This is a genomic window from Nocardia altamirensis NBRC 108246 (assembly GCF_001612685.1).
GTDB lineage: Bacteria > Actinomycetota > Actinomycetes > Mycobacteriales > Mycobacteriaceae > Nocardia > Nocardia altamirensis.
Map to the genome: position 1 here is coordinate 1 of NZ_BDAY01000095.1, position 45,939 is coordinate 45,939.

The 45,939-nt window shown below is 67.4% G+C and carries 32 protein-coding genes and 2 pseudogenes; 23 read left to right on the plus strand and 11 right to left on the minus strand.

Annotated features, from left to right (window positions below; translation table 11 throughout):
* The 4 genes from NA11_RS45985 to NA11_RS37115 form a co-directional block, all read left to right on the plus strand.
* On the plus strand, nt 1-2,789 hold a 2,789-nt coding region (locus tag NA11_RS45985; RefSeq protein ID WP_167837809.1), incomplete at its 5' end, for a hypothetical protein.
* A gap of 108 nt (nt 2,790-2,897) precedes the next feature.
* Nucleotides 2,898-3,422, plus strand: a complete 525-nt coding sequence (locus NA11_RS37105; protein ID WP_069166762.1) for a hypothetical protein — start codon at nt 2,898-2,900, stop codon at nt 3,420-3,422.
* Nucleotides 3,423-3,456: 34 nt separating this feature from the next.
* Entirely contained in the window at nt 3,457-3,732 is a 276-nt protein-coding gene (locus NA11_RS37110; protein ID WP_069166763.1) for a hypothetical protein, read from the plus strand.
* 284 nt (nt 3,733-4,016) lie between these two features.
* On the plus strand, nt 4,017-7,793 hold the full coding sequence (locus tag NA11_RS37115; RefSeq protein WP_069166764.1) for a WD40 repeat domain-containing protein: 3,777 nt from the start codon (nt 4,017-4,019) through the stop codon (nt 7,791-7,793).
* On the opposite strand, the gene NA11_RS37120 is transcribed toward NA11_RS37115, so the two are convergent.
* Nucleotides 7,775-8,959 (minus strand): MFS transporter, encoded by a 1,185-nt coding sequence (locus NA11_RS37120; protein WP_069166765.1) that lies wholly within the window; start codon nt 8,957-8,959, stop codon nt 7,775-7,777. The genes NA11_RS37115 and NA11_RS37120 overlap by 19 nt on opposite strands.
* 77 nt (nt 8,960-9,036) lie before the next feature.
* Between NA11_RS37120 and NA11_RS37125 the strand changes: the two genes are divergently transcribed.
* From NA11_RS37125 to fabD, 9 genes are all read left to right on the plus strand, one after another.
* Entirely contained in the window at nt 9,037-9,768 is a 732-nt protein-coding gene (locus NA11_RS37125; protein ID WP_069166766.1) for an AraC family transcriptional regulator, read from the plus strand.
* Nucleotides 9,769-9,997: 229 nt separating this feature from the next.
* Nucleotides 9,998-11,236 (plus strand): multidrug effflux MFS transporter, encoded by a 1,239-nt coding sequence (locus tag NA11_RS37130; RefSeq protein ID WP_245746499.1) that lies wholly within the window; start codon nt 9,998-10,000, stop codon nt 11,234-11,236.
* Nucleotides 11,233-16,020 (plus strand): beta-ketoacyl synthase N-terminal-like domain-containing protein, encoded by a 4,788-nt coding sequence (locus NA11_RS37135; RefSeq protein ID WP_141718054.1) that lies wholly within the window; start codon nt 11,233-11,235, stop codon nt 16,018-16,020. Before NA11_RS37130 ends, NA11_RS37135 begins: the two co-directional genes overlap by 4 nt.
* Entirely contained in the window at nt 16,017-17,108 is a 1,092-nt protein-coding gene (locus tag NA11_RS37140; protein ID WP_069166768.1) for an acyl carrier protein, read from the plus strand. Before NA11_RS37135 ends, NA11_RS37140 begins: the two co-directional genes overlap by 4 nt.
* A gap of 28 nt (nt 17,109-17,136) precedes the next feature.
* The gene (locus tag NA11_RS37145; protein ID WP_167837810.1) at nt 17,137-21,618 is read left to right on the plus strand and encodes a beta-ketoacyl synthase N-terminal-like domain-containing protein; all 4,482 of its coding nucleotides are present in this window, start codon (nt 17,137-17,139) and stop codon (nt 21,616-21,618) included.
* Complete coding sequence (locus NA11_RS37150; protein WP_084655396.1) at nt 21,615-23,165, plus strand: FAD-dependent monooxygenase; 1,551 nt, start codon at nt 21,615-21,617, stop codon at nt 23,163-23,165. Before NA11_RS37145 ends, NA11_RS37150 begins: the two co-directional genes overlap by 4 nt.
* On the plus strand, nt 23,162-24,829 hold the full coding sequence (locus NA11_RS37155; RefSeq protein WP_069166771.1) for an FAD-dependent monooxygenase: 1,668 nt from the start codon (nt 23,162-23,164) through the stop codon (nt 24,827-24,829). Before NA11_RS37150 ends, NA11_RS37155 begins: the two co-directional genes overlap by 4 nt.
* Entirely contained in the window at nt 24,826-25,788 is a 963-nt protein-coding gene (locus NA11_RS37160) for a quinone oxidoreductase family protein (protein ID WP_069166772.1), read from the plus strand. Before NA11_RS37155 ends, NA11_RS37160 begins: the two co-directional genes overlap by 4 nt.
* A 6-nt stretch (nt 25,789-25,794) precedes the next feature.
* Nucleotides 25,795-26,637, plus strand: coding sequence for an ACP S-malonyltransferase (gene fabD / locus NA11_RS37165; RefSeq protein ID WP_084655397.1), 843 nt, complete (start codon nt 25,795-25,797; stop codon nt 26,635-26,637).
* 2 nt (nt 26,638-26,639) lie between these two features.
* Here fabD and NA11_RS37170 read toward each other — a convergent pair whose 3' ends face one another.
* Nucleotides 26,640-27,680 carry a crotonase/enoyl-CoA hydratase family protein gene (locus tag NA11_RS37170; RefSeq protein ID WP_069166774.1) on the minus strand — a complete coding sequence of 347 codons (1,041 nt, stop codon included), beginning with the start codon at nt 27,678-27,680 and terminating at the stop codon, nt 26,640-26,642.
* A gap of 89 nt (nt 27,681-27,769) precedes the next feature.
* Here NA11_RS37170 and NA11_RS37175 point away from each other — a divergent pair, with 89 nt between their 5' ends.
* The gene (locus NA11_RS37175) at nt 27,770-29,404 is read left to right on the plus strand and encodes an acyl-CoA dehydrogenase family protein (RefSeq protein WP_069166775.1); all 1,635 of its coding nucleotides are present in this window, start codon (nt 27,770-27,772) and stop codon (nt 29,402-29,404) included.
* A 40-nt stretch (nt 29,405-29,444) separates the two neighbouring features.
* On the opposite strand, the gene NA11_RS37180 is transcribed toward NA11_RS37175, so the two are convergent.
* The 3 genes from NA11_RS37180 to NA11_RS37190 all read right to left on the minus strand — a co-directional run bounded on the left by NA11_RS37180 (nt 29,445) and on the right by NA11_RS37190 (nt 31,571).
* Nucleotides 29,445-30,170, minus strand: coding sequence for a PaaX family transcriptional regulator C-terminal domain-containing protein (locus NA11_RS37180; protein WP_069166791.1), 726 nt, complete (start codon nt 30,168-30,170; stop codon nt 29,445-29,447).
* A 71-nt stretch (nt 30,171-30,241) separates the two neighbouring features.
* Nucleotides 30,242-30,577, minus strand: a complete 336-nt coding sequence (locus tag NA11_RS37185) for a histone-like nucleoid-structuring protein Lsr2 (protein ID WP_069166776.1) — start codon at nt 30,575-30,577, stop codon at nt 30,242-30,244.
* Nucleotides 30,578-30,698: 121 nt separating this feature from the next.
* Nucleotides 30,699-31,571 (minus strand): LysR family transcriptional regulator ArgP, encoded by an 873-nt coding sequence (locus tag NA11_RS37190; protein WP_069166777.1) that lies wholly within the window; start codon nt 31,569-31,571, stop codon nt 30,699-30,701.
* A 73-nt stretch (nt 31,572-31,644) separates the two neighbouring features.
* Here NA11_RS37190 and NA11_RS37195 point away from each other — a divergent pair, with 73 nt between their 5' ends.
* Together NA11_RS37195 and mbp1 are read left to right on the plus strand one after the other, a co-directional pair.
* On the plus strand, nt 31,645-32,277 hold the full coding sequence (locus NA11_RS37195; protein ID WP_439957138.1) for a LysE/ArgO family amino acid transporter: 633 nt from the start codon (nt 31,645-31,647) through the stop codon (nt 32,275-32,277).
* 179 nt (nt 32,278-32,456) lie between these two features.
* Complete coding sequence (mbp1, locus tag NA11_RS37200; protein ID WP_069166779.1) at nt 32,457-32,708, plus strand: microaggregate-binding protein 1; 252 nt, start codon at nt 32,457-32,459, stop codon at nt 32,706-32,708.
* A gap of 50 nt (nt 32,709-32,758) precedes the next feature.
* On the opposite strand, the gene NA11_RS37205 is transcribed toward mbp1, so the two are convergent.
* Both NA11_RS37205 and NA11_RS37210 read right to left on the minus strand, forming a co-directional pair.
* Entirely contained in the window at nt 32,759-33,241 is a 483-nt protein-coding gene (locus NA11_RS37205) for an FAD-dependent monooxygenase (protein ID WP_069166780.1), read from the minus strand.
* Nucleotides 33,242-33,841: 600 nt separating this feature from the next.
* Nucleotides 33,842-35,056, minus strand: coding sequence for a lipase family protein (locus tag NA11_RS37210; RefSeq protein WP_069166781.1), 1,215 nt, complete (start codon nt 35,054-35,056; stop codon nt 33,842-33,844).
* Nucleotides 35,057-35,757: 701 nt separating this feature from the next.
* Here NA11_RS37210 and NA11_RS46895 point away from each other — a divergent pair.
* A pseudogene (locus tag NA11_RS46895) lies at nt 35,758-36,314 on the plus strand (YdcF family protein).
* 2 nt (nt 36,315-36,316) lie between these two features.
* On the opposite strand, the gene NA11_RS37220 reads toward NA11_RS46895, so the two are convergent.
* The gene (locus tag NA11_RS37220) at nt 36,317-37,060 is read right to left on the minus strand and encodes a glucose 1-dehydrogenase (RefSeq protein WP_069166782.1); all 744 of its coding nucleotides are present in this window, start codon (nt 37,058-37,060) and stop codon (nt 36,317-36,319) included.
* 309 nt (nt 37,061-37,369) lie between these two features.
* Between NA11_RS37220 and NA11_RS37225 the strand changes: the two genes are divergently transcribed.
* Nucleotides 37,370-37,828: a MaoC family dehydratase gene (locus NA11_RS37225; RefSeq protein WP_069166783.1), complete on the plus strand. Its 459-nt coding sequence runs from the start codon at nt 37,370-37,372 to the stop codon at nt 37,826-37,828.
* Between the two features lie 91 nt (nt 37,829-37,919).
* Nucleotides 37,920-38,816: an alpha/beta fold hydrolase gene (locus NA11_RS37230; RefSeq protein WP_069166784.1), complete on the plus strand. Its 897-nt coding sequence runs from the start codon at nt 37,920-37,922 to the stop codon at nt 38,814-38,816.
* 44 nt (nt 38,817-38,860) lie between these two features.
* Here NA11_RS37230 and NA11_RS37235 read toward each other — a convergent pair whose 3' ends face one another.
* Nucleotides 38,861-40,252: a WS/DGAT/MGAT family O-acyltransferase gene (locus NA11_RS37235; RefSeq protein ID WP_069166785.1), complete on the minus strand. Its 1,392-nt coding sequence runs from the start codon at nt 40,250-40,252 to the stop codon at nt 38,861-38,863.
* A 269-nt stretch (nt 40,253-40,521) separates the two neighbouring features.
* On the opposite strand from NA11_RS37235, the gene NA11_RS37240 reads away from it, so the two are divergent.
* From NA11_RS37240 to NA11_RS37250, 3 genes are read left to right on the plus strand one after another with little or no spacing between them, the layout of a single operon-like run.
* The gene (locus NA11_RS37240) at nt 40,522-41,424 is read left to right on the plus strand and encodes a metal-dependent hydrolase (protein ID WP_069166786.1); all 903 of its coding nucleotides are present in this window, start codon (nt 40,522-40,524) and stop codon (nt 41,422-41,424) included.
* 14 nt (nt 41,425-41,438) lie between these two features.
* Nucleotides 41,439-42,545, plus strand: a complete 1,107-nt coding sequence (locus tag NA11_RS37245; protein WP_069166792.1) for a PDR/VanB family oxidoreductase — start codon at nt 41,439-41,441, stop codon at nt 42,543-42,545.
* A 31-nt stretch (nt 42,546-42,576) separates the two neighbouring features.
* Nucleotides 42,577-44,346, plus strand: coding sequence for an SDR family oxidoreductase (locus tag NA11_RS37250; RefSeq protein ID WP_069166787.1), 1,770 nt, complete (start codon nt 42,577-42,579; stop codon nt 44,344-44,346).
* A 151-nt stretch (nt 44,347-44,497) separates the two neighbouring features.
* Here NA11_RS37250 and NA11_RS37255 read toward each other — a convergent pair whose 3' ends face one another.
* Both NA11_RS37255 and NA11_RS37260 read right to left on the minus strand, forming a co-directional pair.
* Nucleotides 44,498-44,956, minus strand: a complete 459-nt coding sequence (locus NA11_RS37255; RefSeq protein ID WP_141718055.1) for a hypothetical protein — start codon at nt 44,954-44,956, stop codon at nt 44,498-44,500.
* Between the two features lie 23 nt (nt 44,957-44,979).
* Entirely contained in the window at nt 44,980-45,339 is a 360-nt protein-coding gene (locus tag NA11_RS37260; RefSeq protein WP_141718056.1) for a hypothetical protein, read from the minus strand.
* Nucleotides 45,340-45,651: 312 nt separating this feature from the next.
* Between NA11_RS37260 and NA11_RS46450 the strand changes: the two are divergent.
* Nucleotides 45,652-45,939: pseudogene (locus NA11_RS46450) on the plus strand (hypothetical protein); the annotation flags it as partial.

The following is a 45,939-nucleotide window of genomic DNA, read 5'->3' on the forward strand; positions in this document are numbered from 1 at the left end:
TCTTGGGCGCGTTGGCAATTGGCGCCCTGGTGTTGGGGGCGCTGGCTCTGGTGGCAGTGCCTGCGGTGCTTGCCGCGTTGGCGTTCGGTGCGGTCGTCGCGTTCGGTGCGGTGCTCGCTGCGGGTGCCGCGGTGCTTGCGGCGCTCGCTGCGGCCGTGCTCGCGCCGTTCGTGCTGGCCCTGCCCGCACTGGCGCTTGCCGCGCTGGTCGGGGCCGGTGCGCTGGCGTTGGGCCTGGCCGGGTTCGTGACGCTCGGTGCGCTGGGTCTGGCCGCCGTTGCTACGGTCGCCGTGCTTGCGCTCGCCGCGTTCGCCGTGGTGGCGCTGCTCTGGTGGACCGGGCCGATCGCGTTGGTCATCCTGGCCGCCATCGGCGTCGCCGGGGCGATCATCCTCGGTGCCCTTGCCCTGGCCGCCGTGGTCGCACTGACGGTGTTCGGTGTCGCGAGCACCATCGCGCTCGGCGCGCTGGCACTGGCGGCGGCCATCGCGATCGCCGCGGTGGTGGTCACCGGTCTCGCCGCGGTGGCGGCTCTTGCCCTGGGCACGGTGATCACGCTCGGCGCACTGGCTGTCGCCGCGCTTGCCGTGGTGGTCTTCGGCTGGTGGACCGGTCCGATCGCGCTCGTTGCGCTGGCCGCCCTCGCGGTGGTGGCGGCGATCGTGGTCGTCGCCGCGGTCGTTGCCGGGGCGATCGTGCTCGGCGGACTCGCCGTCGGCCTGTTGGCCACTCTGGGCGCGCTGGCGTTCGCAGCGGTCGTCGTTGCCGCAGTCCTGGGCGCGCCCGCACTGGCAGCCTTGGCGCTGCCGATCGTGGTCGGGCTCATCGCTCTCGCTCTCGCCGCCCCGATCGTGCTCGGCGCGTTGGTAATCGGCGCGCTGGTGCTCGGTGCGATCGCACTGGGGCTTGCGGCGCTTGCTGCTCCGTTCATCCTCGGTGCGCTGGCAGTCGGCGCAGTGGTACTCGGCGCTATTGCGCTGGCGGTGGTTGCCGCGCCGTTCATTCTCGGTGCGTTGGCGATTGGTGCGGTGGTGCTCGGCGCTATCGCGCTAGCTGTTCTCGCTGCACCGATCGTGCTGGGCCTGATCGCGCTGGCGGTGGTTGCTGTGCCGTTCATCCTGGGTGCGCTGGCAGTCGGTGCGGTGGTGCTCGGTGCCATCGCGCTCGCCGTGCTGGCCGCTCCGGTGATCCTCGGTGCGATCGCGCTCGCGGTGCTTGCTGCTCCGTTTGTGCTCGGCGCCTTGGCGATTGGCGCGGTGGTGCTCGGCGCACTGGTGCTCGGTGCGCTGGCACTGGCCGCACTGGCCGCTCCGGTGATCCTCGGTGCGATCGCGCTGGCCGTGCTTGCTGCTCCGTTCGTCCTCGGTGCCATCGCACTTGCGGTGCTTGCTGCTCCGTTCGTGCTCGGCGCCTTGGTGATCGGTGCGCTGGTGCTAGGTGCGCTCGCGCTGGCCGCGGTTGCTGCTCCGTTCGTGTTGGGCGCCCTTGCCCTGGTGGCGATTCCGGTGTTGATCGCGGCCGGTCTGGTCGCTGCACCGTTCGTCATCGCGGGACTCGCGGTGCTGGCTTCGCTCGCGCTCGGCGCCGCCGTCGTGCTCGGGGCCCTGGCCCTCGGTGCGCTTGCGGCAGTGGCGATTCCGGCCCTGATCCTGTTCGGGATCCCGGCACTCGCCATCGGCGCCGCGGTGCTCGGTGCGCTGGCACTGGCGGCGCTGGCAACTGTTGCCGTGCTGACCGCTCTCGGCGTTGCCGGCGCGATCGGCCTCGGCCTGCTGGTCGCGACCGGCGCGATCGCCCTGACCGCGCTGGTGGCGCTCGCTGTTGCGACACCGATCGTGCTCGGCGCGCTGGTGCTCGGTGCGGTCGTCACGGCGGCCGCGCTGATCACCGCAGGCGTGATCGGTGGCCTGCTGCTCGGCGCGCTGCTGACGGCGCTTGCGGTGGCCGGACTCGCCGCGGTGGCCGCTGCGGCGGTCGCGGGCGGTGCGGTGATCGCCGCACTGATCGCCATCCCGCTGTTCGGCCTGGCCATCCCGGCGGCGCTGGCGGTGCTGTTGGCCGTCGCGCTACTCGGCACGCTGCTCGCACTGGCGTTGCCGGTGGGTATCGGTGCGGTGCTCGGCCTGGCGGCGCTGGCCGTTGGTGCTGGGCTCGGCCTGGCGGCTCTGGCCGCGGGTGTCGCGCTCGGCCTGGCGGCTCTGGCGACCGCTGCTGTGCTCGGCTTGGCGGCTCTTGCTACTGCCGCTGCGCTTGGCTTGGCGGCTCTTGCTACTGCTGCCGTGCTCGGCTTGGCGGCTCTTGCTACTGCCGCTGCGCTTGGCCTGGCGGCCCTGGCGACCGCTGCTGTGCTCGGCTTGGCGGCTCTGGCCGCCGCTGCCGTGCTGACGCCGCTCGCTCTCGCCGCACTGGCGGCACTGGCGCTGGCGGCCATCGCGGCCATCGCGGCGATCTGCGCGCTGGCCAACCCCGGTCTGCAGTCCTACCTCGTTTCGATCATTCGGGCTTGGCAGGATCAGGGCACCTCGCGCGGCAACGGCGGTGGCATGGCGCCGACCGGAACCCAGTTCCTCGACGACATCCCTGACACCGCGAGCCTCGCGGATCTCATTGCCTCGCTGCAGAAGTCGCTCGCCCCGCAGAACAAATGCGCCCCGCAGAAATGCGAGGTTGCTGCCGAGGTCGAGCCCGAAACCGAGGCCGAGCCCGAACTCCCGCTGGTCGGGAACAACGCGGCCGACGGGCGGATCGCGAAGCAGGAGGACCGTCACCTGGTCGCTGTGTCCCTCTGATCCACCGGTTCCGGCGTTCTCGCGAGAACGCCGGAACCGGCTCCGGCCGGATCAGCAAACCGAAATCTCTGTCCCGCAACGAAATACCACCAACACAGGAGAAATCCGATGAACCCCGAGACCACCGACACCGACTCTGGATTCGACCCATCCGATCCGGCACTGCACCTCGAATACCTGTACGGGCCGCAGTGGCGTGACGTCGTGAAGATCGTCGAACGCGCCGCCCAGCTCACCTCCGACGAGATCGAGCTGCTCAATGTCCATGCGGACAAAGGGATGCCGACGTCGCTGTCCGGCAGCGAAGGCCTCGCCGGGCTGCTGTCGAACTTCCGCAAGTCGACCGACGACTCGAAGGCGACGCAGATCGCGGCAGACACGGCAAAGGAATTCGGCCGCACCCGTGCGGTGCAGGTCGCTGGTCTCATTGCCGGACAGGCGATTTCGCCGATGACCACCGGAGACAGCGACGGTTTCGGCGGGCTGCTGAAGTCGCTCGGCGCACTCGGCGCACTCACCACCGTCAACCGTGCCGTTATCGCCGCGGTGCTCGGCGACCTGATCGGTCGCGGCGACTTCACCGACGACATCTACCACACGCTGATGGACCCCTGGTCCGACACCATCTTCTGACCCTTCGGCCACCACACGCACAGGAGGTTCGATCATGTTCGAGACCCGATCCAGCGCCAACACCGCGGCCCCGTTCTCCGGGCTGCTCGATGTCAGCTCCGCTCCGGTCAACTTCGGCTACTACGAGGAGAACGCGACCGACGCGGAGACCATCGTCCGCCTCCGCGACGAGGCTCGCCCTGGACCTGTCGGGTGGTGGAACCGGCACCGCGTCATCGGAACCGGTGTCGGGATGGCACTGGTGCTGACGCTGGGTCTGTTGCCTGCGGTGCAGAATGCCCTGCTCATGGGGCTTGCCCAAGTCCTATGAGCAGATCCGCGGCGCCCATCGTCGGCTCGGCGATGGGCGTCGCGGCGTCCGCGCCGCGACCCTGGTTCGGCGATGTCCGCTGATAAGATCAGCTGGCCGTTCGGCATCGTCACCTCGCTACCGCACTTCCCGGATACCCGAAAGCTCGGTGGAGATCATGCGATTGCCCTGTTCGCTGCCCGGCACGGCAGCCACGATCCGCGCCCCTCGGCGTTAGGCCGCCGATGGAGGGGCAGGTTACCCGCAGGCCCCCCGGTTCGATGCTGGGGAACCTCGTGAGTGGTATGAGCCGTCCCGAAGGACGGCGACTCTTCGCGGTCCGGCTCGGCGAGCTGTTCGTCGCCGCGGGGTCGCCGCCGGTGAAGTCGGTGGTCCGTGCCGCCAACGCGCGCATCCCCGAGGGCGCGACCCGGATCACCGCGCAGCGGATCAGCGACTGGCGGCGCGGCAACCGCACGCCTGCCACCTTCGTCTCGGTCCGTCCGGTGCTCGAGGTCTTGATCGCCGAGGCCCGGCGCAGGGCCGCCGACACGCCTGGCATCGATGCCTCGCTGCTGGATCTGGTGCGCTGGCACGAAGATTGGAAGGGGGCACGGGTCGATCCGCCCGCGCCCGATATCGATCGTGAGCCCTACCGTGGACTCTGGGCGTACCGACCAGAGGACAGCGACCTGTTCTTCGGCCGCGACGAGGCGAAACAGCAACTGCTGGAGGTGATGTCGGCCGCCGAGTCGAGCGAGCTGGTGTCGATGGTGCTGCTGCTCGGCGCCTCCGGCATCGGCAAGACCTCGCTGCTGGCCACCACATTGCTCGCCGCGCCTGGTGCGCGCACGCCGATCACCATGACGCCGGGCGACGATCCGATGACCGCGCTGGCGATCGCGCTGGACGACCGCCCGCAGGGTCCGTGCTTGCTGCTGGTGGATCAAGGCGAGGAGCTGTTCACCCGTTGCGCGAATGACGCACTGCGGCAACGGTTCCTGGCCGCCCTGACGATGCTCGCCGGTCCGCAGTCCGAGCAGCCGACCATGGTCGTGATGTCGTTCGACACCGCGCACCTGCCCAAGCTTCTGCGCTATCCGGAACTGATGATGGTGCTGCGCGATCACGTCATGCTGCTCAACCCGATGACGCCCGAGGAAATGCGCGAGGCCATCGTCCGGCCCGCCGCGGTCACCGGACTGCGCGTGGAGGACAGCCTGGTCGAGGTCCTGCTGCAGGATCTGGCCACCATCGACGCGCACAGTTCGGTGCGACTACCGCTCGTCTCCTTCGTGCTCGCCGCCACCTGGGCGAATCGGCGCGGCCGGACGTTGACCCTCGATGCCTACCGCGAAGCCGGTGGCTTGGCGCGGGCCGGTGCGGTCGGTGGTGAGATGTTCTGGTCGCGGCTCACCGAGGCCGAACACGAGAGCGCACGGCATGTGCTGATCGCATTGACGATCACCGGGCCGACCGGCGTTGTCCGCAATCGGATGCCGGTCCAGGGACTGATCGAGGAATCCGCCGATCCGGCCGCTGTCCGGTCCGTCATCGCGCGGCTGACCGAACTGCGCATGGTCGTGCGCCGCGGCGAGGACATCGAGCTGGTGCACGACCTGCTGCTCACCGGATGGCCTCGGATGGCCGAATGGCTGGCCGAGGAAAAGGAATTCGCGCCGGCCCGCCAGCGCATCGAAGCCGACGCCCGCGAGTGGGCGCGGCAGGAGCGCCCGACGTCGCTGCTCTACTCCAGGACTCGGCTCGAGGACGCGGCCGAGTGGATGCAGCGCACCGAGTCGTCGAATCGGCTTGCCCGCGAGTTCGTTTCGACGTCGCTGTCGCGCCAGCAGGCGCGGACCGTGCGGCGCAGGCTGATCCTGACCGCCGTGGCCATGCTCGCCGTGGTGGCGCTGGCGCTGTCGGTGGTGGTGGTCGGGCAGCGCGCGAAGGTCGCGCAGGAGCACAAGGACGTGCTGCGCAGTCAGCTCATCGAGCAGTCGCAGCGGATCGAGGACGTCGACGGCGGGTTGTCGGCGCAGCTCGCGCTCGCGGCCTATCGGTTGAATCCCGCCGATCCCGCCGCACGGGCCAGGCTGCTCGCGGCGCAGGTGCTGCCGCTGAGCATCGGCTCGGCAGCCGCGCACAAGGGACTCGTCCGGCAGCTTGCGTTGAGTCAGGGCCGAAAGTTGTTGGCCAGTGCGGGAGATGACGGCTTCATCCGACTATGGGACATCGCGGATCCGCTCACCGTCACCCCGGTCGGGCCGGAATTGAGCGGTCATCGCGGGCACGTCGAATCGGTGGCGTTCGCGCCGGATGGTGGCACGCTGGTCAGCGTCGGCGGCGACGGGACGGTGCGACTCTGGGATGTCCAGGATCCCCAGCAGGCGCGTCAGGTCGGTCAATTCGATATCGGCACGGCTCTCACCACTGTCGCCTATCTGCCGACCGGCCGCACCGTGGTCGTCGGTGGCATCGATGGCACCGTGACCTTTCTGAATGTGGAGTCACCGCAAGCTGTTCGGCGGCTCGGGGAGCCCCTCGCCGTGCACACCGGCGCGGTCCGCGCGCTGACGCAGGCGCAGGACTCCGGCATGCTTGCCAGTGCAGGCGACGACCGCACGGTGCGGTTGTGGGACGTCAGCGACGCGGAGCGGCCTGCGCCACTCGGTGTTCCGTTGCTTGCCGAAGGTTCGGTCCAGGCAACGGCTTTCGGTCCCGGCGGCCGGTTCGCGGCAGGCACCGCGGACGGCATGGTGCAGGTCTGGAACGTGACGGACCCGAATCGCCCGCAGCTGATCGGCCAGCATCAACGCCGCCCCGTGCCGATCACCCGGCTCGAATTCTGGCTGGGCGGGCGGCTGCTCACCGTCGCGGACGCGGGCGGCACCCTGCGTGGCTTGAACACCAACCGCCCCGACCGCATCGCCCCGATCGGCAGGGAGATCCGCGGCAACAGCGGTTCGGTGCAGTCCTTCGTGATCGTCTCGGATGCCCAGGTGGTGACCGCAGGCGCGGACGGACGGCTCCGGACCTGGAGTCATGCGCGGGTGGACGTGCCCATCGTGTTCGCGGGCGCGCTCAGCTCGATCGCCTTCGACAAGGCGGGCAAGGTGCTCGCGAGTGGGCTGCGGGACGGCCAGGTCAACGTGTGGAATGTGGCCAATCCGGCCTACAGCCGCTCGGTCAGTGAGGTGCAGGCCGGGCTACCGGAGCGCAGAGGGACCGAGGTCGCGCTGCGCCCGGACGGGCAGCTGCTGGCAACGGCGGGCGGCGGCGAGGTCAAGCTGTGGAATCTGGCCGACCCCGCGCATCCCGTCCCGCTCGGCGCGTTGCCCGGCGCCGGAGTCGGTGGCCCCCTTGCCTTCTCGCCGAAGGGGGATCGGCTGCTCACCGGGATCGACCGCCGCTCGCTGCAGCTGTGGGACGTGTCCGATCCCGGCGCCGTGCGACCGCTGGCGAACCTGTCGACCGGCCACGACCGCCACGTCGAACTCGCGGCGTTCGCGCCGGGCCGCTCGCTCGTCGCGGCCGCCGACGACGATTCGCGAATACACGTGTGGGACAGCGCAGATCCGCGCAAACCACCGGCGTCGCTCGACGTGCACGGCGCGAACGTGCGGGCGTTGCTGTTCGGCAACGACGGCAAAACGCTGTTCGGTGCGGACGACGACGGCATGATCCGCTGGTGGGACGTCTCCGACCTGGCCGACATCCGTGAGCTGGGCGAAGTGCGCGCGCACACCGCGGGGGTGCGGACCTTGGCACTCGATCAATCCGGTCGCCGCCTGGCCTCCGGTGGTGACGACCAGACGGCCCGGGTGTGGAACATCGCCGATCCGTCCGACGTCAAGCCGCTCGGCGATCTGCTCGAAGCGCAGGCAGGCTGGATGTGGTTCCTGCGCTTCGATCCGAACGACGAGTCGCGCCTGATCGGTGTCGGCGATCAGATGTCCGCGTCGTGGTACATCGATCCGGACGACGTGGCGGCGAAGCTGTGCGCTGCTTCGGCTGCGCAGATCGACGAGGAGACCTGGAAGGCGCGACTCCCGTCGGTGCCCTATGTCCGCACCTGCTGACCGGGTGCGGGCAGCACCAGCGTGAGGCCGATCGCGACCACCGGGACGACGCACAGCACCGTGAGCACGGCCGGCGGTCCGTGCCGGTCGGCGATCATCCCGAGCAGCGGAACGAACAGCCCACCGACGCTGACCGCGAGGCCGAGGGTCACGCCCGCCGCGGTGCCCGGCCTGCTCGGCAGGTAGTCCTGCCCCAGTGCGACCAGTACGGCGAACGGGATGTTGACCGTCACCCCGGCAAGCACCGCCAAGACGAGGCCGATCAACGGATCGGGCACCATTCGCAGCGCAACGAGCGCGGGAAGCACTGCGACGCTGCCGATGTGGAGCGTGCGCAGCATGCCGAGGCGGTCGGCGATGCGACCGCCGAGCAGCGTGCCGAGCACTCCGCCGCCGAGGAACGCCGCCAGCGCGCCGCCGCCGAGTGCAGGGGAGCTGCCGAGCGACCTGATCCAGTACAGCGCGATGAACGTGCTCATGCCCGCGGCGAGGGCCGAGCGGACCACCGCGGCGGCGGTGAGCACGAGGAACGGAATCCACCGGTCTTTGCCCTCGCGTACGGCGGTGGCACGCGACGCCGCCGCCTGGCGTTGCTGATAGCGCCACAGTATGAAACCCATCAGCACCGCGGGCGGAATGAACAGGGCCGTGCCGCCGAGGCCGAAGGCCACCAGCGCCGGTGTCGCCAACGCGGGTGCGAGGAAGAATCCGATGCTGCCGCCCGCCGCGAACAGGCTCATCGCCGTCGCGCTGTTGCCTGCGTCCCTGCGCGCGTCTCGGCCCGCCGAGGGATGAAATGCCGCGACGCCGATCCCGGAGAGCAACAACAAGATCCACACTGCGGGGTAGGTCGGGGCCAAGCCCGACAGCCCGGCGCCGAGCCCTGCGACCGCGACTCCCGCCGGTGCCAGCCACAGCAGCCGCCACCGATCGGCGAGCACGCCGAGCACCGGCTGGGGGAGCGAACTGCCCAGCGTCGCCGCGAGCGCGAGACCCGAGGCCGCGACGTAGCTGTAGTGCCGTTCCAGCACGAAGAACGGGATGCTCGCGGGTACCAGACCTTGGTAGAAGTCGTCGACCGCGTGCGCAATCATCCAGTACCGCATGCGTTTCCACGGCGATGTCCGGTCAACGACGGTCGTGGCATCGACATCTGTCTGCACCATTGCCGTCCTCCTTTCCGAGGCCCTCGAGCAGCCTATGGACGACAGGGTGTAGCTGACTTCCGATAAAGTGCCTAACTATGTCGATATTCCGCCACGAGACGACGATGGCACGGGCGCTGGACGGTGGCGCGCGGATCAGTCGGCATCGGCATGCCGAGCATCAGGTCGTGTATCCGAGTTCCGGTGTTGCGGAGGTGCGCACCGCGGCGGGCACCTGGATTGCGCCCGCGGACAGGGCAATCTGGATCCCGGCCGGGTGCTGGCACGAGCACCATTTCTACGGCCCTACCCAATTCCATTGTGTGGGTTTCCCGTTCGATCTCGCACCCGACTGGACGGTGCCGTCGGTGCTGACCGCGCTTCCGCTGGTGCGTGAGCTGATCATCACCTGTTCGACGGCCGAGGACCTGCCCGACACCGAACTCGTCGCCCTGCGCCAAGCCCTGCTCGACCAACTGCGGCGCAGTCCCGAGCAGCCACTGCGTTTGCCTGCGGCGCGCGACGAGCGCCTCCGAAAGGCTTGCGCCCTTGTGGAATCCGACCTCACCGAGGTGTGGACGCTCGGTGCGCTCGGGCGGCAGGTCGGAGCCAGCGAGCGAACGCTCACCCGCCTGTTCCGTACCGAGCTCGCCATGACCTACCCGCAGTGGCGGACTCAGCTGCGCCTGCATCACGCCGTGCAGTTGCTCGCCGAACAGGTGCCGGTCACCGTGGTCGCGCATCGCTGCGGGTGGTCGTCGGCCAGCGCGTTCATCGAGGTGTATCGGCGCACGCTCGGCCACACTCCTGGCACGTACCGGATGCGGTGAATAACGCGTTCGAATGAAATCGGGCAATGTCGGCGAATAAGACGTCGATGTACGCGCGGCGCGAATAAGTCTCGTTCCGATGGGTGTGACGTACCTGACTTGCGCGGGTTTTTCTGTCCACCCTTCGTTCACCGCGTGTTAAACGAGCCATCCCTACACTTTTCGACCAAGGGGTCAGGGGGATGAATATCGCTGGATCGAGCCTCACTGGAGGGCCAGGAGGTTCGTCGTGAATATCGGTGTAGGTGACGTGAGTACCAACGGTGTCGTCGAGCGCAGTGCCGTCGGCAGAATGCGGAGCGTTCGGCTGATCGCTGTCCTCGGCGCGCTGTCCGCGTTCGGCCCGGTGACGACCGACCTTTATTTGCCGAGCCTGCCGCAAACCGCCGCCGCGCTGCATACGTCGCAGTCGGGCGTGCAATCGTCGCTCACCGCGTGCCTGATCGGGCTCGCGTTCGGGCAATTGCTGGTCGGTCCGATCAGCGACGCGCGAGGGCGGCGCGGGCCACTGCTGGCGGGGATGGTGGTGTTCATCGCCGCCTCGCTGCTGTGTGCGTTCGCGCCGAACGTGCTGGTATTCGACCTGTTTCGGCTGCTGCAGGGGCTTGCGGGGGCGGCGGGCATCGTCATTGCGTTCGCCGTTGTCCGTGACGTGTACGAGGGTGCGGAGGCCGGAAAGGCCTACTCGATTCTGCTTGCGGTCAACGGCGTCGCCCCGATTATCGCGCCGGTTGTCGGCGGGCAGTTGTTGCGATTCGTGGAATGGCGCGGCGTGTTTCTGGTGCTCGCCGCATTGGGCGTGATGTTTCTGGCGCTCGCCTATCTGTGGGTGCCCGAGACGCTGCCGGTCGATGAACGCCGCGGCGGCGGCATCGTGATGATGGGCCACGATGTGCGCCAAGTGGTGCGGGATCGGTCCTTCGTCGGCTATGTCCTTGTTGTCGGCTTTTCTTTCGGCGCCATGGTCGCCTACATTTCCGCGTCGTCGTTCGTATTCCAACAGGTTTACCAGGCGTCGCCGCAGCTGTTCAGCCTTTTCTTCGCCATCAATGGCGCCGGAATTCTCGTCGCCAACGGGGTCAACGCGCGTTTGTTGAATCGGCGAACCCCGCGCGCGCTGCTCGATATCGGGTTGTTCGGTCTGGCGCTCGGTGGCGTCGCGGTGCTCGTCGTGGTGGTCAGCGGGCTCGGGCTGTGGTTCCTGGTGCCTGCGCTGTTCCTCATGGTGGCCTCGATCGGCTTCATCCAACCGAATGCCACCGCGCTCGCGCTCGAGCCGCACGCCGCCACGGCGGGCAGTGCGTCGGCCGTGCTCGGCTGCACCCAGTTCTTGTTCGGCGCACTGGTCGCGCCGCTGGTCGGTCTCGGCGGGATCAGCGCGATACCGATGGGTGTGCTCGCCGTTGTGTTGTGCACGTTCGCCGTCATTGTGCGAATGACATTGGGCCGCCGGGATATTCGCGGTTGAGACACGACGAGAAGGCCAGGGAGTTGAAGACGATGGACCAAGATGTCGTCGTGGTCGGCCTCGCCTGCCGGTATGCGAATGCCCGCGATTCCGGCGAGTTCTGGCACACGCTGGCGACCGGGCATTCCGCGATCGACGAGGTCGGACCCGACCAGTGGGATCAGGACCGTTTCTACGCGGAAGGCGACCGCAATCCCGGAAAGATCAACACCAAGTGGCTCGGCCGGCTGACCGGGGCCCGCTACTTCGACAACGCGTTCTTCAACCTGTCGCCGCGCGAAGCGATCGCCATCGACCCGCAGCATCGGTTGCTGCTCGAAGAGGCCTGGCACTGCATCGAGGATTCCGGCCTGCCGATCGATCTGCTGCAGTCCGGGCGCACGTCGGTGAACGTCGGGCTGATGGCGCAGGACTACCTGATCAAGGGCCTCACCAACAACAAACCGGTCGACGCCTTCGACCCCACCGGCAACTATGCCTGCCTCGCCGCCAACCGAATCTCGTTCCTGCTCAACCTGAACGGGCCGAGTAGAACCGTCGACACCGCCTGCTCGGCGTCACTGGTCGCGCTGGCGCAGGGCCGCAGCGACCTGCGCACCGAGGACTGCGATTTCGCGCTGGTCGGCGGTGTGAACGTGGTCTGCTCGCCGTGGCGGTACCTGGCGTTCGCCCAGTCGAGGATGCTCAGCCCCGACGGTCAATGCTTCACCTTCGACCGGCGCGCCAACGGCTACGTCCCCGGCGAGGGCGTCGGCATGGTGCTGCTGACCACCCGTGCGAAGGCCGAACGGCTCGGCTGCCACATCTACGGCGTGCTGCGCGGCATCGCCACCAACCACAACGGCCGCAACCGCGGCCTCACCGCCCCCAGCGTCGCCGCACAGACCGACGTCATTCGGCGGGCACTGGCGGACGCCGGTGTCGAGCCGTCGGCCATCAGCTACGTCGAGGCGCACGGCACCGGCACCAGCCTCGGCGACCCGATCGAGATCGAGGCGTTGAACAGCGTCTACGGGCGAGAACGCAAGGCGCCGCTCGCGGTTGGCTCGGTGAAGACCAACATCGGCCACGTCGAGGCGGGCGCGGGCATGGCGGGCCTGATCAAGGTCCTGCTGATGCTGCGTCACGGCCGGATCGCGCCGACCCGCAACATGGAGATCCCCAACCCGCTGCTGCACGCGGTCGGCGCGACCATCCGCTTCCCTGGCGCCCTCGTCGACTGGCCTGCAGAGCACGGCCCGCGTGTGGCAGGCATCAGTTCCTTCGGCTTCGGCGGCGTGAATTGCCATGCGGTAGTGGAGGAGTGCGCACCTCGCGACAGTCGCAACACCGCAGGGGGCGACGTTGCTTCCACAACAGTCGGCGAGCTACCAGCCCGGAGTGCCGATGGCGTGTTCTGCGCGTCGGGAGCCCGCCACAGCGCGGCACAGCGGTGCGCGCCCGCTGTCTTCACGCTGGCCGCGAAAACCTCTGCGGCGTTGCACAATACGCTTGTTGCCTGGGCTGCTGAACCGCGGTGGGCGGAGCTGGGATTCGTTCCGCAGCTGTGCCGGGCGGCGAACCAGCGGTTGCTGAGCCTGCCGTATCGGATCGGGGTGACGGCCGAGGGCGTCGCGTCGCTGCTTGCCGCGGTGCGGGAAGGGGCTGGGCTCAACGGCATTCGGCACGTGTCGACCGCGCCCGAGCCGGTGGTGCTGCTCGCACCGCACGACGCCGCCGCTGCCGCGCCGACCACGCTGCCGGATTCGGTGGCCGAGCGTGAGCTGCGCGCGTTGATCGCCGATCGAGGCGGCGAGTTCGCCGCGGACGCGCGGCTCGCTCGGTTTGTCGCGCATCTCGATGGGCTTGCGGTGTTGGCGCGGCGCCGGGTGCCGATTGCCGAGGTGGTCGCGCTCGACGCGGTCGGTGCGGCGGCGGCGCTGGTGCACGCGCAGGCGATCCCTATGGAAGAGGCGGTGGGGGCGCTGCTTGTCGATGATCCGTTGGTGTTGCACGCGCCGCCGCAACACACCGTGGTGGTCGACGGGGAATGCTTGCTGCCCAACGAGATCGACGCGGACTATCTGAATGAGCTGGTGCGCGGGTGTGCGCGGACCTTGACCGAGGTCACGCCGTACATGACGCAGGCGGCGCTGCTGCTCGACCACCAGCACACCTTCGCGCGCGCCATCGGCCGCTGGGAGGAACTGCTGGCGGAGCGCGGTTTCGGCGCGGCCGACGCGATTCGGCAATTCGGCGACGCAGCGCCGGAACTGACGCCCGAGCAACTGGCCGCGCTCGCGCTCGCCGTCAATGTGGCGGCGGGCGAGATCGACCGCGCGTGGGGGTTGACGCCGCCGGGATGGCTGCCACCTGCGACCGCGGAGCTCGCGGTGCTGATCTGCACGGGCATCATCGATCGAAGTGATGCGGTAGCGGCACTTTTCGGCGATGCCGACCTCACCGCGCTCGCGGACAAAGCGCGTGCGCGGTCGATGGTGCGCTCGGCGCGGCTCACCCAGTTCCGTGCACTGACTCGGCGCACGGACGACGCTTACCGCGCGCGTCACCTGGAACTTCCTGCCTCGGCCGATCTCGGCACCGCCATCGCCGCCGCCGGTGCACAGACGTCGGCGGTGATCGTGCTCGGACCATTGGCCGGTGCGGCGCCGCAGGAGGTCGTGCAGGTCGCCGACAGCGAACCCGGGGCGCTGACGGCTGCGCTGCTCGAATTGTGGTTGCGCGGTTGCGATGTCGACTGGGCGGGCCCACAGCTCGACGAAACTCCCCGTTTGCCAGGACTGCCCGGCTACGTCTTCGACCAGCATTCGTTCTGGCACGAGGACACCGACCTGCGCATCGACGGCCAGGTCCCTGTCGAGCGGCTCGCGAGTACAGCGGTTGCGTCCACTGCGGAGCCGGTCGACAACGCAGGCGCCACAGCGGCGCCCGAGTCGGTCCCCGACCACACCCCGCTCCTGGAAGCACTGCTGATCGACCTGGTCGCCGAGGCAACTCGCGCGCCACGCGAAACCCTGCGCACTACAACGGCATTCGCCGACATCGGGATAGATTCGCTGATCATCCACACTGTCAACCTGCAACTGTCCGAGCGATTCGGCGACATCGCAGCGACCCTGTTCTTCGAATGCCGCAACATCCACGAAGTCGCCACTCGAATCCACCGCGACTACGCCGACGGTGTCCGCACCTACTTCGACGCCGCCAGCACGCCGACTGCCCTCGACGGGCCGCCGACCGAACCGGTAGCGGCTCGATCTGCCGTGGCCACTGGGCGCGAATCAACGGGCCGGACGCCGACAGTCCCGCGCGATCCAGCGACACGGGTCGGTGCGAAGTCGGACGGCCATGCCACTGCATCGACCGGCGGACCGGAATCGACTGCCGGAGTGGACTCATCGGCGGCCGGGCCCGGTCCGGTGGGGCGGTGGCTCGGGTCTTCGGTGCGGCGGTCCGGTGCTCAGCGACCGCGGCATGGCACCGACGGGATCGCCGTGATCGGGTTCGACGGCCGGTTTCCCGGGGCCGATTCGGTGCCGGAGTTCTGGCAGAACCTGTGTGACGGAGTCGATTCCGTCGGGGAGATTCCGGCGCAACGGTGGGATCACGACCGGTACTTCGATCCGCGGCGCAATGTGCCTGGCAAGGTGTATGCGAAGTGGGGCGGGTTCCTTTCCGACGTAGACCTTTTCGATGCGGAGGCCTTCGGCATCGCGCCGGTCGAGGCGGCGTTCATGGATCCGCAGGAGCGGCTGTTCCTCGAGGCCACCCGCGGCTGCCTCGAGGTCGCGGGGTATACCCCGGAGCGACTCGGCGCGGAGCACGACAACGAAGTCGGGGTCTTCGTCGGCGCGAGTTTCAACAACTACCAACTCGTGCAGCACGAAGCCGCCGGACCGAACGCCTATGTGCCGATCAACTCGCAGACCTACGCGGTAGCCAATCGGGTCTCGTATCTCAACGACTTCCGCGGTCCGAGCCTGACGGTGGACACGGCGTGCTCGTCGTCGCTGTATGCCGTGCACTTGGCGTGCGAAAGCCTGCGCCGCGGTGAGTGTTCCGTCGCGGTCGCAGGCGGGGTGAACCTGACGCTGCATCCGTCGAAGTACCAGATGCTTGCGCAGTATCAGTTCCTCTCCTCGGACGGACGTTGTCGTGCGTTCGGCGAGGGCGGCGACGGCTATGTTCCGGCCGAGGCGGTCGGGGCGTTCCTGCTGAAGCCGTTGGCGGACGCGGTGGAAGACGGTGACCGCGTCTACGGGGTGATTCGCGGCAGCGCGCTCACCCACGGCGGCCGCACGAACGGTTTCACCGTGCCGAGCCCGGCCGCGCACACCACCGCCATCGAACGCGCACTCCGGCAGGCGGAGTGGAGCCCGGAGACGATCACGTACTTCGAAGCGCACGGCACCGGAACACGACTCGGTGATCCGGTCGAGATCGCAGCCGTCCGTGCCGCTTTCGACACATCGCGGCGCCAGTACTGCGCGATCGGCTCGGTCAAGTCGAACATCGGGCATGCGGAGGCGGCGGCCGGTGTCGCCCAACTGGCGAAGGTGTTGCTGCAATTGCAGAACCGCACGCTGGTGCCGTCGCTGTTGCATGCCGAGCGTACCAATCCGGCGATCGACTTCGCCAACTCGCCGGTCTACCTGCAGCAGACCCTCGAAGACTGGCATCCCGCGGGCAGCGGTGCCGGCGAGGTGCCGCTGCGCGCGGGGATGTCGTCGATCGGCGCGGGTGGCACCAATGTCCATGTTCTGCTCGAGGAGTACCAGTCATGACGCCCCCTCGATACGTCTTCGGCGTCTCCGGCAGGACCGCCGAAGCCCTACTGGCACAGGCCGACACGCTGGCGAACTATCTGGAGTCCAGTGTGCGCGACCGCCGGGCGGCGTTCGCGACCACCGTGACGCTGCCTGCGGTCGCCAAAACGCTCCTGCTGCACCGGGAAGCGCTCGAGCACCGCCTCGCCTTCGTCGTGAGCACGCTTGCCGACGCGGTCGAGCAGCTGCGTTACTTCGCCGAACATTCCGACAATGGAATCTGGCTGCGGGGGAGGGGAATCTACGCGAGCCGCGCCGAAGCGAACCAGTTCGGCGACGTGCTGGATGCCGACCGGGAGTACCTACGACAGCTGGTCGCGGCCGGTCATCTCGATCGACTGGCAGCACTGTGGTCTGTCGGATTCCCGGTCGACTGGAGTGCCGTCCACCCGGAACTCACCGAGGAACTCCCCGTCTACCTCCCGCCTACCCGGTCGTCGCGCCAGCGCTTCTGGCCGCAACACACGGTGCAAACCGGGGTGAGTTCTCCGCAGGAGCCAAGCGCACCCACAGGCGCGCCGGTCGTTCGTGCAGAAGAGTCCGTTGTCCCGCAATCGATTCGGACCAAGTCGACCCCGGAGCGAGCACCCGACGTCGCTCTTGTTCCCGAGGGCGTCGTCGAGCTCGATACCGACCCGCTCCGGGCGCAGCTCGCCGACCTGCCGTCGACACTGCGACGTCGGCAGCTGCGCACCCAGCTGCAGCGGTGGATCGGCGAAGCCCTCGCCTATTCGGACGGCGAACTGCCTCCGGTGGATCGCGGGTTCTTCGATCTCGGCATGACCTCGATCCAGCTCGAACAGGTCCGCACCAGGATCACCGCCACGGTGGGCTTCGAACCCGGCGAGACAACCGCTTTCGACTATCCGACGATCACCGAGTTCGCCGACTATCTCGAACGCTCGCTTGCTAACGCCGCGGCGGCACCGATTCAGGTCCCCGTGGTGTCACCGGACGACGCGAACGTGCTGACCACCTTGGACGCCACCGCCATCGAGCAATTGTCGCCGGTGGAACTCGAGCGCGTCCTCACGGCGATCTTGTGACGCCCGGCTTTTCGATCAAGGAACGATGATGACCCCCGAACAAGAGAACGAGCAGCTCAGGGCTTTGCTGCGGAAGTCGCTCGCGACGATCCGCGAGCTGAACGCGGCAGTCGGCACCGATCCGGCGGCGCCCATCGCGATCATCGGCACGGCATGTGAACTCCCCGGCGGCGCCGATTCCCCGGAAGCCTTCTGGGAGCTGTTGAACTCCGGAAAGTCGTGCGAGCGTGACGCGCCCGCGAGCGAGTGGCTGCGGGGCGTGCACGACAGGTACTTCGCGCAGCACCCGGCCGCGGCCGCTTACGCGCCGGCGAACTATCTCGAACGCGACGTGATGCGTTTCGATCCACGGCCTTTCGCCATCTCGCCCAACGAAGCGCGTGAGATGGATCCGACCCAGCGGCTCGCGTTGACGTTGACGACCCAGGCGCTCGAACGAGCGGGCTACAACCCGTGGCGGATGACCGGCAAGGTCGGCGTCTACTTCGGCGTCATCGGCGGCGAATACGGCGCGCTGGCCCGAAAGTCGACGATGCCTGGCCATTACGTGGCGACCGGAACGCTGGACAGCGTGGTGTCCGGCAGGATCAGCCACACCTTCGACTTCGACGGGCCCGCGCTGTCCATCGACACGGCGTGCTCGTCGTCGCTGGTCGCGCTGCACCTGGCCTGCGAGGGCATTCGCAACGGGGACTGCGATATCGCGGTGGTCGGCGGGGTGAACCTGCTGCTCGACCCCTCGGTGGTCGGCACGCTCGCCGGTTTCGGCGCACTGTCGATGGACGGCCGCTGCCGCCCGTTCACCGAGGACGGTCATGGCTACGGTCGCGGCGAAGGTGGCGTCGTCGTCGTGCTGAAGCGTCTTGCCGACGCCAAGAACGACCGTGACAATGTGCTCGCGCTGGTCCGCGCCACGGCGGTCAATCACGACGGCCGGTGCAGCGGCTTGACGGTGCCGAACGGCCGGGCGCAACGGGACTTGCTGACCGAAGCATTGCGCAAGGCGAACGTGCGCGGGTCCGAGGTGGACTACCTCGAAACCCACGGCACTGGAACACCACTGGGCGACCCGATCGAACTGACGGCGGCCAGTGCCGCGTACTGCCAGGATCGACCGGCCGATCGCCCACTCATCGTCGCCTCCAACAAGGCGCAGATCGGCCATCTGGAGGCCGCTTCCGGCCTGGCTTCGTTGCTCAAAGCGGTTCTGGTGCTCCAGCATCGCCGTATCCCCGCCCAGCCGGGAGCCGACCCACTCAGCCGCGCGATCGACTTCGACACGCTGCGATTGCGGGTCCCCGACGCGCAGGTCGACATTCCGGACGGCGACGTGCTCGCCGCCGTCAGCTCATTCGGCTTCAGCGGAACGAACGCGCACGTGGTGATCGGCAGTGCGGAGGCGCAGGCTCCCGTAGCGCGTACCGAGCGCCGCACGCATGCACTACTGTTCGGCGCCCGTTCCGCTTCGGCGTTGTCGACCACCATCGACGACGCGCTGCACTACCTGCGCAGCACGTCCGCCACCGCGGAGGATGTGTGCTTCACCTACGCCACCGGTCGCGCACACGGCCCCTTCCGCACCTACGTAACCGGAGCGAACCGCGAAGAGCTGCTCGCCGCCCTCGAAACACTGTCCACTACACCGCAGTTCACGACACGGTCCCAATTGACTCGAACCGGCCCGCTGAAGCTCGCCTTCGTGATCTCGGGACTCATTCCGCAGCAACCGGATCCGCGAGCCGCCGCCTGGCACCGCGAGTTCGCCGGATTCCGCGCCGGTTTCGACGCCGTCGCCACCGCATGGACGGCGCACCGTGGCACCCCCCTTTCGCCGGGTGCCCGGACCGAGCGGCCCGTCGAGTCGGCCTGCCATCAGCTCGCCGTGCTGTCCGGCCTCATCCATCTGTGGCGCAGTTTCGGTGTCCAGCCGGAGATCTGGTCCCCCGAAGGTATCGGCCTGTACGCCACCGCCCTCGAAACCGGTACGCGCACCGCGGATTCGGTCATCGCGGAGTTGATCGACCTCTTCGCGGCCGCACATCCGCAAGCGATTCTGCTGACGACCGGTGTTACCGCACTCCGCATCCCGGAAGCAGCGGCCCCAACCAGCGCGCCCGCGCAGACAACTCGCTTCGACGCCGCCGTGATCGACCCGGTCACCGGTGCGTTCCTCACCCCCCGAACCGCACACGACCCTGCGTACTGGGCACCGGCCGCAGCCGCCGAACCCGACCTGGCCACCAGCGCACGTCGCTGCCTCGAGCACGAGGTGCGAGTGGCGGTCGTGCTCGGGCTAGGCTCGGCCAGTACGCCGATCGAGTCGCTCTCGGTGGTCGAACTCGATCCGGACACCCCGGACGCCCTGCTCACGGCGCTACTACGCCTGTACGAGCTGGGTGCGGACATCGAGTGGACACCCTGCTACGAGACCTCGCAGGCACGCCGCATCCTCGTGCCCACCTCGGTCTTCGAAGAGTCGACCTACGTCATCGAAGCCCCTGATCTCGAAGCCACGCACCTCGATGTCGCACACGGCGACGACCCGCTGGAACCCCGCACCCACCCCTCTCCTCGCGGCAGCTCCGAACTGGACTTCGTGCTCTCGCCCGCCGCACTCCCGCTGGCCGACACCCACCACATCGTGCACATCGGCTATTTCGCGGAGATGGTCCTGCGCGCCATCGCCAAGGCCGCCCCGGGAGCCCGGTTCGACATCGCGGAGATGACCTTCAGCACCGCGCTGGTCGTGACCGAGCAGCCGGTCTCGCTCAGGCTCGTCTTCGATGACCCCGACTCCGCCACACCACGATTCGGCTTCTATTCGCTGACCGACCCGGCGACCAATCGCTGGCGAACACACGTCGCCGGCGCGCTCACCCGACGGTCGGGTCCGCCTGCGGTCTTCGCCGAAATCACCGGCGGATCAGCAGAATTCCACACCGTGTACAGCGCGTCGGAGTTCTACGCTGCGATGGAGCACCGCGGCCTGCGATTGGGCCCGAGCGTGCGCGCGGTCGGCACGGTTCGTCGTGCGGGTTCCGTCGCGATCGCCGATGTCGATCCCGTCCATGCCCTCCGCCCCGACCGCGCCGTAACCAGGGTCGCCCCCGGCATTCTCGACGCCTGCGCGCAGGTCTTCCACGCGCTCATGCCCGACATCGTCTCGCCGACAGCCGCTTTCATGGTCGACCGGATGGCAGGCCTGATCGTGCGCCCCGGCGCGCCGGTGGCGCCGCGCACGATCCGGGTCGACAACGTCCGGCTCGCCCCCGACGGCAAGAGCGTCATCGGCCGGTTCGCCGTGCTCGATGCCGAGGCCGCCGTCATCGTCGAATGCCAGGAGTGCACGGTCCGATGGATCGACAGCGGCATCGACTCGGTCATCGCCGCCTCGGGGGCGCTGGCCGACACGCTGCGGCTGAGCCCGGCGGAGCTCGACGAGATCGACACGGCCACCGGGCCGGTCGCCCAGCTGTTGCTCGAGGCGGCCATCGTGCGGTTGATCGCCGAGCTGACCGGGCTCAGGGCCGAGGAGATCAACGCCGCCGACACCACCGCCTCGCTCGGCATCGATTCGATCCAGGCGACCAGGTTGTACCTGGCCCTCGAACCGGTCAACCCGCGCGAGCGTGTCGAGCTGACCGACGTCGTGCAGGGCATCGCCATCGCCGAACTGGCGGATCGGCTGCGTGTCGGGCCCGCGCCGAAGGTCGAAAGTCCCTCCGGCAAGCCGTATCTCGGACCACGCGCCTCCGACGCTCCGCTCTTGCTGCTTTGCCTCCCGTATGGCGGCGGCAGCACGCTGCTGTTCCACGGCTGGCAGGACCGGCTCCCCGCGGACATCGAGGTGTGCCCGGTCGCCCTGCCAGGCCGCGGCACCAGGCTCGCCGAACCCCTGATTCCTGACGTCTATCGGATCGTCGACGACCTTGTCGCCGAAGTGCTCCGCACCGTCGACAGACCCTTCGCCCTGTACGGGCACAGCGCGGGCGGATTGATCGGCTACCTGCTCGCGCAGCGCCTGCGCGAGCAGGGGCATCCGGGACCGTGTCACCTGTTCCTCGGTGCGTTCAGCAGCCCCGATCACACCGGCAACCCCTTCTACCTCGGGTGCCGGAAAGACCTGCGCCAGGCCGGTTATCCGGACCTGCCGACCGCCGACCAGATCCGCGCGATGACCGATCCGCAGCTCGCCGAGCTGGCCTGGCTGCTGAAGTTCCCGGCAGCCGATGCCGACCCTGCCTTCCTCCGGATGGCACTGCCCATCCTGGCCAACGACATTCGCATGGTGGGCAGCTTCCAGCACGCCGAGGCGAAAGTGCTCGACGTGCCGATCACCGCATTGCACGGCCGCACCGACGATCGAGTCACCGAGGAGCACATGCGTGGCTGGTCGGCATGGACCTCCGCCGAGTTCGACCTGCGCGTGCTGGAGGGCGATCACTTCTTCGTGCACACCGAGCAGCGCCGTGACGACGTGCTGGACATTCTCGCGAAGGCGCTCCGATGACGGCCGGATCGGCTACGGCCCCAAAGGAATATGACGTGGTCGTGATCGGCGCCGGACCCGTCGGCCTGTTCACCGCCGTGCTGCTCGGCCAGTACGGTGTGCGCACGCTGGTGGTGGAACGCAGGCCACAGATGTACACCTATCCGCGCGCGATCGGCATCGACGACGAGACCATGCGCGCGATGCAGGCGATCGGCATCGCGGACAGTCAACTGCCCCAACTGAAGTACGCGCCGACCATCGAATACCTGTCCCCGGTCGGCTATTCGCGGTTCCAGCCGCCTGCTACACCCGGCCCGTACGGTCACCCGTTCCTGGCGACCTTCCTGCAGCCGCGACTCGAGGAAGGCTTGCGGGCCAGGCTGGCCGAACTGCCCTCGGTCGAATTGCGCACCGGCATCGAGTTCGTCGACTTCGACGAGGCGGGCGGAATCATCACCCTGATGCGCGACGCCGACGGCCGGGAACTGCGGGCGTGCTCCCGCTTCCTGCTCGGTTGCGACGGTGGCCGCAGCCGCGTCCGCCAACAGGTGGGGGTGGAACTGCTCGGCGCGACCCAGGAAGAGAAGTGGTTGGTGGTCGACGTGCGCGATGACGAGGTCCTGGCCGAGGCCATGCGTAGCCGTCACCAGGACGCCTGCGCTCAGCCGATGGTGTCGATCACGCTGCCGGAAGGCCTGCGCCGCATCGAATGCCGACTCGCGGCCGATTCCGCGCGCACCGAAGCCGTAGGGCCGGAGCTCATTCGGGACGCATTGCGCCCCTTGGTCGCCGACCACCCGGTCGACGTGGTGCGAGCAGCCGTGTACGAACGTTACTTTCGCCATGCCGAGCAGCTGCGTGCCGGCAACGTCTTCCTGCTCGGCGACGCCGCCCATCTCGTGCCGCCCTACGGCGGTCAAGGGCTGTGCTCCGGCATCCGCGATGCGATCAACCTGGCTTGGAAACTCGCATTCGTGCTCGGCGGCAGGCTCCCCGTCGAGGTGCTCGACAGCTACGACCGCGAGCGCGGTGATCACATGAAGCGCACCGTGGCCTTCGTCAGGCACCTGGCCCGCCGCATCGAAGGCGACACCGGCGAAGGCCAAGTGGAAGAGGGACTTTCGGTCGCCGATCAGCGCCGCGCGAAGCCCGCGCCCGAGTACGCCACCGGCTTCTTCGACGAAAAGGCAGGCGGGGGTGCGATGTTCCCGCAGCCGACGGTGGTGAGTGACGGTGTCGCGCGCCCGCTCGACGATGTCCTAGGCCCCGGCTTCGCCGTGCTGGTCCGCACCAACAGTCGGATCGCGGGCATCGGGTGGCGGGCCCTGTTCGGTCCCGACACGTTCGTTGCCCAGGTACGGACGCTCGACGGTCCGCGGCATGCCGAACCGGGTGTCCCCGTGCTCGGCGATCCGACCGGCGAGCTGGTCAGCGCCATCGGCGCCGCCGACTTCGTGGTGCTGCGCCCCGACCGCTTCGTGTTCGCCGCGTATCGGGACGAGCAGGCGCCGAGGGTGGCCGAGCGGCTGTCGGCCTGGCGCCGATCCGAAGGCGGCGTGCGATGAGCGAGCGACCAACGGGCACAGCCGAACAACCGGTGGATGTCCTGATCGTCGGCGCAGGCCCGGTCGGCCTCACGCTCGCGATTGCCCTCGCCGACAACGGCGTGCGCCCACGCATCGTCGACAAGCTCGACGGGTGGTCGGAGCTGAGCAAGGCGATGACGCTGACCCCGCGCACCCTCGAATGCTTTCGCATGCTCGGCCTCGCCGACCGTTTCCTCGCGGACGGCATCCTGTCGCGCCGTATCCACCACTACACCGAGCGCCGCAACCCCATCGCGGTCACCGATCTGGCCAAGCTCGACGGTGAATTCCACGGCGTGCTGCACCTGAGCCAGAGCCGGACGATCGGGATTCTCGCCGCCGCCCTGGCCGAGCGCGGCATCGCGGTGGAACGCGGCCGCGAACTGACCGAGATCGAGTCGACCGGGAGCGGTCACCGGTGCACGGTCGCCACGGTCGACGGCGCGGTCAGCACGATCACGGCGCGCTACGTGGTGGGAGCCGACGGCAGCCGCAGCCGGGTCAGGGAGCTGATCGGCACCGCGTTCGACGGCGCGGAGCAGTCGGAGACCTTCATCATGGCCGACATCGAAATGGCCGGTTTCCCTTACCATCCCGAGGACCGGCACGCGTTCTACCTCGACGAGGGCACCTTCTTCACCATCCTGCCGATCGACGGGCGCTACTTCCGGCTCATCTCCACCTGCCGCGTCGCGTCCGCGGCGGTCGACGAGGAATTCATCCTGCGCCGCTTCGACGCACTGCTGCGCACGGTCGGCCTCGCGCACGTCAAACTCGGTGATCCGTTCTGGCTCACCCGGTTCAACCCCCGCCAGTATCTCGCCGAACAGCTGCACGTGCACGGGGTCTTCCTCGTCGGTGATGCCGCGCACATCCAAAGCCCTATCGGCGCACAGGGATTGAACACCGGCATCCAAGACTCGATGAACTTGGCGTGGAAGCTCGGCGTTGCGCTTCGGCACGGCAACACGGGCGTACTGAACAGCTATCACGAGGAGCGCCATCCGGTCGCGCAGCGCCTCTTCGAGTACAACAACGTGCTCAGCGAGCGCATCTTCGGCCGAAACCGGCTCAAACGCCAGTTCTTGCGCTACCAGAACTATTTGCTGCGCCTGCCGTCGTTCCACGCCGAAGAGCTCGCGAAGGTCAGCCAGTATCGCGTCAGCTACCCGGCGGGCGGACTGTTCGCCCGCCCGACCGCTGGCGCGCACCCCGCAGGCCCGCGGCTCCGTGTAGGAGACCGTATGCCGTACTGCGTTTTCGACGCAGCCGACGGCACCCCGTTCCGGCTGCTCGCTGAACTCGGCGCGCACCGCCACGTGCTCCTGGTCTTTGTCGGCGAGGATCTCGATGCGCCGGAAACCGTTGCAGCGCAGTGGCAGTCCGAGTTGACCCGCTACGTCGTCTACGACCGACCGTCGCCTCGACAGCGATATCGGCGGCCGGAAGGCGTCGACGTCCTCTTCGACAGGTCGGGGCGTTGGCGCGAGCTGCACAAGGTGCCATCGCACACCAGCGTGCTGATCCGCCCGGACGGCTACATCGCGGCGCTGTTCCGCAACGGCGATCATCGTGCGCTCGAAACCTATTGGGACCTACTCACATCGACCACGCCACCCCAGCACCCCGAGGACAGACTATGAAGGCACTGCGATTCGATCGGATCGGCTCACTGGACGCGCTGACGCTCACCGATGTGCTTCGCCCGGACGTCGTCGCGGGTGAGGTGGTCGTGCGCGTGCATGCCGCGGGCGTCAACCCGAGCGACTTCAAGAATGTGCTCGGCAAGTTCCCCTACACCACGGTCCCGCGCATCCCCGGCCGCGACTTCGCCGGTGTCGTCGTCGCAGGCCCGTGTGCACTCGTCGGACAGGAAGTGTGGGGCAGCGGTAGGGAACTCGGCTTCGTCCGCGACGGGTCGCACGCCGAGTACCTCGCGCTACCCGCTGAGGGTGTGGCCCGCAAGCCGGCCACCCTGACCTTCGCCGAGGCCGCCGCGTCCGGCGTGCCCTACCTGACCGCGTGGGAAGCGGTGGAGCGCACCGGCATCCAGGCCGGCACCACGGTGGTGCTCATCGGCATGGGTGCGGTCGGCACGGCCGCGTATCTGCTCGCCGTCGCCCGCGACGCCGATGTCGTTGTCGGCGTTCGTCGTTCGGAGCATGCCGACGAACTGAACACCCGCGGTATCACGGCGTTCGTCCTGGACGAGGAGTTCCCCGCACGGGTGCACGAGCGGTTCGCAGACGGTGCCGAGGTGGTATTCGACACCACCGGATTCTGGCTGCCGACCGCGATCAAGGCGCTCCGCGCCGGCGGGCACGTCGCGGTGATCGCCGCTCCGTCCGACGGTCACGAGCGAGTCCCGGTGCTGGAGTTCTACCGTCGCGGTGCCACCCTCATCGGCGTCAACTCGGCCAGGCACGACACCATCGCCAGCGCGGTCGCGCTGAGCCGCATCGGCGAGCTGTTCGAATCGGGTGCGTTGCCGGTGCCGACCGGCATCGTCACCCGGCCGCTGGACAAGGCCGTCGAGACCTATCGCGATCTGGCCGAGGGCGCCACCGACAAGTTCGTCTTCACCAACGACCTCAACGACTGACAACCCATGCCTGTCTTCGTCTTTCCCGGCCAGGGCTCGCAGTTTCCCGGGATGGGACTCGAGCTGTTCGACGAGTTTCCCGAGATCGTCCGCGAGGCCGAGGCGGTCCTCGGCTACTCGGTGCGCGAGGTGTGCGTGGAACCGGGCGGTGCGCGCCTCGCACAGACCCGCTATGCGCAACCGGCCATCTACGCCGTGAATGTCTTGACCTATCTCCGTTTTCAGCGCAGGTCGGCAGTGCGGCCCTCGTATCTGCTCGGGCACAGCCTGGGGGAGTACTGCGCGTTGTTCGCCGCCGGTGTCGTCGATTTCGCGACCGGACTGCGGCTGGTTGCCCTGCGCGGCGCACTGATGGCCGAAGCGGAGGACGGCGCGATGGCCGCGGTCGTCGGCCTGACCGCGGAGCAGGTCGAGGCCACCGCGGCGACCTGGCCGGGTGGCGGATTGTGGGTGGCGAACCTGAATACCCCGGACCAGGTGGTCATTTCGGGCGGTGTCGAACCGGTCCGCGCCGCCCGCGAGCACTTTTTGGCCGCGGGCGCGACCCGCTATGTCGTCTTGCCGGTGAGCGGGGCGTTCCATTCACCGCTGATGGCGACCGCGCAGGCCGGATTCGCCGCCGTACTTGCGGACGCGCCGTTGCATGCGCTCCGAATTCCCGTGGTGGCCAACCTGACCGGTGCGCCACACACCGACGCGGGGCTGCGCGACTCGCTGGCCGCACAGATCTGCGGCCCCGTTCGCTGGGCGGACAGCATCCGGCTGCTGTTGGACCGCGGCGAGACCCGGTTCATCGAAACCGGGGCTCGCCGGGTGCTGACGCCGATGATCGAGAAGATCGCCTCCTGAACTCACTCCTCGAACTGTGCACGCTTCCAGTCGCCGTACGGTTCGTCGCGCTCGCGCACCGCCTCGCGGAAACCCTTGGTCGCCGAACGTAATTGGAAGGCATAGCCCTCACGGGTGTGCCGGGAGATGCCGTCGAAGACGGTGCTGACCATGCCGGAGTTCGCCACGCCCTGTGCGAGCAGCGCGCTGTTGAGCGCCAGTTTCGCCATCATCAACTGGTTGATCGGCATCCGGGCGATCCGCTCCAGCAACGCCTCGGTGCGCGCGTCCAGCTCATCGGCGGGCGGTGCCTCGACCGCGAGTCCCCATTCCTCGGCTTGCTTGCCGGACAGGCAATCTCCGGTGAACAGCAGCCGCTTGGCGCGCTGGTCGCCGAGCCGGTGCGCCCACATGCCCGCGGACGGGATGCCCCACACCCGGGTGGGTGGATAGCCGATCTTGGTGTCGGCGGCGCAGATGATCTGGTCCGCGTACAACGCGATATCGGTGCCGCCCGCGACGGCGAAGCCGTGCAGCTTGGCGACCGTCGGCTTGTTGGCATACAGCAGGCTGGAAAAGCCGCGGTTGAACCGGCTCATCATCGCGTAGTCGACCATGGGATCCCAGGTGCCCCAAGGGTTGTGGTTCTGGGCCTGCACCGTCGGATCGAGCACGGTCCCGACCCGCGACTGCGCCGCGGTGCCGTCGGGCGCACCCGTTGCGCCGGAATCGATGTCGGACTCGGCGAAGAGCGACAGGTCGTAGCCGCCGCAGAAGCCCTTGCCCCGCCCGGACACCACCATCACATGGACCCGGGGATCGAGATCGGCCCGCTCCACCGCGTGCGCCAGCTCGGTGGGGGTGTCGGCGGTGATCGCGTTGCCGTGCTCGGGCCGGTTGAACGTGATCCGCGCGATCCGCCCGGTCACCTCGTAGGTCAACGTGCGGTAGTCGGACCCCGACGGCGGCAGCGGGCGGTCGGCCCACGGCGAACCGGGGGCTTCGGTGAGCCCCTCGTACCACGCCGCCGGCCGGGTGCCGGAGTGATTCTCGAAATCTGACATGAGGCTTCCTGACTGCGTCGGTGGGAGGATTAGCGCGCTGCGGTATTACATCCTTGTGCCAACTGAAGAATGACTGTAATACTGAACTCATGCCAACGCACGCGGTCACGAACCAAGTTCCCCCGCTGGTCGACTATGACGCCGCCGAGCAGCCGGTCATCCTCGAAGCGCTGCAGCGCGCAGGCGCCGACCATGCGCTGGACGAGCTGCACGAGATCGGACGGCTCGCGGGCAGCGCCGAGGCCATCGAGCTCGGCGACTTCGCCGAGGCGCACCCGCCGGTGCTGAAGACGCACGACCGGTACGGGCACCGCATCGACGAGGTGGTGTACGGCCCGAGCTATCACCAGCTGATGACGCACGCGATCGGCTTCGGACTGCACGGCGCGGTGTGGGCCGACCCCAACCCGAAACCGCATCTGACGCGCGCCGCGAAACTGAGCGTGTGGGGACCGGTGGACGCCGGTCACGGCTGCCCGATCTCGATGACCTACGCCGTGGTCCCGGCCCTGCGTGCCGCGCCCGAACTCGCCGCGCAGTACGAACCTTTGCTGTGCGCCAAGGAATACGACCCTGGCCTGCGTGCGCCGCTGACCAAGCGCGGCCTCATCGCGGGTATGTCGATGACGGAAAAGCAAGGCGGCTCGGATGTTCGGGCCAACACCACCACCGCGACCGCGATGTCCGACGGCAGCTACCGGATCACCGGGCACAAGTGGTTCACCTCGGCGCCGATGTCGGACCTGTTCCTGACGCTGGCCCAGGCGCCGGGCGGCCTCTCCTGTTTCCTCGTCCCGCGCGTGCTGCCCGACGGCACCCGCAATGCCTTTGCGCTGCAACGACTCAAGGACAAACTGGGCAACCGCTCCAATGCCAGCAGCGAGGTCGAATACGACAACACCGTCGGCTGGCTGGTCGGCGACGAAGGCCGCGGTGTGCCGACGATCATCGAGATGGTCAACCTGACCAGGCTCGACTGCACCATCGGCAGCGCGACCATGATGCGCAGCGGAGTCATCCAGGCCGCCCATCACGCCGCGCACCGCACGGCCTTCGGTGCCGCCCTTGCCGACCAGCCGTTGATGCGAAATGTGCTCGCCGACCTGGCAATCGAGGCCGAAGCGGCGACCACCGTCGCACTGTGGCTTGCCGACCTCACCGATCAGGCGACCGCCGGAGTCGACGGCGCCGACCCGCTGCGCAGGATCGCACTCGCGGTCAGCAAATACTATGTGTGCAAACGCGGCCCGATCCACGCCGCCGAGGCGCTGGAATGCCTGGGCGGCAACGGCTATGTCGAAGAATCTCGGATGCCGAGGCTGTATCGAGAAGCGCCGCTGATGTCGATCTGGGAGGGCTCGGGCAATGTCGCCGCGCTCGACACCTTGCGTGCCATGGCCAAACAACCCGAAACCCTCGACGTTTACTTCACCGAGGTCAAACGTGCCGCGGGCGCCGATCGGCAGCTCGACGCCGCGATCGCCCGTCTCGAACAACAATTCGGCGATTTCGACACGATCCAGCACCGCGCGCGTCGCATCGTCGGCGACATGGCGCAGATTCTTCAGGCCTCGCTGCTTGTCCGTTATGGGCACCCCGCTGTTGCCGACGCGTTCACCGTGAGCCGGCTCGGTGGCGAGCACGGCGATGTTTTCGGGACACTACCGACCGGTATCGATAGTGCGGCGATCATTCAACGCGTTACCCCCAAAACGGGCAACTGAGATCCATCGGGAGTTCGTCGGACACCGAACCGGTTAGGTCCTAGGCGTCTGAGGTGACGAGCAGCTGCTCCGCGAAAGCCATGAATTCGGTACGGAACGCCGCATATTCGGCGCGCAGCCTGGTGCCGGGCCAGTCGGCGGGTAGCAGTGCGGCGGGGAGCAGCGGGTCATCGAGAATATGCCGCACGGCCGCCGCCGCGACCTCGAACCGTTCCCGCATCGATGCCGACGTCGCGAACGCGTGCAGCAACTGCTCCGCCTCGCGCGCCCAAAGCTGGGGCGCGAAAAGGGCTTCCGCCATCATCTCCGGTGAATCCTGCGGCACCGCGCTGAACACGGAAACCCGGCGGCCTGCCTCCGGCCCGAGAACGACATCGATGTTCGCGGGCCGGGTCCAGACGCCCTCGCGCAATTCGGCGAGTTTGCGGGTGCGCATCGTATCCCGGAAGGCGGTTCTGGCCGCGGCGTCGTCACCGACGGCGGTCACCACCGCCAAATACCATTCACCGCGCCACGCCCGCTCAACGGGACTCACCGAGGCGTCCTGCCTGCGCTGTCGCTCGATCAGCCGGTCCGAGAGCCGATACACGCCATTCGCGCGTTCCAGATCGCCCATGGCGACCATCCTGGTCAGCGCGACGCGCACAGCCGATTGTTGCAATCCGAGTTCCTCGGCCACCGAAACGATCCAGCTGACCGGTGCCTCCGCGGGATGCGCTCCGAGCAAAGCACTCAGAATTGCGGACCGAGCGGTCAGCTTCCGCATGCGCATTGCCTACTCACTCCGTCCTGCCGGATCACCCTTCGTCGAGCCCGCTATCCGACTCGGCCATGTCGCTAGTTCGCGTTGTTATATGCCGCGACAATGTCTGCGGGGATCCTTCCTCGGGTCGATACGTTGTGCCCGTGCTGCCGTGCCCATTCCCGGATCGCCGCGGTTTGCTCGCGGTCGGTCGCGGAGGTGGCTTTACCGGTGCCTTTGCGCTTGGACGCCCGACCGGTCTTGCGTGCCTTTTCTGCCCACGGCTCCAGTGTCACCCGCAGCTTGCCTGCGTTCTTGGTGGACAGATCGATCTCGTAGGCGACGCCGTCAATCGAAAATTGAACTGTTTCATTCGCTTTCGACTTGCCGTCGTAGTCGTCAACGAGGGTGACGGTGACTTTCTTGGCCATCGGGTGCGTCCTTTGCGTAGTCACGAGTATTTGCTCGAAATACTAATACCGTATCTCATCGAACTCAGCACGGAGAAAAGCACTGTGCCGCAGAAGTGTGCGCAGACCGAACGCGCGGTACTCACCGCAGTGATTCCGCTGCGGCAGCAGCTATGGCTGCGGCGACCGCGCTCAATGCCGGTGAGTCGAGTCGCCATTGCTGCCAGTACAGCGGGACATCGATGAATGCGTCGCCGTCGATGGCGACCAGCTCGGTATCGCGCAGATTCGCCGATTGCAGATCGGGCAACATGCCCCAGCCGAGTCCGAGGCGAAGTGCCTCGGCAAAACCGGTCGAGGAAGGAACGTAATGCCGCGGCGGGTCGAGCATTTGGCGGCTGCGGCGGCGGAAATGCCGGTCTTGCAGATCGTCTTTGCGGTCGAACAAGACCACCGGCGCAACGGCATACGCGTCGGCGGTCGCGCCGTCGCCGAACCATGTTCTGGCAAAACAAGGTTCGGCCATCGGCCGGTAGCGCATCGCGCCGAGCCGCTCGACCTTGCACCCCTGCACCGGTGTCGAGGTCGCGGTGATCGCCGCCATCACCGTGCCGTCGCGGAGCAGCCGGGTGGTGTGTTCCTCGTCCTCGCGGTGTATCTCGAAGCAGAGACCTGCTGGCGCAGCGGCCAGCGCGGGCAATACCCAGGTCTCCAGTGAATCGGCGTTCACTGCGATGGGCAGCCGGATCGGGCTTCGGGCGTCGCCGAGTTCGCGGGCGGTGTCCCCGGCCAGCAGCTCCACCTGCCTGGCCAGCCGCAGCACCGCGAGCCCGGACTCGGTGGCGCGCACCGGTTTCGTGCGTTGCAGCAGGACCCGGCCTGCCGCATCCTCGAGTGCCTTGATTCGTTGACTGATCGCGGACGGCGTGACCTGGAGGCGCCTCGCGGCGGCGTCGAAGGTGCCCTCGGTGACCGCCGCGTGCAAGGCGCGGAGCTGATCCAGCTGCAGGTCCATGTTAAGGAATCGTAATGGTAATGTAGAAACTTTAGTTTGCCAGGGGATAATGCTTGCTCCTAGCGTCGGTCACGTGACAGATTCGTCCGCGGCACTCGCCGCCCTCTCCGGTTTCGGCTTCGGACTCTCGCTGATCGTGGCGATCGGCGCGCAGAACGCGTTCGTGCTGCGCCAGGGCGTGCGCGGGCAGCACATTTTCGCGGTGGTCGCGGTGTGTGCGCTGTCGGACATGGTGCTGATCGCGGCGGGCGTCGGCGGTTTCGGCGTGGTCATCCAGTCGATGCCTGCGGTCGTTGTGGTGGTGCGCTACGCGGGCGCCGCGTTCCTGCTCGGCTACGCCGTGCTCGCGGTGCGGCGGGCCTGCTCCGCGACGGCGCTCACCGCCGAATCCGCAGGCGCGACAGTCGCACTCGGCGCCACCGTGGCCACCAGCCTGGCGCTGACCTGGCTGAACCCGCACGTCTACCTCGACACCGTGGTGCTGCTCGGATCCTTCGCCAATACCTACGCCAATCCCGACCGGTGGTTTCTCGGCGCCGGTGCGATGGTGGGCAGCATCCTGTGGTTCACCGGCCTCGGATACGGCGCGCGGCTGCTCGGTCCGCTCTTCGCCCGTCCGTTCGCCTGGCGCATCATGGATTCCGCGATCGCCGTCGTGATGACGCTGCTTGCGGTCGGACTGTTGGTCGCCGGTCCGTCGAGCTGAGGAAACTCGGAAGTTGCCGACGGACGTTAGTCGAGTGCTGGTCTGGGAGAACGGGGTTGGCTGCGGACCCGACGTGACGCGAGACACAGCGATCGAACGGTAGGCGCTGATTAGGGCATGGGGTGCCGGGTATTGCGGCGAATGACAGCCCACACCCAATATGGAGGAGTTGTTCTTATATGACCAAGCACGACAGCGGACCCCGTGAGGCCGTCGAAGGCGTCGTCGAGGACGTCAAGGGCAAGGCCAAGGAAGCGGCGGGCATCGTCACCGGGAACGAAGGCCTGAAGAGCGAGGGCCGTGCCCAGCAGGAGAAGGCCGAATCCCAGCGCGAGGCCGCCAAGAAGGAGGCCGAGGCCGAGAAGGCTCGTGCCGAAGCCACTCTCGACGAGGCGCGGCAGAGCGCTTACGAGAGCGGTAAGAATTCCTGATCGCTCGAACTAGCGACGGCGCGGGACGACTATCGTCCCGCGCCGTCGAATTATGTTGTGGTGCGAAACATCCGGGCGGCCTGTGCTCGCTCCGCGAGAATCTGATGGCGCCGCTCGGCCATCGCCGCGGCCGGTGCGCCGCGGGAGACAAGGGCCGTGTACAGCGCCGCGGCGTCCTCGATGGCATCGCGGGCGCCGACTCCGGCGGCGGGGGTGATGGCGTGATCGGCGTCGCCGCACAGGATTACCGGCGGTTGCGGGGCGCGGGCAGTGGTGAGCGGCACCGTGCGGGCATTGGATACGTGCACGGTGTCGGTGGCCGCCAGCATGGCCGCGACGAGTCCAGGGTCGGCGGCCGCACCCACCGCGATCGGTTCCGACCACCGCCCGACGGGCTGAAAGCCGATATCCTGCACGGCGAGTTCCTGGCGCGTGAGCCGGATGAACCACACGGCGACAGCGTCGTTCCAGAAGTGCCCGAAGGTGGTTGTCGGACGGCCATTTTCGTCGAGCCTGCGGTGGAAGTGCAGCACCGATGGATCGGTGCGGCCGCACCGGCCGCTCCGTGACGCCGTAAACAACGATCTGCCCGGCATATTCGGCCGCACGGCCTGGCTCGAGGCGGCGCCGGGCGAGTGAGTCGATGCCGTCCGCGGCAATGATCACCTCGTCCGCGGGGAGCGGTGTGTCACCGCTGAAAAGCGTCGCCGTGCCGGTGTCCACTTCGGTGACGGCGGTGTCGTAGTGCAGTTCGGCCTTTGTGCCAGCGGCGAATTCGGCTAGCACCCGCATGAGGTCGGCGCGCAGGTAGAGTCGCCGGTCCGCATCATCGCTCCGTGGCGGACCTGGCAGATCCTCGGCGCGGAGCCCGACCAGCGGATGCGATGCCGCGTGGAGTTCATCGATCGAAACTCCGAGCCCGGCCAACGCCGCGTGCGCCCGACCGTCGAGCACCAGGAACGCTCCCGCACCAACGGTCGGCTGGCTCTCGTACGCGGTGACCGCGCATTCGGCCCTGGCCAGCGCTCCGGCGAGCACCGTCCCGGCAATACCCCCGCCGATGATCGTGACCATGACCCCCACCCTAGGCCTGCGGATTCTGCTGACACGGAATCCGCAGGCCACTCAGGTATTCAGCATCCGCTCGGCGCGGGCTTGCCGTTGAACCGGTCTTCGAGCCAGGCGACCGCCTCCGGTGCGCCGAGCACCGCGGTGCTGAGATGGTCGGGGCTCGGGAACAGTTCCGATTTCACTCGTACCCCCGCCGCGCAGTACCGCCGCATCGTGTTGTCGATGGAGGCAACGGGAATCAGCGCGTCGTCGTGGGAACGCCACTGGTAGATAGGCATTTTCGGCACACCGCCGAACAGTTCGAGGCTGTTCTCCTCCAGCACGGCGCGTGCGTTCGGATCCTCGGCCAGCGAGGTGGAGGCGGCGACGTCAGTGACGCTGAGACCTGCGCCCGCAGCCAAGATCTCGTTGGTGCAGCCGTTGGCCATCCTGGCGCGGATGGCGAGACCGTTGGCATTCATGCTGTCGCTGATCGGCAACTGCGTCGGGTACTCGCGCTCCAGCCCGATGGCCGCGGCCATCGCCAGCCCGAACGCCGGATGCCTGTTGTAGCCGAGTGCCTCGATCATCTTCACCAGGTTCATCGGGACGCCACCCTCTGCGGCGCCGACGAATTCGAGCTCAGGCGCGTAGGTCGGTGCGAGCGCGGCCGCCCATCCGGTGGCCATGCCGCCGCCCGAGTAGCCGAACATCGCGACCGGGCTCTTGGCGAGACCGAGCTCCGCGACCTTGCGCGCCGCCCGGATGCCGTCGAGGGTGATCATCCCGCCCAGCTTGGCCGCCCCGTAGGCGCCGGTCGGTCCGAGGTGATCGGGCAGCGCAATCGACCAGCCGCGCAGCAGCACGGTGTTGAGCGCAGGTGCTTCGCGCACAGCGAGATTCGGGTCGGCGGTGTAGAGCACCCGGGAGACCGCACACTGGGTGCCGAGGCCGTTGATGATGTGCTGATAGGACAGCAGCGGCCGATTCGGCGCGCGGTTGGGCGGGGTCAACACGGTGGTGGTTGCCGCGATCGGTGCACCTGCCGAGTTGGTCGACCGAAATTTGACCATCGTGACGGTGGTGCCGGGGAAGGCGATTATCCCTGGCATCGGGCGGACGGCGAGCACGTCGCCGGGCTCGGCCCGGTCCAGGTCGGCCGGTGCGGCGTAGAACGGATCGGGGTCAGGCGCCGGGTAGAGAGGTGCGGCGCCTGCGGTACCCGGCCCGATGGCCAGTTGTGCGGTCGCGAGCAGCAGAACAACAGCGGCAACTGCGGTGTTGACGTGGTGACGCATAGCGGAGATCGGCCCCCATTCATCGCGGCATCGTCGAGTGGCACGTTTGTATGCTGGAAAGTCGAATAACCCGAAAGGTGGCTGTGAATAGTCGAACAGCCGGTGCTCGGACGACCGCCACATTAGGTGAAGAACGGAAAAGTCCGGAGGAGCCGCGCCGTGCCGATGCGACGTTCAGATGAACAGTTGGTGTGCCGTCGCTATCCGATTGCCGATCAGCGGGTTACGGTGCTCGGGTGATGCTGCTTATCGTCGGCGTTGGTCTGCTCGGCGTGTTCCTGCTGAGGTTCCGCAAGGATCGGCGGCGGCTGAGCAACGGGGTGTTTCTGCTGCTCGGTTTGGCGTTCACCGGTGTGTGGCTGCTCGGCTCGGGGGCTCAGGGCGATCTTCCGGTGGTGCTTGCGGGCCTGCTGGTGCTGTTGTCGCCGCTCCTCGTGCTGCTGCTTGCCGGATTGCTGATAGTTAACGGCGTTCAGCTGATTCGTCGAGAAGGCTTGCGCATCCCGAACCTGCTTCCGCTCGGGCTCGGCGTCGCGTTATTGGTGCCCTACGTGCTGCTGGCGCTGGCCATATTCACCGGCGATATCTGGGTGATCGTGATTCTGGCGTCACTGACGATGGCGGTGAGCTATCTCGGGTTCCTGTTCGCCAGCTTTCTGATCTATTCGTTGTTCTACGGGTCGCTGCCGTATCGGCCCGGCATGGACGCGATTGTCGTGCACGGTTCGGGCCTGGTCGGTGCCCGAGTTCCGCCGTTGCTGGCCAGTCGTCTGGACCGGGCCATCGAGGTCTATCGCGCCGAGCTCGCCGAGGGACGCACGCCGCTGGTGATCGCCAGCGGCGGTAAGGGCACCGACGAGGCGGTGTCGGAGGCCTCGGCGATGGCGGGCTACCTCGTCGACCACGGCGTGCCCGCCGATTGTGTGGTGTTGGAGGACCGTTCGACGACGACAAGGGAAACCTGCTCTTCACCAAGCGATTACTGGGCGAGCGCGGTCACTCCACCCGAATGGTGTTGGTGACGAGCAACTTCCACATCTTGCGCACGGCGATCCTGGCCCGCCGCCTCGACTTGGATGCCGAGGTGACGGGTTCGCGGACCGCCTTCTACTACCTGCCTGCGGCGATCCTGCGTGAGTTCGCCGCGGTCGTCGTGGCGTACAAGTGGATCAACGTGCTCACGTGCCTTGCGCTGGTTGCGCTTCCGGTGCTCGCGCTGCCGCTCACCCAGGACATGCCGCACAACTACGGCGACTGAGCTCAGTCGAACGTCTTGTGCGGTATCCCTACGGTGAGCCCGCCGTCGATGACGAACTCGGCGCCGGTCGAGTACGAGGATTCGTCGCTGGCCAGGAAGGTGATCAGCGCGGCGACCTCGGACGCTTCGGCGGCCCGGCCGAGCGGGATCTGCAGGAAGTCGGCCGGTATGCCCTCGGTCATCGGCGTGCTGATCAGGCCGGGATGCACCGAGTTCACTCGAATCTTGTACTGCGCCAACTCGAGTGCGGTGGATTTGGTCAGACCGCGGACGGCGAACTTGGTCGCCACGTAGCCGTGCAGGCCCGGGCTGCCCCGCATGCCCTCGACCGAGGAGATGTTGATGATGGAGCCGCCGCCTGCCTCGATCATGGCCGGCGTGGCCGCCTGCATGCCGAGAAACGTTCCGGTGAGGTTGATGTCGAGGATCCGCTGCCACTCGGCCAGTTCGAAGTCGACGAGCAGGTTGCCGTTGGCGATGCCCGCGTTGTTCACCAGCACGTTCAGCGATCCGAATCGCTGGACGGCCTCGGCGACCGCGCCCTTCCACTGCTCGGGCTCGCGGACGTCGAGGTGGACGTAGGCGGCGGCGTCACCCAATTCCTTGGCGACCGCGGCACCTTCGTCGTCGAGCACATCGGCAAGCACCACCCTGGCGTCCTCGGCCACCATGGCCTTGGCGTGGGCCGCGCCCATGCCGCGTGCGCCGCCGCTGATCAACGCCACCTTGCCGGTCAACCGCCCCATGCGGCACCTCCGTCTCTCGCCTGTGCAGACTGCTGTACTGAAACACGTTACAGAAGTGCCTCCGGCCGCGTCGGTTCCGCGTTCGAAGGTGCCACCCAGCGGGACTTGGCGAATCTGCTTCCGTTGATCCGGGGTATGGGTTGCCGAAATTCGCGCTGACGGTGCGACTGTCGCACCCGCGGCGCGGTCGGCGGATTCTGTTTCCGCGCCGCGGGCTTCCTCACTCTAACCGTCCCAGACAGTGGCTTGTGGCCTTTTCGGAATCGGGTTCCTGCCCGATGGCGGCCCGCTCGATTTAGGGTTCCTCGAATGAGTGGGCCAAGCACTTTCACCATGGCGGCGCTGCGCAATGCGGCGGGCGCTGACCTCGGCGTGAGCGAGTGGATCGAGATCGACCAAGCGCGGATCACGGCCTTCGCCGAGGCCACCGAGGATCGTCAGTGGATTCATGTCGATCCGCGCCGGGCCGCCGACGGGCCGTTCGGCAGCACGATCGCGCACGGGTATCTGACGTTGTCGCTGCTACCGGCGCTGATGCGGCAGGTATTCGAGATCACCGACGCCGGTGTGCGGATCAACTACGGCCTCAACAAGGTTCGTTTCCCGGCCCCGGTGCCGGTCGGTTCCCGGATTCGGGCGCGGGCAGCGATCGTCACTGTCGACGAGATGCCCGGTGGCGTGCAGGTAGTGCTGGCGACGACGATCGAGTGTGAGGGTTCCGCCAAGCCTGCCTGTGTCGCCGAGTCGATAGTGCGCGCGCTGGCCTAGGTCTGTGTCGTGCGCCTGATCGGTGCAGGGCGGTATGGCATCATCGTGTAGAACACGTTCTAATTCTCCGCGATCTTGCGGGAGGCGCACGATGACGAACCCACGATCCTCGGCGGCACTGCGGCGGTTCGCCAAGCGGGTGCCCGATATCGCCGAGGTGCCGGGCGGGCGGCTGGTCGAACTGCCGGGACGAGGCCGCACCTACGTGGTCGACATCGCCGGACCGCAGGGTGCGCCCGCCCTGGTCCTGCTGCACGGCACTGCCTGCACCGCCTACCTCAACTGGTTTCCCGCGTTGGCGGCGCTGGCCGAGCGGTATCGCGTCATCCTGTTCGATCAGCGCTGGCACGGTCGCGGAATCCGTTCCGAGCGCTTCACCGTGGACGACTGCGCCGACGATGTCGTCGCCATCCTCGACGTGCTCGGCGTCGACCAGGCGGTGTGTGCGGGATACTCGCTCGGCGGGGTGGTGAGTTTGGCTGCCGCGCACCGGCATCCGAACAGGGTGAACGGGCTCGTGCTGTGCGCGACGCCGTATCGGTTCCAGGAGAAGTGGCGCGAACGCGCCTTCCATCAAGCGTTCGGTGCCTTCGCGGCGGCGGTCGGGCCGCATTCGTTCCGTCGCACCGAGGAATTCGCCGCGCGGCTACCGGAATTGCCGGAGACGGCCTGGGCGCCGGGCGGATTGGACCAGTGGGCGCTCGCGGAGCTGCGCAGCACCAGTGGGTGGGCGATCACTCAGGTGATCGGCGAGGTCGGCCGATTCGATGCGAGCGCATGGCTGGCGACGCTGACAATGCCGACCGCCGTGGTGATCACGACTCGGGACCGGGCGATTCCGGTCTATCGGCAGTTGGAGATGGCGACCATGATCCCAGGGGCGAGCATTCATCTGGTGAAGGCGGGCCACGCGGCCTGTGTGCTCGCGGCCGATCGATTCGTGCCGGTGCTGCTCGAGGCCTGTGGGGCGGTCGCCGCGAGGTTGTGACGTGCCATGTTCGGCGGCGATGGCGAACAGGCGCGACGTGGTGCTCAGCCCGATGCGCGTGCGGCGGACAGCAATTCGGCGACGACATCCTGGACCGCGTCGGCGAGCTCGGCGACGTCGGGCACCAGCTCCTTGCACGCGATGAAGCCGAAATCCAGGTCGTCGTTGTTCGACAACACCGTCACGGTGAGCCCCGCGCCGTGAAAGACCGGGCCGAACGGATACATTCCGGCCACCCGGACGCCGAGGAAGTACAGCGGCATCGGCGGGCCCGGCACATTCGACACCACCAGGTTGTGCACCACCGGATGCCGTTCGGCCAGTTTCAGTGACGAGTACACCCGCGCCGCGAGCTGAAAGGTGTTCGGCGGCGCGTACTTAGACCAGTCCTGCAGGAAGTCGGCGCCGATCAGGTCGTGTTCTTCCTTGGCGCCGCGGTTGTCCTCCGCGACCTGGAGCAGTCGCTGCACCGGGTCGGCGATATCGGTGCCGAGCCGCGCGAACAGCGTGGACACCTTGTTGATGCCCTCGGTGTGCCGCGACGAATCATGCACGGAGACAGGCACCGACGCGACCAGTGAACGGTCCGGCAGTTCGTCGTGCTTCTCCAGGTAGGTGCGCAACACCCCGGCGACCACGGTCAGGACAACGTCATTGATCTTCACGCCGAACGCGGACTCGATCTCCTTGATGGCGCCGAGTTCCGCCTCGGTGAACGCCACCGCGCGATGCGGGGTGATGGCCAGGTTGAACGGTGTGCGCGGTGCCGAGAACGGCAATGCCATGCCCGCCTTGTCCTTTCGACGTCGCTGCGCGAAGCCCGCCACCATGCCGAGGGTTTTCGGCAGCATGCCGACGATGCCTGCCTTGGTCGGGAACTTGGCCACCGCCGTGGCGAACAGCTGCCAGTCGTTGGGGCTCGGCTCCGGTTGCCACGGTTTGGCGGGCGGGGTCTTGGCGGCGTTCGGCTCCAGATCGCACAGGTGCATCATCATGTTGGTTCCGGTGATGCCGTCCACCGCGGCGTGATGGTATTTGCAGATCACGGCGACCTTTCCGTCGTCGAGACCCTCCACCACCGACATCTCCCAGAGCGGGCGATCCCGATCCATCGGTCGGCTGGCGATATCGCCGACGAGTTCGGCGAGTGCGCGGCGATCGGCCGGAGCGGCGATGCCGATGCGGCGAACGTGGTAGTCCAGATCGAAGTTCTGGTCCTCCACCCAGACCGGGTGATCGAGGTTGAACGGCACCTCGTAGACGCGTCGGCGCATCTGCGGGATCAGCGGTAGCCGCCTGCCGAGTTCGGCCTTGAATTTCTCGAAGGAATAGTCCCCTGAGCTCGGGTCGAGAAGCAGCAGCGCGCACACGTGCAGGTGCTGGGTCCCGGTTTCCAGGTAGAGGAAGCTGGCGTCCAATCCGGTGAGTCGTTCCATAGCGGAAGACTACTAGAACGCGTTCTAGTTTTGGCTCGAATGAGAGGGAGGTGGGTCACAGTGGGGACCCCTATCGTCAAGCGGGCTAACGGCATTGGCGCGTGCGGACGGGCGGCGACCGCCTGCTTCGAAAACATGCCTGAACTGCGACGGAACTTTATGTAACTAAGAGTTGCATGTATGTGTATGATCTTCACTACAGTGGTGAAGGAAGGTGTGCAGCGGACCAAAGTCGGGCCACCGGGTAGTAGATGGATCTAGGAGTATCGATGAAGCTACTTCGCAGGGGCGAGCGACGACCGGACACCGATCCCGGTGAGGTCGCGCTGCACGCCCGCAATGTGCAATTCCGGTGGGCGGACACCCCGCTGCACTGGATGGCTGATGAGCCGATCGCTTCGCATCTGATCAACTCGCTGAATCTGCTGTTGCCCGAGGGGGAACGCATGTTCTGCGCGGCCTACGCCGAAGCGCTGCCGTTCGTGAAGGACGAGAAGCTGCGCGAGGCCATGCTCGGTTTCATCGGCCAGGAGTCCATGCACGCGGAGACGCACGACAAGGTGCTGACCGAAGTGCTCGCCGCGAACGGCATCGACCCCGCGCCGTACGTGCGCCAGGCCGAGTACCTGTTCCGAAAGACGCTCGGCCCCAAAGAAGTCGACGGCGTCGCGCAGCACCAGATGATGGTGGAGCGGCTGACCATCATCGCGTGCCTCGAGCATTTCTTCGCCTACCTCGGCGACTGGATCCTCAATGCGGATCTCGAGAAGTTCGGCGCCCACCCGCAGGTCGCGGACCTGTTCCGCTGGCATGGTGCCGAGGAGGTCGAGCACCGCAACGTCGCGCACGATGTCGCGGTCTACTTCGGTGCGGGCTATGTGCGGCGCGCGGCGCTGATGACGCTCGTGTTCCCGATCTTCATCACGTTGGTGGCGCGTGGCACCAAATTCATGGTGCACCAAGATCCTTCGCTGCCGGACTACGGTTACCCGCGGCTGATCCTGCGGGTCTTCGGTTCGATGTGGCGTGGCGCGCTGCCTGGCGTGCCGTCGCTGGTGCGGAGCGCGGTGTCGACCTTCCAGCCCGGCTATCACCCGGAATCGGTCGGATCCACCGCACAGGCGGTGGCGTACCTGGCGAAATCTCCTGCTGCGCAGGCTGCCGCGTCGTGACGGACGGTGCCGTCATGAATTTGCGGCCCATCCCCGAGCAGGTCCCGGCGGACCTGTTCGGCAAGCGTGATCGGGACCGCGCGGTGCGCGTGCTCGATGCGGTGGCGTCGGCGCGGCTGAAATGGACGACGCTGATCAACCGCCGCGAGCTGGCGCCGAAGGTGGATGACCACCGGCTGGCGCTCGTGGTCACCGAACGGCGCGTCGAGGCCTACGACCAGGATGTGGTCAGCCTCCGGCTGGAGGCGCCGGATCGGCGCGAACTGCCCCGGTGGCGGCCGGGCGCGCACCTCGACCTCGAACTGCCCTCTGGCCGGTTGCGGCAATACTCGCTGTGCGGCGATCCGGCCGACACCCGCGCCTATCGCGTTGCGGTGCGGCGCATTCTGGACGGCGGCGGTGGCTCGGTCGAGGTGCACGACCACCTTCCGATCGGCGCGCCGATCACCGTCCGCGGCCCGCGCAACGCCTTCCCGTTCGCGGTGCCGGGACACGGATCACCAGCCGCCCGTTTGCATTTCGTCGCGGGCGGCATCGGGATCACGCCGATCCTGCCGATGGCGCGGCTGGCGCACCGGCTCGGCATCGACTGGTCGATGGTGTACACCGGACGCAGCCGCGACACCATTCCGTTCCTCGACGAGATCGCCGGGTTCGGCGACCGGGTCGTCGTCCGCACCGACGACGAGCACGGTCTGCCCGACGCGGCCGCGTTGCTGCCCGGGGTGAGCGCCGATACCGCCGTCTACTGCTGCGGACCGGTGCCGATGACCTCGGCCATCGCGGCGGCGGTGCGCGAAATGCCGGGTGTGGAACTGCATTCCGAGCGGTTCTCGCCGCCGCCGATCGTCAACGGAGTGCCGTTCGAGATCGAATTCGCCTCCACCGGAAAGGTGGTCGAAGTGGCCGCGGACCGTTCCGCGCTGGAGACCATCCTGGAGACGCAGCCGGATCGCCCCTACTCGTGCCGTCAAGGCTTCTGCCGCACCTGCAAGGTGCGGGTGCTGTCGGGCGCACCCGAACACCGAGACGCCGTGCTCACCGACGCCGAACACGCGGCGGGCGAGATGCTGGTCTGCGTCTCGCGTTCGTCCGGTGGGCGCTTGGTGCTCGACCTCTAACCACGACCACTGGTCAGCAAGGAGAAAATCGATGACGACCACGGAGCTCGTTGCCCTCGAGCGCACGGTTCGCAGCGGCGAATTCGATATCGCCGTCTACGAATACGGCAACCCGGCCGCCGACACCGTGCTGTTGGTGCACGGGTGGCCCGACACCAGCCACCTGTGGGATGCGGTGGTGCCCTTGCTGGCCAGCCGTTTTCACGTCGTCACCTACGACACCCGCGGGCACGGGCGCTCCACCCAGACCAGGCGGACCGAAGACTTCCGGCTCGACCATCTGGCCGCCGACTTCTTCGCGGTAGTCGACGCGGTGAGCCCCGACCGTCCGGTGCACGTGCTCGCGCACGACTGGGGTTCGGTGCAGGTGTGGGAGGCGGTGTGCGAGCCGAAGGCCGCCGAGCGGGTCGCGTCGTTCACCTCGGTGTCCGGGCCGAACCTCGATCACCTGGCGAACTGGTTCCGGGCCAAGCTGTCCCGGCCGACACCGCGCAACGTCTGGCAGCCGTTCACCCAGGTGCTGTCCTCGCTCTACACGTTCTTCTTCATGACACCGGTGTTGCCGCGGGCCGTCTTCGGTCTGGTCGGCACCGAGCGGCTCTGGCAGCGGGTCGTCTCGATCATGAACGAGACGCCACCGGCCACCGTGACACTCGGCCCGACCTTCCGGCGCGACATGGTCGACGGGCTGCTGATCTACCGGGCCAACATCGTGCAACGGCTGGTCTCGCCGCGGGAGCGGCACACCGAGGTGCCGGTGCAGCTGATCGTGGCTGGTCGTGACGTCGCGGTCCGGCCCGCCGGATACGACGACGCGAGCAAATGGGTGCAGCAGCTGTGGCGCCGCGACGTGCCCGCCGGGCACTGGATGCCGTTCTCCCACCCCGCAGCCCTGGCCACCGCGACGACAGAACTGATCGACACGGTCAACGGCGCGGCGGCCCCGCGTGCGCTGCGGCGCGCCGAAGTCGGCCGTGACGCAAGGCCTTTCGAGGATCAACTGGTAGTGATCACCGGCGGTGGCAGCGGCATCGGCCGCGAAACGGCGCTGGCGTTGGCGCGCAGCGGGGCCGAAATCGTGCTGTCGGACATCAATCTCGTGGCGGCCAAGGAAACGGTGGCGTTGATCGCCGCCGAAAACGGTGTGGCGCATGCGTATCAGCTCGATGTGTCGGACGCGGACGCGATGAACGAGCACGCCGCCACCGTGCTCGCGGCCCACGGCGTGCCGGACATTCTGATCAACAATGCCGGAATCGGCCAGGCCGGTGGGTTTTTCGAGACCACGGCGGTGGAGTTCGATCGGGTGATGCGGATCAACCTGGGTGGCGTGGTCAACGGGTGCCGGGCGTTCGGGCCTGCGATGGCCGAGCGTGGGCTCGGCGGGCACATCGTCAACCTGTCGAGCATGGCGGCCTACAGCCCGCAGCAGGGGTTCAGTGCCTACTCCACCAGCAAGTCGGCGGTGTTCATGTTCTCCGACTGCCTGCGTGCGGAACTGGCCGGTCGCGGTATCTCGGTGCACACCATCTGCCCTGGCATCGTGCACACCAATATCGTTGCCACCACCAGGTTCTCGGGCGTCAGCGTCGAGGAGGAGAAGCGTAAGCAGGAGCGCTACGACAACCTCTATCGCAAGCGCAGCTACGGTCCCGAGAAGGTGGCCAAGCAGATCGTGCGGGCCGTCGAACGCGGCCGGGACATCGTGCCGATCACGCCGGAAGCGCGAATGCAGTTGCAGTTCAACCGGTTCGCGCCCGCGGTGGTGCGGTTCTTCGCGGCTCGGGTGAAGCTCACCTAGTATTCGACCGTCGGACCAACATGTTTAGTCGAGCCCGCAGGAACGACACTGCTTCGAATTGACCACCAGTGACGGCGGCCACCTGCCGTGTTGTGCGCTGCGTAACCGCGCACAACACGGCTTTGTGTGGCAACCCGCTGAACAGCGCGTCTCAGTCCAGTCCGCTTTGACTTTCATGCTGGTCGATGAGGCCCTGGTAGACACCGTTCGGCTCAGATCTCGACGAGATGTCGCGCAGACCGAGAGTGACTGTACGGCCAGCCGCAGCTGAGTAGCCGCCCTGGTCAATGCCGAGATCTTCCATGATCACCGGCAGTAGCTCGTCCAGTTCGTCGTCGGCAATGTAAACGGTGAGGGTGCATTCGACCGGCACAGTGGCAGGATCGTAGGCGTCACCCTGAAGTCGTTCAGCCAAGTTGTCGATCTCACTGACCTGACCGAACTCGGTATAGCACGGTATCCGGTTCACGCCGCGGATCCGATGCGCACTCCCTTCAAGGATCAGCGCGATCGGGTGGATCTCCTCGCTAGCGAGCGATCCAGGTCCAGTGGGGTCAGGTAACCCGAGCCCTACTGCGATCTGCCAGATGCGGCGATCATCGTCGTCCATGTAATCCATACTCCTCTGTCAAACTACTTGCCGACGCTCACTGTGCGGCAATGCTTCAACTTCTTTCCTGCTGGTACAGCCTTCTGAGCGTTGTTCTTCGCATCATTCACTGCACCATCCTTCGTCTTACCGGTGCCGGTGTACGTGAACGGACCCGTGGCGTCTGTCCTGTCCAAGTTCTCGAAGTAGCAGGACACCGTCGCCTTGTAGGTTGCGGTGAATTCGAACTGCCATCCCGGCTGCGTAGCGCCGATCGTTTGAGCTGCAGCAGTCGGCGCCTCCGCTTCCGCGAGCCCCACTCCCATTGTTGACGCTCCTGCGGCGCAGGCCGCGGACAGGGCGATCGACGCGACGAACCGGCGGCCGGTCATTGCAGTGTTCATTGGTTTCCCATCTGGCGGTCTTATTCCGTCACTGTTCTTCGACGCACTTGTGGCGCAGCTGGTTCCAGTCGATTCGGTGACGGAAGTCACTGGAATCGGCTGGCTCGCAATCAGTTTGACTTTCCATGAACGGGGCCGCCTCGCCGTAGCAGTCAGCACCGTACCGACAGTCGATACCCATCCGCTGGCCGATCCCGTGCGCCACTTTGCTCGTCGAACCGGGCAACGAACGCCTACCAGGCGCAAATTGGCTCAGGCGGCCACGCGGGGTGTGCGCTGTACGCCGATTGCCTCGCCACCGGAGACTTTGCAATGAGTGCATTGTCGACCATCTGCCCCGGCACCGTGCACGCCAATATCGGTGCCACTACCAGGTTCTCGGGTGTCAGCGTCGAGGAGGAGAAGCGTAACCAGGAGCGCTACGACAACCTCTATCGCAAGCGCAGTTACGGTCCCGAGAAGATGGCCAAGCAGATCGTGCGGGCCCGTCGAGAAGGACCGCAGCGTCGTTCCGGTCACCCCGGAGGCTCGGTTGCAGTACCTCGCCAACCGGGTCGCACCGGGCATCGTCCGGTTCGTTGCGGCGCGAGTCAAGCTGAC

What these genes read in the sequence shown, in the direction of transcription:
- NA11_RS37105 (WP_069166762.1), top strand. Translation starts at nt 2,898, where the DNA reads ATGAACCCCGAGACCACCGACACCGACTCTGGATTCGACCCATCCGAT.
- NA11_RS37110 (WP_069166763.1), top strand. Translation starts at nt 3,457, where the DNA reads ATGTTCGAGACCCGATCCAGCGCCAACACCGCGGCCCCGTTCTCCGGG.
- NA11_RS37115 (WP_069166764.1), top strand. Translation starts at nt 4,017, where the DNA reads ATGAGCCGTCCCGAAGGACGGCGACTCTTCGCGGTCCGGCTCGGCGAG.
- NA11_RS37120 (WP_069166765.1), bottom strand. Translation starts at nt 8,959, where the DNA reads ATGGTGCAGACAGATGTCGATGCCACGACCGTCGTTGACCGGACATCG.
- NA11_RS37125 (WP_069166766.1), top strand. Translation starts at nt 9,037, where the DNA reads ATGTCGATATTCCGCCACGAGACGACGATGGCACGGGCGCTGGACGGT.
- NA11_RS37140 (WP_069166768.1), top strand. Translation starts at nt 16,017, where the DNA reads ATGACGCCCCCTCGATACGTCTTCGGCGTCTCCGGCAGGACCGCCGAA.
- NA11_RS37145 (WP_167837810.1), top strand. Translation starts at nt 17,137, where the DNA reads ATGACCCCCGAACAAGAGAACGAGCAGCTCAGGGCTTTGCTGCGGAAG.
- NA11_RS37150 (WP_084655396.1), top strand. Translation starts at nt 21,615, where the DNA reads ATGACGGCCGGATCGGCTACGGCCCCAAAGGAATATGACGTGGTCGTG.
- NA11_RS37155 (WP_069166771.1), top strand. Translation starts at nt 23,162, where the DNA reads ATGAGCGAGCGACCAACGGGCACAGCCGAACAACCGGTGGATGTCCTG.
- NA11_RS37160 (WP_069166772.1), top strand. Translation starts at nt 24,826, where the DNA reads ATGAAGGCACTGCGATTCGATCGGATCGGCTCACTGGACGCGCTGACG.
- fabD (WP_084655397.1), top strand. Translation starts at nt 25,795, where the DNA reads ATGCCTGTCTTCGTCTTTCCCGGCCAGGGCTCGCAGTTTCCCGGGATG.
- NA11_RS37170 (WP_069166774.1), bottom strand. Translation starts at nt 27,680, where the DNA reads ATGTCAGATTTCGAGAATCACTCCGGCACCCGGCCGGCGGCGTGGTAC.
- NA11_RS37175 (WP_069166775.1), top strand. Translation starts at nt 27,770, where the DNA reads ATGCCAACGCACGCGGTCACGAACCAAGTTCCCCCGCTGGTCGACTAT.
- NA11_RS37180 (WP_069166791.1), bottom strand. Translation starts at nt 30,170, where the DNA reads ATGCGGAAGCTGACCGCTCGGTCCGCAATTCTGAGTGCTTTGCTCGGA.
- NA11_RS37185 (WP_069166776.1), bottom strand. Translation starts at nt 30,577, where the DNA reads ATGGCCAAGAAAGTCACCGTCACCCTCGTTGACGACTACGACGGCAAG.
- NA11_RS37190 (WP_069166777.1), bottom strand. Translation starts at nt 31,571, where the DNA reads ATGGACCTGCAGCTGGATCAGCTCCGCGCCTTGCACGCGGCGGTCACC.
- mbp1 (WP_069166779.1), top strand. Translation starts at nt 32,457, where the DNA reads ATGACCAAGCACGACAGCGGACCCCGTGAGGCCGTCGAAGGCGTCGTC.
- NA11_RS37210 (WP_069166781.1), bottom strand. Translation starts at nt 35,056, where the DNA reads ATGCGTCACCACGTCAACACCGCAGTTGCCGCTGTTGTTCTGCTGCTC.
- NA11_RS37220 (WP_069166782.1), bottom strand. Translation starts at nt 37,060, where the DNA reads ATGGGGCGGTTGACCGGCAAGGTGGCGTTGATCAGCGGCGGCGCACGC.
- NA11_RS37225 (WP_069166783.1), top strand. Translation starts at nt 37,370, where the DNA reads ATGAGTGGGCCAAGCACTTTCACCATGGCGGCGCTGCGCAATGCGGCG.
- NA11_RS37230 (WP_069166784.1), top strand. Translation starts at nt 37,920, where the DNA reads ATGACGAACCCACGATCCTCGGCGGCACTGCGGCGGTTCGCCAAGCGG.
- NA11_RS37235 (WP_069166785.1), bottom strand. Translation starts at nt 40,252, where the DNA reads ATGGAACGACTCACCGGATTGGACGCCAGCTTCCTCTACCTGGAAACC.
- NA11_RS37240 (WP_069166786.1), top strand. Translation starts at nt 40,522, where the DNA reads ATGAAGCTACTTCGCAGGGGCGAGCGACGACCGGACACCGATCCCGGT.
- NA11_RS37245 (WP_069166792.1), top strand. Translation starts at nt 41,439, where the DNA reads ATGAATTTGCGGCCCATCCCCGAGCAGGTCCCGGCGGACCTGTTCGGC.
- NA11_RS37250 (WP_069166787.1), top strand. Translation starts at nt 42,577, where the DNA reads ATGACGACCACGGAGCTCGTTGCCCTCGAGCGCACGGTTCGCAGCGGC.
- NA11_RS37255 (WP_141718055.1), bottom strand. Translation starts at nt 44,956, where the DNA reads ATGGACGACGATGATCGCCGCATCTGGCAGATCGCAGTAGGGCTCGGG.
- NA11_RS37260 (WP_141718056.1), bottom strand. Translation starts at nt 45,339, where the DNA reads ATGAACACTGCAATGACCGGCCGCCGGTTCGTCGCGTCGATCGCCCTG.